The 54,206-nt window shown below is 71.2% G+C and carries 59 protein-coding genes, 1 pseudogene and 1 riboswitch (2 of these 61 cut by a window edge); of the genes and pseudogenes, 37 read left to right on the forward strand and 23 right to left on the reverse strand.

What is annotated here, in order from left to right; genetic code table 11:
• The 4 genes from ACVHNB_RS17860 to ACVHNB_RS17875 form a co-directional block, all read left to right on the forward strand.
• Positions 1-154: the 3' end of a maleylpyruvate isomerase N-terminal domain-containing protein gene (locus tag ACVHNB_RS17860; protein ID WP_428950150.1), read on the forward strand. It extends 503 nt beyond the left edge of the window; the window shows 154 of its 657 coding nt (coding positions 504-657); the start codon falls outside the window, past its left edge; its stop codon occupies positions 152-154.
• 209 nt (positions 155-363) lie between these two features.
• Positions 364-1,383 (forward strand): aldo/keto reductase, encoded by a 1,020-nt coding sequence (locus ACVHNB_RS17865; protein WP_428950149.1) that lies wholly within the window; start codon positions 364-366, stop codon positions 1,381-1,383.
• Between the two features lie 74 nt (positions 1,384-1,457).
• Positions 1,458-2,213 carry an SDR family NAD(P)-dependent oxidoreductase gene (locus ACVHNB_RS17870; protein ID WP_428950148.1) on the forward strand — a complete coding sequence of 252 codons (756 nt, stop codon included), beginning with the start codon at positions 1,458-1,460 and terminating at the stop codon, positions 2,211-2,213.
• A 16-nt stretch (positions 2,214-2,229) separates the two neighbouring features.
• Positions 2,230-2,964 (forward strand): type 1 glutamine amidotransferase family protein, encoded by a 735-nt coding sequence (locus ACVHNB_RS17875; RefSeq protein ID WP_428950147.1) that lies wholly within the window; start codon positions 2,230-2,232, stop codon positions 2,962-2,964.
• A 59-nt stretch (positions 2,965-3,023) separates the two neighbouring features.
• Here the strand turns inward: ACVHNB_RS17875 and ACVHNB_RS17880 are convergent, their stop codons facing one another.
• Genes ACVHNB_RS17880 through ACVHNB_RS17890 form a run of 3 tightly spaced genes read right to left on the reverse strand, consistent with a single transcriptional unit; the run spans position 3,024 to position 5,322 of the window.
• Positions 3,024-3,437 (reverse strand): SRPBCC family protein, encoded by a 414-nt coding sequence (locus ACVHNB_RS17880; RefSeq protein ID WP_456228587.1) that lies wholly within the window; start codon positions 3,435-3,437, stop codon positions 3,024-3,026.
• Complete coding sequence (locus tag ACVHNB_RS17885) at positions 3,434-4,453, reverse strand: aldo/keto reductase (RefSeq protein ID WP_456228588.1); 1,020 nt, start codon at positions 4,451-4,453, stop codon at positions 3,434-3,436. The genes ACVHNB_RS17880 and ACVHNB_RS17885 overlap by 4 nt, the downstream gene beginning before the upstream one ends.
• A gap of 44 nt (positions 4,454-4,497) precedes the next feature.
• A complete protein-coding gene (locus tag ACVHNB_RS17890; protein ID WP_428950144.1) occupies positions 4,498-5,322 on the reverse strand; it encodes an aldo/keto reductase in 825 nt (274 codons plus the stop codon).
• A gap of 173 nt (positions 5,323-5,495) precedes the next feature.
• Here ACVHNB_RS17890 and ACVHNB_RS17895 point away from each other — a divergent pair, with 173 nt between their 5' ends.
• Positions 5,496-5,990: a MarR family winged helix-turn-helix transcriptional regulator gene (locus tag ACVHNB_RS17895; protein WP_428950143.1), complete on the forward strand. Its 495-nt coding sequence runs from the start codon at positions 5,496-5,498 to the stop codon at positions 5,988-5,990.
• Here ACVHNB_RS17895 and ACVHNB_RS17900 read toward each other — a convergent pair.
• Together ACVHNB_RS17900 and ACVHNB_RS17905 are read right to left on the reverse strand one after the other, a co-directional pair.
• Complete coding sequence (locus ACVHNB_RS17900) at positions 5,962-6,633, reverse strand: NAD(P)H-binding protein (RefSeq protein WP_428950142.1); 672 nt, start codon at positions 6,631-6,633, stop codon at positions 5,962-5,964. The two genes, ACVHNB_RS17895 and ACVHNB_RS17900, sit on opposite strands and share 29 nt — an antisense overlap.
• 55 nt (positions 6,634-6,688) lie before the next feature.
• Entirely contained in the window at positions 6,689-6,982 is a 294-nt protein-coding gene (locus ACVHNB_RS17905) for a hypothetical protein (RefSeq protein WP_428950141.1), read from the reverse strand.
• A gap of 222 nt (positions 6,983-7,204) precedes the next feature.
• Between ACVHNB_RS17905 and ACVHNB_RS17910 the strand changes: the two genes are divergently transcribed.
• The 5 genes from ACVHNB_RS17910 to ACVHNB_RS17930 all read left to right on the forward strand — a co-directional run bounded on the left by ACVHNB_RS17910 (position 7,205) and on the right by ACVHNB_RS17930 (position 9,320).
• A complete protein-coding gene (locus ACVHNB_RS17910) occupies positions 7,205-7,708 on the forward strand; it encodes a hypothetical protein (RefSeq protein WP_456228589.1) in 504 nt (167 codons plus the stop codon).
• 148 nt (positions 7,709-7,856) lie between these two features.
• Positions 7,857-8,021, forward strand: coding sequence for a hypothetical protein (locus tag ACVHNB_RS17915; protein ID WP_428950139.1), 165 nt, complete (start codon positions 7,857-7,859; stop codon positions 8,019-8,021).
• Positions 8,022-8,100: 79 nt separating this feature from the next.
• On the forward strand, positions 8,101-8,655 hold the full coding sequence (locus ACVHNB_RS17920; RefSeq protein WP_456228590.1) for a DoxX family protein: 555 nt from the start codon (positions 8,101-8,103) through the stop codon (positions 8,653-8,655).
• 31 nt (positions 8,656-8,686) lie between these two features.
• Positions 8,687-9,004 carry a hypothetical protein gene (locus ACVHNB_RS17925; RefSeq protein WP_428950137.1) on the forward strand — a complete coding sequence of 106 codons (318 nt, stop codon included), beginning with the start codon at positions 8,687-8,689 and terminating at the stop codon, positions 9,002-9,004.
• Between the two features lie 109 nt (positions 9,005-9,113).
• Complete coding sequence (locus tag ACVHNB_RS17930; protein WP_428950136.1) at positions 9,114-9,320, forward strand: LPXTG cell wall anchor domain-containing protein; 207 nt, start codon at positions 9,114-9,116, stop codon at positions 9,318-9,320.
• A 47-nt stretch (positions 9,321-9,367) separates the two neighbouring features.
• On the opposite strand, the pseudogene ACVHNB_RS17935 reads toward ACVHNB_RS17930, so the two are convergent.
• Positions 9,368-9,589, reverse strand: a pseudogene (locus ACVHNB_RS17935) (SRPBCC family protein); the annotation flags it as partial.
• Between the two features lie 157 nt (positions 9,590-9,746).
• On the opposite strand from ACVHNB_RS17935, the gene ACVHNB_RS17940 reads away from it, so the two are divergent.
• On the forward strand, positions 9,747-11,792 hold the full coding sequence (locus tag ACVHNB_RS17940) for a SpoIIE family protein phosphatase (RefSeq protein WP_456228591.1): 2,046 nt from the start codon (positions 9,747-9,749) through the stop codon (positions 11,790-11,792).
• A 77-nt stretch (positions 11,793-11,869) separates the two neighbouring features.
• Here the strand turns inward: ACVHNB_RS17940 and ACVHNB_RS17945 are convergent, their stop codons facing one another.
• From ACVHNB_RS17945 to ACVHNB_RS17975, 7 genes are all read right to left on the reverse strand, one after another.
• Positions 11,870-12,370, reverse strand: coding sequence for a hypothetical protein (locus ACVHNB_RS17945; RefSeq protein ID WP_456228592.1), 501 nt, complete (start codon positions 12,368-12,370; stop codon positions 11,870-11,872).
• 260 nt (positions 12,371-12,630) lie between these two features.
• Positions 12,631-12,708 (reverse strand): 50S ribosomal protein bL37, encoded by a 78-nt coding sequence (locus ACVHNB_RS17950; protein ID WP_370443954.1) that lies wholly within the window; start codon positions 12,706-12,708, stop codon positions 12,631-12,633.
• A 121-nt stretch (positions 12,709-12,829) separates the two neighbouring features.
• Positions 12,830-13,438: a hypothetical protein gene (locus tag ACVHNB_RS17955; RefSeq protein ID WP_456228593.1), complete on the reverse strand. Its 609-nt coding sequence runs from the start codon at positions 13,436-13,438 to the stop codon at positions 12,830-12,832.
• A gap of 208 nt (positions 13,439-13,646) precedes the next feature.
• Positions 13,647-15,077 carry an amidase gene (locus tag ACVHNB_RS17960; RefSeq protein WP_456228594.1) on the reverse strand — a complete coding sequence of 477 codons (1,431 nt, stop codon included), beginning with the start codon at positions 15,075-15,077 and terminating at the stop codon, positions 13,647-13,649.
• Positions 15,074-16,714: an MFS transporter gene (locus ACVHNB_RS17965; protein ID WP_428950131.1), complete on the reverse strand. Its 1,641-nt coding sequence runs from the start codon at positions 16,712-16,714 to the stop codon at positions 15,074-15,076. Before ACVHNB_RS17965 ends, ACVHNB_RS17960 begins: the two co-directional genes overlap by 4 nt.
• A gap of 198 nt (positions 16,715-16,912) precedes the next feature.
• Complete coding sequence (locus ACVHNB_RS17970) at positions 16,913-17,128, reverse strand: twin-arginine translocase TatA/TatE family subunit (protein ID WP_456228595.1); 216 nt, start codon at positions 17,126-17,128, stop codon at positions 16,913-16,915.
• Complete coding sequence (locus ACVHNB_RS17975; protein ID WP_456228596.1) at positions 17,129-18,136, reverse strand: sporulation protein; 1,008 nt, start codon at positions 18,134-18,136, stop codon at positions 17,129-17,131.
• A gap of 311 nt (positions 18,137-18,447) precedes the next feature.
• On the opposite strand from ACVHNB_RS17975, the gene ACVHNB_RS17980 reads away from it, so the two are divergent.
• From ACVHNB_RS17980 to ACVHNB_RS17995, 4 genes are all read left to right on the forward strand, one after another.
• The gene (locus ACVHNB_RS17980; protein ID WP_456228597.1) at positions 18,448-19,788 is read left to right on the forward strand and encodes a hemolysin family protein; all 1,341 of its coding nucleotides are present in this window, start codon (positions 18,448-18,450) and stop codon (positions 19,786-19,788) included.
• A gap of 5 nt (positions 19,789-19,793) precedes the next feature.
• Positions 19,794-20,822 (forward strand): hemolysin family protein, encoded by a 1,029-nt coding sequence (locus ACVHNB_RS17985; RefSeq protein WP_456228903.1) that lies wholly within the window; start codon positions 19,794-19,796, stop codon positions 20,820-20,822.
• Between the two features lie 76 nt (positions 20,823-20,898).
• Complete coding sequence (locus ACVHNB_RS17990) at positions 20,899-21,354, forward strand: tellurite resistance TerB family protein (RefSeq protein ID WP_428950127.1); 456 nt, start codon at positions 20,899-20,901, stop codon at positions 21,352-21,354.
• Between the two features lie 203 nt (positions 21,355-21,557).
• Positions 21,558-22,133 (forward strand): TerD family protein, encoded by a 576-nt coding sequence (locus ACVHNB_RS17995; protein WP_428950126.1) that lies wholly within the window; start codon positions 21,558-21,560, stop codon positions 22,131-22,133.
• Between the two features lie 54 nt (positions 22,134-22,187).
• Here ACVHNB_RS17995 and ACVHNB_RS18000 read toward each other — a convergent pair whose 3' ends face one another.
• The 4 genes from ACVHNB_RS18000 to ACVHNB_RS18015 all read right to left on the reverse strand — a co-directional run bounded on the left by ACVHNB_RS18000 (position 22,188) and on the right by ACVHNB_RS18015 (position 27,410).
• Entirely contained in the window at positions 22,188-22,919 is a 732-nt protein-coding gene (locus ACVHNB_RS18000) for a dienelactone hydrolase family protein (RefSeq protein ID WP_456228598.1), read from the reverse strand.
• A gap of 190 nt (positions 22,920-23,109) precedes the next feature.
• The gene (add, locus tag ACVHNB_RS18005) at positions 23,110-24,114 is read right to left on the reverse strand and encodes an adenosine deaminase (protein WP_456228599.1); all 1,005 of its coding nucleotides are present in this window, start codon (positions 24,112-24,114) and stop codon (positions 23,110-23,112) included.
• Between the two features lie 26 nt (positions 24,115-24,140).
• Positions 24,141-25,913, reverse strand: a complete 1,773-nt coding sequence (locus ACVHNB_RS18010; protein WP_456228600.1) for an adenine deaminase C-terminal domain-containing protein — start codon at positions 25,911-25,913, stop codon at positions 24,141-24,143.
• Between the two features lie 48 nt (positions 25,914-25,961).
• Positions 25,962-27,410, reverse strand: a complete 1,449-nt coding sequence (locus tag ACVHNB_RS18015) for a purine-cytosine permease family protein (protein ID WP_428950122.1) — start codon at positions 27,408-27,410, stop codon at positions 25,962-25,964.
• Between the two features lie 228 nt (positions 27,411-27,638).
• Here ACVHNB_RS18015 and ACVHNB_RS18020 point away from each other — a divergent pair, with 228 nt between their 5' ends.
• Complete coding sequence (locus tag ACVHNB_RS18020) at positions 27,639-28,706, forward strand: LacI family DNA-binding transcriptional regulator (protein ID WP_428950121.1); 1,068 nt, start codon at positions 27,639-27,641, stop codon at positions 28,704-28,706.
• Positions 28,707-28,739: 33 nt separating this feature from the next.
• Here ACVHNB_RS18020 and ACVHNB_RS18025 read toward each other — a convergent pair whose 3' ends face one another.
• Positions 28,740-28,916, reverse strand: a complete 177-nt coding sequence (locus ACVHNB_RS18025; RefSeq protein ID WP_428950120.1) for a hypothetical protein — start codon at positions 28,914-28,916, stop codon at positions 28,740-28,742.
• 368 nt (positions 28,917-29,284) lie between these two features.
• Here ACVHNB_RS18025 and ACVHNB_RS18030 point away from each other — a divergent pair, with 368 nt between their 5' ends.
• A complete protein-coding gene (locus ACVHNB_RS18030) occupies positions 29,285-30,457 on the forward strand; it encodes an alanine--tRNA ligase-related protein (protein WP_456228601.1) in 1,173 nt (390 codons plus the stop codon).
• A gap of 69 nt (positions 30,458-30,526) precedes the next feature.
• On the opposite strand, the gene ACVHNB_RS18035 is transcribed toward ACVHNB_RS18030, so the two are convergent.
• Positions 30,527-30,715 carry a hypothetical protein gene (locus ACVHNB_RS18035; RefSeq protein WP_456228602.1) on the reverse strand — a complete coding sequence of 63 codons (189 nt, stop codon included), beginning with the start codon at positions 30,713-30,715 and terminating at the stop codon, positions 30,527-30,529.
• A gap of 149 nt (positions 30,716-30,864) precedes the next feature.
• On the opposite strand from ACVHNB_RS18035, the gene ACVHNB_RS18040 reads away from it, so the two are divergent.
• The 3 genes from ACVHNB_RS18040 (at position 30,865) to ACVHNB_RS18050 (ending at position 32,108) form a co-directional block, all read left to right on the forward strand.
• The gene (locus ACVHNB_RS18040; RefSeq protein ID WP_428950117.1) at positions 30,865-31,275 is read left to right on the forward strand and encodes an ANTAR domain-containing protein; all 411 of its coding nucleotides are present in this window, start codon (positions 30,865-30,867) and stop codon (positions 31,273-31,275) included.
• A gap of 273 nt (positions 31,276-31,548) precedes the next feature.
• A complete protein-coding gene (locus tag ACVHNB_RS18045) occupies positions 31,549-31,737 on the forward strand; it encodes a hypothetical protein (protein ID WP_456228904.1) in 189 nt (62 codons plus the stop codon).
• Positions 31,719-32,108 (forward strand): STAS domain-containing protein, encoded by a 390-nt coding sequence (locus tag ACVHNB_RS18050; protein ID WP_428950116.1) that lies wholly within the window; start codon positions 31,719-31,721, stop codon positions 32,106-32,108. The genes ACVHNB_RS18045 and ACVHNB_RS18050 overlap by 19 nt, the downstream gene beginning before the upstream one ends.
• Positions 32,109-32,150: 42 nt before the next feature.
• Here the strand turns inward: ACVHNB_RS18050 and ACVHNB_RS18055 are convergent, their stop codons facing one another.
• A complete protein-coding gene (locus tag ACVHNB_RS18055; RefSeq protein WP_428950115.1) occupies positions 32,151-32,852 on the reverse strand; it encodes an aspartate/glutamate racemase family protein in 702 nt (233 codons plus the stop codon).
• 159 nt (positions 32,853-33,011) lie between these two features.
• Positions 33,012-33,112, forward strand: a riboswitch (TPP riboswitch).
• On the opposite strand from ACVHNB_RS18055, the gene ACVHNB_RS18060 reads away from it, so the two are divergent.
• The 14 genes from ACVHNB_RS18060 to ACVHNB_RS18125 all read left to right on the forward strand — a co-directional run bounded on the left by ACVHNB_RS18060 (position 33,104) and on the right by ACVHNB_RS18125 (position 48,391).
• Positions 33,104-34,558, forward strand: a complete 1,455-nt coding sequence (locus ACVHNB_RS18060; RefSeq protein ID WP_456228603.1) for a purine-cytosine permease family protein — start codon at positions 33,104-33,106, stop codon at positions 34,556-34,558. Its footprint overlaps the riboswitch before it by 9 nt.
• 115 nt (positions 34,559-34,673) lie before the next feature.
• Positions 34,674-35,369 (forward strand): alpha/beta hydrolase, encoded by a 696-nt coding sequence (locus ACVHNB_RS18065; RefSeq protein WP_456228604.1) that lies wholly within the window; start codon positions 34,674-34,676, stop codon positions 35,367-35,369.
• Positions 35,370-35,485: 116 nt separating this feature from the next.
• The gene (locus tag ACVHNB_RS18070) at positions 35,486-36,403 is read left to right on the forward strand and encodes a class I SAM-dependent methyltransferase (protein ID WP_456228605.1); all 918 of its coding nucleotides are present in this window, start codon (positions 35,486-35,488) and stop codon (positions 36,401-36,403) included.
• A 94-nt stretch (positions 36,404-36,497) separates the two neighbouring features.
• Positions 36,498-37,205, forward strand: a complete 708-nt coding sequence (locus tag ACVHNB_RS18075; protein WP_428957424.1) for a response regulator transcription factor — start codon at positions 36,498-36,500, stop codon at positions 37,203-37,205.
• A complete protein-coding gene (locus ACVHNB_RS18080) occupies positions 37,192-39,156 on the forward strand; it encodes a sensor histidine kinase (protein WP_456228606.1) in 1,965 nt (654 codons plus the stop codon). Before ACVHNB_RS18075 ends, ACVHNB_RS18080 begins: the two co-directional genes overlap by 14 nt.
• Before the next feature lie 113 nt (positions 39,157-39,269).
• Positions 39,270-39,689, forward strand: a complete 420-nt coding sequence (locus ACVHNB_RS18085) for a hypothetical protein (RefSeq protein WP_456228607.1) — start codon at positions 39,270-39,272, stop codon at positions 39,687-39,689.
• Between the two features lie 72 nt (positions 39,690-39,761).
• A complete protein-coding gene (locus ACVHNB_RS18090) occupies positions 39,762-40,358 on the forward strand; it encodes a class F sortase (RefSeq protein WP_456228608.1) in 597 nt (198 codons plus the stop codon).
• A gap of 80 nt (positions 40,359-40,438) precedes the next feature.
• Complete coding sequence (locus ACVHNB_RS18095; protein WP_456228609.1) at positions 40,439-41,335, forward strand: NAD-dependent protein deacetylase; 897 nt, start codon at positions 40,439-40,441, stop codon at positions 41,333-41,335.
• Between the two features lie 271 nt (positions 41,336-41,606).
• On the forward strand, positions 41,607-42,902 hold the full coding sequence (locus tag ACVHNB_RS18100; RefSeq protein WP_428950107.1) for an ABC transporter substrate-binding protein: 1,296 nt from the start codon (positions 41,607-41,609) through the stop codon (positions 42,900-42,902).
• Positions 42,902-43,891, forward strand: coding sequence for a carbohydrate ABC transporter permease (locus tag ACVHNB_RS18105; RefSeq protein ID WP_428950106.1), 990 nt, complete (start codon positions 42,902-42,904; stop codon positions 43,889-43,891). Before ACVHNB_RS18100 ends, ACVHNB_RS18105 begins: the two co-directional genes overlap by 1 nt.
• A complete protein-coding gene (locus tag ACVHNB_RS18110) occupies positions 43,884-44,732 on the forward strand; it encodes a carbohydrate ABC transporter permease (RefSeq protein ID WP_456228610.1) in 849 nt (282 codons plus the stop codon). Before ACVHNB_RS18105 ends, ACVHNB_RS18110 begins: the two co-directional genes overlap by 8 nt.
• A 6-nt stretch (positions 44,733-44,738) precedes the next feature.
• The gene (locus tag ACVHNB_RS18115; RefSeq protein ID WP_456228611.1) at positions 44,739-45,974 is read left to right on the forward strand and encodes a Gfo/Idh/MocA family protein; all 1,236 of its coding nucleotides are present in this window, start codon (positions 44,739-44,741) and stop codon (positions 45,972-45,974) included.
• Positions 45,975-46,196: 222 nt separating this feature from the next.
• On the forward strand, positions 46,197-46,598 hold the full coding sequence (locus ACVHNB_RS18120) for a PRC-barrel domain-containing protein (RefSeq protein ID WP_428950103.1): 402 nt from the start codon (positions 46,197-46,199) through the stop codon (positions 46,596-46,598).
• Positions 46,599-46,867: 269 nt separating this feature from the next.
• Positions 46,868-48,391, forward strand: coding sequence for a catalase (locus tag ACVHNB_RS18125; protein WP_428950102.1), 1,524 nt, complete (start codon positions 46,868-46,870; stop codon positions 48,389-48,391).
• 146 nt (positions 48,392-48,537) lie between these two features.
• Here ACVHNB_RS18125 and ACVHNB_RS18130 read toward each other — a convergent pair whose 3' ends face one another.
• The gene (locus ACVHNB_RS18130; protein ID WP_428950101.1) at positions 48,538-48,807 is read right to left on the reverse strand and encodes a hypothetical protein; all 270 of its coding nucleotides are present in this window, start codon (positions 48,805-48,807) and stop codon (positions 48,538-48,540) included.
• A 333-nt stretch (positions 48,808-49,140) separates the two neighbouring features.
• Between ACVHNB_RS18130 and ACVHNB_RS18135 the strand changes: the two genes are divergently transcribed.
• Positions 49,141-50,355 (forward strand): MFS transporter, encoded by a 1,215-nt coding sequence (locus ACVHNB_RS18135; RefSeq protein WP_428950100.1) that lies wholly within the window; start codon positions 49,141-49,143, stop codon positions 50,353-50,355.
• Positions 50,356-50,387: 32 nt separating this feature from the next.
• Here the strand turns inward: ACVHNB_RS18135 and ACVHNB_RS18140 are convergent, their stop codons facing one another.
• On the reverse strand, positions 50,388-51,389 hold the full coding sequence (locus ACVHNB_RS18140; protein WP_456228905.1) for a phosphotransferase family protein: 1,002 nt from the start codon (positions 51,387-51,389) through the stop codon (positions 50,388-50,390).
• Between the two features lie 199 nt (positions 51,390-51,588).
• Between ACVHNB_RS18140 and ACVHNB_RS18145 the strand changes: the two genes are divergently transcribed.
• Positions 51,589-52,350: a class I SAM-dependent methyltransferase gene (locus ACVHNB_RS18145; protein ID WP_456228612.1), complete on the forward strand. Its 762-nt coding sequence runs from the start codon at positions 51,589-51,591 to the stop codon at positions 52,348-52,350.
• Positions 52,351-52,535: 185 nt separating this feature from the next.
• Positions 52,536-53,087, forward strand: a complete 552-nt coding sequence (locus ACVHNB_RS18150; protein ID WP_428950098.1) for a hypothetical protein — start codon at positions 52,536-52,538, stop codon at positions 53,085-53,087.
• 113 nt (positions 53,088-53,200) lie between these two features.
• On the opposite strand, the gene ACVHNB_RS18155 is transcribed toward ACVHNB_RS18150, so the two are convergent.
• Positions 53,201-54,206 carry the 3' portion of an LCP family protein gene (locus ACVHNB_RS18155; protein ID WP_456228613.1) on the reverse strand. Its footprint extends 131 nt past the window's final position, so 1,006 of the gene's 1,137 nt are visible here — the last part of the coding sequence; its start codon lies beyond the right edge, outside the window; the stop codon is at positions 53,201-53,203.

Below are 54,206 nucleotides of genomic sequence, written 5' to 3' on the forward strand. Positions count from 1 at the left end.
CGCCGCGCTGGAGAAGATCGCCGGCACCGCCTTTCCCGCCTCGCTCTCGGATGCCGACGCGCTGCTGATCGGTACGGGGCGTCGTACGCCGACCGGCGCGCAGGCGGCCGGTCTGGGTGACCTCGCGGCGAGGCTCCCGCTCGTTCTCGGCTGAGACGCGCCACCAATCCCGGCCCTTCCGGTCCGACGGGTGCCCCCTCCTGTTTGTGGCCGAGCCCTCCTGTGCCCAGGTGACCTTGCGAAGTGGAACGGCGCTCCGTATCGTTAACGGAACAAGGCTCCGTTTCCTTGGCGATGTCGGCGATGTCGGCGAGACGGGCCGACGACCAGTCCGGGCTCCGCTCGCCATGGAGGAACACGCTCATGCAGTACCGCACGTTGGGCCGCACCGGTGTGCAGGTCAGCTCGCTCGCGCTCGGCGCGATGAACTTCGGAAGGATCGGGGGTACCACCCAGGACGAGGCCACCGCGCTCGTCGACGCCGCGCTCGAGGCGGGCGTCAACCTCATCGACACCGCCGACATGTACAGCGACGGCGAGTCGGAGGAGATGGTCGGCAAGGCCATCGCCGGGCGGCGCGACGACATCGTGCTGGCCACCAAGGCGGGCATGCCGATGGGCGACGAGCGCAACCATCGCGGCAGCTCGCGCCGCTGGCTGGTCACGGAACTGGACAACAGCCTGCGCCGCCTCGGCGTCGACCACGTCGACCTCTACCAGATCCACCGCTGGGACCCGGCGACCGCCGACGAGGAAACGCTGTCGGCGCTGACCGATCTGCAACGCGCGGGAAAGATCCGCTACTTCGGCTCCTCGACCTTCCCGGCGTACCGCATCGTGCAGGCCCAGTGGGCGGCGCGCGAGCACCGTCTGAGCCGCTACGCCACCGAACAGCCCGGCTACTCGATCCTGCAGCGCGGCATCGAGACCCATGTCCTGCCCGTGACCGAGGAGTACGGGCTCGGGGTCCTGGCGTGGAGCCCGTTGGCCTCGGGCTGGCTGTCGGGCGCGATCCGCGCGGGCCGTACCGTCACCACCAACCGTTCCGCGTTCATGCCGCAGCGCTTCGACCTCGCCGTCCCGGCCAACCGGGCCAGGCTGGAAGCCGTCGAGCGGCTCGCCGCGGTCGCCGACGAGGCGGGTCTGACGATGATTCAGCTCGCGCTCGGCTTCGTGACCGCGCACCCCGCCGTGACCAGCGCGCTGATCGGGCCCCGCACGATGGACCATCTGCGCACGCAGCTCGCCGCCGCGGACACGGTGCTCCCCGCCGATGTGCTCGACGCGATCGACGAGATCGTCGCGCCCGGCACCGACCTGGCCCCGGAGGAGAAGTTCGACACGCCGCCCGCGCTGCTCGACCCGTCGCTGCGACGCCGCTGACCGGCCGGACCGTGCGCTGACGCGCGGCCGAGGCGCTCTGGTTCGGTGCGCGCACCGCCGCATACGGTGGCGGCATGACAGGTGTAGCCGCCACGGGTACCGCCCTGGTCACCGGGGCCTCCCGCGGCCTCGGGGCCGTGATCGCCCGACGGCTCGCGGCCGACGGGCACCCGGTCGCCGTCGTGTACCGCTCGGGCGCCGAAGCGGCCCGCGCCGTGGCGGCGGACATCCGCGCGGCGGGCGGCACGGCGCAGGACTTCGCCGCCGACGTGACGGACGAGGCCGCGGTCACGGAACTCGTCGGGGGCGTTACCGCCCGGCTCGGCCCCGTCGCCACACTCGTCGTCAACGCCACAGGGCCGCAGCCCGCGCTGGACCCGACGGCGGTGACCTGGGACGACCACCTCGCCCAACTGGCCTTCTTCGTCAAGAGTCCCACCCTGCTGATGCGGGCGGTGCTGCCTGCCATGCGCGAGCGCGGCGGCGGCCGGATCGTCCAGATCGGCTCGGACGTGACCGAGCGCGTGCTGCCGGAGATGTCGGCGTACGCGGCCGCCAAGGCCGCCCAGCACAGCCTGACCGAGAGCTGGGCCCGTGCGCTCGGCCCGGACGGGATCACGGTCAACACGGTCGCTCCGGGGTGGATCCCGGTCGAACGGCACGCCGGAGCCTCGGCCGCGTCGCTGGCCGCCTACGCCGCCGACGTGCCGCTGCGGCGCACGGGCACCCCGGAGGACGTCGCCGCCGCCGTGGCGTACCTTGCCTCACCGGACGGGGCGTTCGTCACGGGCGAGCGGATCAGGATCAACGGCGGGTACACGCTCGGCTAGCGGATCGGGGAGTGGCGTGAGTGCGAGGGTTCATCTGGTGGGCGGGGGATGGCAGTCGGGCGAGGTGTTCCAGGACTTCCTGCGGGACGCCGGTACTCGGCCGAGGGTCGGCTGTGTGCTCGTGGACGAGGGCGAACCAGGCGTCGTACAGGGGGAGTTCGAGCGCTACGCCGCCCGCCTCGTCGCTGCCGCGCCCTGCACGCCGGTGGCGCTGACGGTTCCGGTCGAGGGGCGGTTCGACCTCGCGGCGCTCGACACGATCGACGCGCTGCTGGTGTGCGGCGGCCTGACACCCGCGTACCAGGAGGTGTTCGCGGACTGCGCGGCCGACCTGCCGGGCCTGCTCGCGGAGCGCGCCGTGCCGTACGCGGGGTTCTCCGCGGGCGCGGTGGTGGCGGCCGCCGACGCCGTGGTGGGCGGCTGGCTCGACCGCGGGGTACCGGTGTGCCCGGCGGACAGTGCCGAGGACCTGGACGAGATCACCGTGCGTCCCGGACTCGGACTTGTGCCCTTCGCCGTGGAGGTGCACGCGGCGCAATGGGGCACGCTGGGGCGGCAGATCTCCACCGTCGGGCGCGGCCGCGTCCGACGGGCCGTGGCGCTCGACGAGGACACCCTGATCACGTACGCGCCGGGGGAGCCGGTGCGCGTGGCCGGGCGGGGGCAGGCCCACCTGGTGAGCGCCACGGACGACGGCGTGCGCGTCCGGTCCTACGCCGCCGGACAGACATTTGATGCGGCCTGGGCGTGACGTGCTCGTGGGTGAGGGGCCGGGAGATCCCGGCCCCTCACCCGCACCGTGTCGGCCGCTCAGGCGGCGATCGTCTCCGCCAGGGCCCTCAGGCCGTCGCGGTAGATGGTCTCGAAGAGGGCGGTCGCCTCGGCGTCGGTGACACCGTCCGGGACGAACTCGCCGGACCACTCCACCCGCGCCCCGTCCGCCCCGCGGTCGACGACCCGCAGGGTCGACCGGTACTGCCGTACGGGGAACGGGGCCCGCGCGATCGAGTACCGGTACGAGCGTGCCGCCTCGTCGAAGGCTTCGAGACGCTCGACGATGACCTGGTCCTCGTCGTTCGTCAGCGTCCGCACCCGGCCGCCCTCGGTGAGCCGGCTCTCCGTGATGTACGGCAGCCAGTCGGGCAACGAGCCGAAGCCACCGATGAGCCGCCAGACCTGATCGGCGGAACGCGGCACGTCGAGGGAGACGGCGGCCGAGGTCACGACGCGTCCTTCACGGGCACCGGCGCCTCGTGCGCGACGACCTTCCGGTCGCGCAGGGACTTCCAGAAGGCGTACGGCACGTCCTGGGCGAGAGCCGCGAGGTCCTCGGCGATCCGGGAGGGCCGCGTCGCGCCGGGGATGACCGCGGCGACGGCCGGGTGGGCGAGCACGAACTGGAGCGCGGCGGACTTGATGCCGATGCCGTGCTCCTGCGCCAGCGCCTTGATCAGGCCGACCTTCTCGATGATGTGGGCGGGCGCCTCGGCGTACTCGAAGTGGCTGCCGCCCGCGAGGATGCCGGAGCTGTACGGGCCGCCGACGACGATGTCGACGTCCTGCGCGGCGGCCGCGGGCAGCAGCCGCTGCAGGGCCCGCTCGTGGTCGAGCAGGGTGTACCGGCCGGCGAGGAGGAACGCGTCGGGGCGCGGCTCGTCCAGGTCCAGCGTCATCTCCAGCGGCTCGACCTTGTTGACGCCGAGGCCCCAGGCCTTGATGACGCCCTCCTCGCGCAGCCGGGTCAGGGCCCGGAACGCGCCGGTGCGGGCACTCTCGTAGACGTTCACCCACTCGTCGCCGTAGAAGTCCTGGGCGACGTCGTGCACCCAGACGATGTCGAGCCGGTCCGTCTTCAGCCGCTTCAGGCTGTCCTCGACGGAGCGCAGCGTCGCGTCGGCGCTGTAGTCGTTGACCATCTTGTTGGGGCGGCCGTGCTCGAACAGGGCGCCCTTCTCGCCGAGTTCACGGCTCGCGGGGTCCTCGACCTCGTCGAGGACGACCCGGCCGACCTTGGTGGACAGGACGTACGCGTCGCGGGGCTTGTCGGCGAGGACGTCGCCGAGGCGGATCTCCGCGAGGCCCGCACCGTACAGCGGCGCGGTGTCGAAGTAGCGGATGCCCTGGTCCCAGGCGGCCTGCACGGTCGCGGCGGCCTCGTCGTCGGGGATGGCGCGGAACATGTTGCCGAGGGGTGCGGTGCCGAAGCCGATGCGGCCCGGCAGCAGGGAGCGGATGCTCATGGTGGTGCCTCTGTCTTTACTGCGTGGGGGAGTTGGGGGGTGCGTCAGTTCAGGGTGTCGGGGTCCGGGCCGGTGCGCAGGCCGCGGTCCGACGCGGTGAGGGCGTCGATCTCCTGCGGGCTGAGCTCGAAGTCGAGGACGTCGAGGTTCTCGCGGATCCGGGCCTCGGTGACCGACTTGGGGATGACCACGTTGCCGAGCTGCAGGTGCCAGCGCAGGACCACCTGGGCCGGGCTCTTGCCGTGTCGCGCGGCGATCGTGGTGACGGCGTCGTCCTTGAGGACGGCGCCCTGCGCGAGCGGGCTCCACGCCTCGGTGGCGATGCCGTGGCGGGCGTGGAAGTCGCGCAACTCCCGCTGCTGGAGGCCCGGGTGGAGCTCGATCTGGTTGACGGCCGGGACCACCGAGGCGCTGCCGAGCAGGCGCTCCAGGTGGGCGGGCTGGAAGTTGGAGACGCCGATGGCGCGGGTGCGCCCGTCGGCGAGCAGCTTCTCCAGGGCCCGCCAGGTGTCGAGGTAGAGGTCCCGGGCCGGGGTCGGCCAGTGGATGAGGTACAGGTCGACGTGGTCGAGGCCCAGCTTGTCCAGGGAGGCGTCGAAGGCGGCGAGCGTGGCGTCGTGGCCCTGGTCGGCGTTCCACAGCTTGGTGGTGATGAACAGCTCGTCACGGGCGATGCCGGAGTCGGCGAGCGCCCGGCCGACACCGCGCTCGTTGCCGTAGATCGCGGCGGTGTCGATGCTGCGGTAGCCGGCGTCGAGGGCCGTGGCGACGGCGGCGGTGGTCTCCTCGTCGGGGACCTGGAAGACGCCGAAGCCGAGCTGCGGCATGGTGATGCCGTTGTTGAGGGTGACGGTGGGCACGGAGGTCATGAGGGTTCCCTTGTCTCTTGCTGGGTGTCTCTGCCGGAGCCGGGCGCCGAGCCGGGGCTGTGCGGTGGAGCCTTACGAGCGACCACAATAATTGCATGCGCGGGTTAATTGCAAACGCGGTATAGTGGCGTAAGCCTCATTGTGTGAGGGTCGGAAGGAAGGACGCGTCACCCATGACTGCCACCGCTCCCTCGCTCCTCGCTCTCGCCGACGGCTGGTGGGCGCTGTCCCTCCTCCACGGCAGGATCGAGTCCCGCCTCGAGCGCGCCCTGCAGGCCGGGCACGACCTGAGCGTGCGCGAGTACTCACTGCTTGACGTGCTCAGCCGCCAGCACGATGGCGAGGGCGGCCACCTCCAGATGCGGCAGGTCGCCGACGCGGTCGTCCTCAGCCAGAGCGCCACGACCCGCCTCGTCAATCGCCTGGAGGACCGGGGTCTGCTGTCCCGCTACCTGTGCCCGACGGACCGCCGCGGGATCTACACGAACGTCTCCGCAACGGGACTCGCCCTCCTGGCCGCGGCCCGGCCGACGCATGACGCGGCCCTGCGCGAAGCTCTCGACGCCGCGGCGGCCGAGCCCGACCTGGCCCCGCTCGTGCGGGCGGTCGAGCAGCTCCCGGCCCCGGCCGTCGGACAGGTCAACCAGCCGCTCCGGCCAGCTCGTTGATCCGCGGGCTGTACAGGATGTGCGCGCCCGCACCACGGTGACCGGCGACCTCGACCATGGCCTTCCCGAGGTTCTCCGTGGTCGTCACGTGCTTCGGTGCCAGCCGGCGGAGCACGGGGTACAGCCATGACCCGGCGGCGTACATCCATCGGTACAGGGGCGTCCTCGAGCGCTCACCATGGGTGGGCTGGATGTAGCCGGGGCGGAACATGTAGCCGTGGAAGTCCATCGCCAGCAGCTCGTTCTCGGTGCGCCCCTTGACCCGGGCCCAGGCGGAGCGCCCCCGCTCCGTGCTGTCGGTGCCCTCGCCCGAGACGTAGGTGAACGTCAGCTCCGGGTTCGCGGGCAGGGCACGGGCGGCCGCGAGCGTGTAGTCGTGGGTGATCCGCCGGTACTCGTCCGCGCCGCGCCCCGCCGACGTGACACCCAGACAGAAGAAGCAGGCGTCGACCTCGGCGAACTCGTCGGCCAGGTCGGAGAAGTCGGTGAAGTCCTCGTGCACCAGCTCGCGCAGCCGCGGATGGGCGACACCGAGCGGGGCGCGCACCACGGCGCGCACGGAGGTCACCCGGGGGTCGTCGAGGCAGACACGCAGCACGCCCTGGCCGATCATGCCGGAGGCGCCGAAGAGGAGAACGTTCACAGGAGATCCGTCCGTGGTCGGGGGGTGCTCGGGACCCCATCCTGCACGGCCCGTGTCACTCCATGTGATCCACGTGGTGCAGCCCCACGGTCAGCTGGTCGAGGACGGTGTCGGGGTCCAGGTCGAACGCCTTCGCGGCTATGCCGACGCCCAGCTCGGCGGCGCGTGTCATCGCCCACAGCAGCGCCCAGTACGCCGTCATGTCGTCCTTCAGCTCGGCCTGCAGACGCGCGACGGCGCTCGCCAGTGTCGCGTCGGAGGCCGGGTCGTAGCCGTCCTGCAAAGAACCGCGCAGAAGCGTCACGGCCTCCAGCACGGCCGGCGGATGGGAGTGGCTCTCAACGGTCATGAGCTGTGCTCTTCCGTGTAGCGGGCGGAACGTACGGGTTCACGCGGGTCGCCGGAGACCTCCAGGGGCCTGTCGCCGACGCCACCCGCGCCGCGAACCCTCCTGCCCCCACCCCGTGCCCCCGCCCGGCGGCGACACGCGTCGGCTCACCCGTGCGGGCGTACGGTGCCGGCGAACGGCCTGGTTGCGGGCGTGGCGTGGACACGCCGTAGGGTCCGCCCCATGGAACAACTCGACGTCACACCTGACCGATTGGCCGGAACCTGGCACATCGTCTGCTCCTCGTTCCCGATGTGGCAGGGCGACAGGCGCACCGACGCGACCTTCACCTACGGGCCGATGCCGAGCGGCAGTTCGGGCGCGCCGCGGATGAGCGACGACGTCGGCTACCGCACCAGGAGCGGACGCCACCGTCACATCCTGGGCGTCGACACGCGCCTCACCGCGCGACCCGGATCCGTCTACCGGTGGCGCGGCCGCGGCGTGCTGGCGGTGCTGTCGAGCGAATGGGAAGTACGGGAGATGGGCGCGGACGACGCGTGGGCGGTGATCGTCTTCAGTCGCTCCCTGGTCACGCCGGCCGGAGCGGATGTCGTCGTACGCGCCGACCGCCTCGACGACCGCGCGGTCATCGCGGATGCGCTGGAAGCCGGTGTGCGCCACGAGGCGCCGACGGTGCCGGGATTCGAGCCGCGAGACCGACCGGACCCGCACCCGGAGCGATAGCCGCGAGACGGCGGAAAAGCCGTGAAGAGGGCGTTGCGGGTTCTTCACATGATCCGAACGCTGGGTGTGCCGCTCCCGGGCAGGCGAGAAGAGACGCCGCGAGGAGGCGCTGCCGATGCTAGTTGTCGCTCTTCTGCTCTTGCCGACCATGGGAATCCTGGTGATCGCCATGGACCGTATCGAGGATCTGCTGAACGAGGAGGCGCGACCGGCGACCCATCGCCGCGTACGGCACCTGCGCCTCGTGCCCGGAGGAGGACGCGCCGAACGGCACCGGGCGCGGTCCTCCGAGGACCACACCAAGGCGGCCTGACGCCGTTCGCCGGCCGGCCGCCGCTCCTGTCCGGCGATCACGCCGACTGAGCGGGTGATCCCGGGGAAGGCGTGCGAGCATGACCGTACTGAGGAAAGCCGCACGCCCGATGCTCGCTTCGGTCTTCGTCACCGGCGGGCTCTCCACGTTCCGCGATCCCGCACGCGTCGCGCCCGTCGCCGGGCCGGTGGCCGTGCCCCTCGCGGCCCGCATACCGCGGCTGCCCGAGGATCCGGAGCAACTGGTCAGGATCAACGCGGCCGTACAGATCGGAGCGGGCGTGATGCTGGCGACCGGGAAGCTGCCCCGCCTCGCCTCCCTGGCGCTCGCCGGGTCCCTCGTGCCGACGACGATCGCCGGTCATGCGTGGTGGAAGGAGAAGGACCCCGAGCAGCGCGCCCGGCAGCGGACCCAGTTCATGAAGAACCTGTCCCTGCTCGGTGGCCTGCTCATCGCCGCGGCCGATACCCACGGGAAGCCGTCGGTCGCGTATCGCACCCGCGGGGCGGCGGCGACCGGACGCGCGAACGCCCGGCGTGCGCAGCGGGACGCCGCACACGCGCTGCGGGAAGCGTCCGACACCGTGCGCACTCTCCCGTCGAACGCCCGTCAGGCCCTGGCCCACCCCTTCTGAGCCGGGCCGCTGAGAAAGGACACCTTCTCGCGTGACCACATTTGTCATCACCATCCCGGGGACGTTCCTGCGCGACGTGGACGATCGCGCCAGGGCCGACATCGTCGGACGCCTGCGTCCGGCGGACCCGAACCAGACGGAACTCGGCCGCGAGGAGGACCTCGACCTGCTCACCGTCAACGACGACAACACCTTCAGCATGCGCCTGGAGGTGACCGCCGACGCGGGCAAGGAGGCCCAGCTCAAAGCCGAGCACACCGCCGCGCAGGCGCTGCGCGCGGCAGGGTTCACCGAGGACGAGGCCCCGCTGGGCCCGCCGGCCGTGACCGGTATCGACAACCCCGCGTGACACCGGTCCGGGGCCGCGTCCGCGCGGCCCCGCCGACGCGGCGGTCGCCGATCGGGTGATGTGCGGGGGCGGGGCGTTCCCCGGCGCCGGTACGAGGTACACGCAGGCTATGAGTCCTTCTAACGTCCTGGCTGCCGGCGGCGGCTCGTCGTGGTGGTTCGTCATCGTCGGCGCCGTCATCGTGCTCGCGCTGCTCGCCCTGCTGTGGAGCAGCCGACGCCGCCTGGAGCGCAGGCCCGATCCGCCGCAGTCTCCACAGCCCCGCGCCGACTCCTGGGAGAACCCGGACGACCCCAAAGACCCTGAAGCACGCTGACCCACCGCGGCGCCCGCCCCGACCGGGGGCGGGCGCCGCGGCGTCTCTCAGCCCTGCGACCGCTCCCGGGCCACCGACTCGGCGAGTTGCTGGAACTCGCCGAGGTCCTGGTGGGCGAGCGTGGAGTCGAGAGGGGTGAGGGCGCCGAGATGTTCCACGAAGCCCTTCGGGTCGTACGCGATCCGCAGGGTCACCCGGCTCGTGGTGTCACCCAGACGCTCGAAGGTCGCCACTCCGGCATGGTCCACACCCTCGACGCCGGACCACGCGGACCCGGCGATTTCCCCGAAAGCCCCCGTGTCCGACGCATCGCCGGAACAGGTATGTCCACTTCCGGTGCCGAACCGGTCGCATTGTCGACAGAAACGGCCGCGCGCCCCGGGCGGCCAGCGCTTATGGTGGCCGAGCGGCAAACCGGAGACAGCCATGACGTCAGCCAGGAAGTCACACATCGGTCTGGAACAGCGCCTGTCCTTGACCGGAACGGGCAGCTTCGACTGGGATCTGGAGAGCGGGGAGGTGAGCCTCGACGACAGTGCTCTCGCGCTCCTCGACCTGCTTCCGGGCGAGTTCGACGGCCTGGTGACCTCGATGCAGGACCGGCTGCCCTCCGAGGAGGCCGTGCGGATCAGCTTCGCCGTCACGGAGGCGATCAGCTCCGGCGCCGACCAGTACGGCGTCTACTTCCGGGTCCACCGGCGCGACGGCACGGTGCAGCTGGAACACGCCCGTGGACGCATCCTGCGCGACGACGAGGCCCGGGCCGTGCGCGCCGTGGGAGTGATCCGGAGCGCCACGGACGACGCGGCGGAGCTCGCGGCCGTCGATCCCAGGGAGGAGCGCCGCCAAGGCATCGCCCTCATGGTGCAGGGCACCACGGAAGCCCTCTCCCGGGCCGTCACCGTCGACGACGTGGTGGCCGTGCTCTCCGGCGCGAGCGGCCTCGACCGGTTCGCCGCCGACGGCCTCGTCCTGGGGCTCGTCGAGGGCGACCACCTGAAGCTGATCGCCCTCGTCGGCCAGACGATGCAGGCCCTCGACGAACTCAAGCTGCACAAGGTCGACGAGTCGCTGCCGCTGGCCGAGGCCGTCATGACCCGCGAGCCCCGTTTCGTGGACTCGCTGTCCGCCCTCGCCCGGCGCTTCACCCGTCTGGGTCCCTACATCGAGGAGATGAAGCTGGACTCGGCGGCGTTCCTGCCGCTGGTCGCGCAGGACCGCGCCATCGGCGGACTCGCGCTGTTCTACCGGGGCCGCAAGGAGTTCACCGACGCGGACCGCAACCTCTGCATCGGGCTGTCCGGCATCGTCGCCCAGTCGCTGCAGCGCGCCATGCTGTTCGACGAGGAGCGCGACCTGGCCAAGAGTCTGCAGGCCACGATGTTGCCGCGGGGGGTCCCCACCGTCGCGGACTCCGAGGTCGCCGTGCGCTACCACGCCGCTTGGGGCGGACGGGACGTCGGCGGGGACTTCTACGACGTCATCTCCCTGCCCCGCGGGCGCATCGGCGTGGTCGTCGGCGACGTGCAGGGCCACGACACCCATGCCGCGGCCATCATGGGGCAGCTGCGCATCGCGCTGCGGGCCTTCGCCGGCGAGGGCCACGCGCCCGCGACGGTGCTCTCCCGGGCCTCCCGCTTCCTCGCCGAGCTCGACACCGAGCGGTTCGCCACCTGCACCTACGCCCAGTTCGACCCCGCGACCGGCATCGTGCGCGCCGTGCGGGCCGGTCATCTGCCGCCCCTCGTCCGGCACGTCGACGGTCAGGTGGGCGTGCCGCGGGTCCGAGGCGGACTCCCGCTGGGGCTCGCCACCGACTTCGGCATGGAGGACTATCCCGAGGTGCGGCTCGACCTCGTGCCGGGCGAGACCCTGGTGCTGTGCACGGACGGCCTCGTGGAGGACGCCGGTCTCGACCTCGACACCGGTATCCAGAACCTCGCCCAGGTGCTGCGCGCCGGTCCCGAGTCGGCGGAGGACCTCGCGGATCACCTGTCGCGCGCGCTGTGGGAGCGGTGGGGCAGCAAGGACGACGTCGCGCTCCTGGTCCTGCGTCGGCTGCCCGACCCCGGCACGCTCCAGGAACCGCGCATCCACCGGTACGTCCATCAGGCCGACCCCGAAGGACTCGCCGACGCGCGCGCGGCGCTGCGCGAGCATCTCGCGGCGTGGGGCCTGGGCGCCGTCGCCGACGACGTCGAGGTGGCGGCCGGCGAACTCCTCGTGAACGCCCTGGTCCACACCGAAGGGGGCGCGATTCTCACCCTTGAGGTGCTCACCGGCCCGCCCCGGCGCGTGCGCCTGTGGGTGAAGGACCGCTCCAGCACCCGCCCGCGCCGGAGATCCCCGGGGGAGACCGCCACCTCCGGACGTGGCCTGCTCATGGTGGAGGCCATCACGTCACGCTGGGGAGTCGAACCACGCGGCGAGGGCAAAGCAGTCTGGTGCGACTTCACCGTGCCGGACGCCTGAACAAGGCCGATCGGCACGCGGAACTCGCCCATGAATGCGGAGAGTTCCGCGCGCCATGTCGCGGCAGGAGAATCCGCTCAGTCGACCGGTGCCAGGTCGGTGATCTTCCGGGTGGCGAGATCGGACTGGACCTTGATCTTGCTGATCTCCGGGTTCTTTCCGTCGTTCCAGGTGAGCGTCACCAGGGCAGTGGAATGACCGGTCCCGGAACCCGTGTACGTCACTGTCCACTTCACGGGCACGTTCTGAGCGAAGAGAATTCCGTCCGCGTGTTCCCGGGCCTCGTAGGCCGCGACCTTCTTGCGTGCGGCGTCGGACAGATAGAAGCCGCGCAACGCCTTGGTGACGGCGGCGGAACCGGCGTCCTCGTTGTCCCACACGGCGTCGATGTAGGCACCGTAGAAGTCGGCGACCCGGTTCGTGGTGCTCCGCGGGTCCCCTTGCGGCGTCTGGGCCGCAGCGGCGCTCCGCGGTGTGGCGGCGGTCGGTCCGGCCAGCGCCGGGGTGACCGCCGCCAGGGTCAGGACGGCGGCGACGCCACCGGCGGCGATGAAGCGGGTGCGAATGGTGCTGCGCATCTGATGTGCCTTCCCCGTGCAACATGCGTGGTCCGCCCGGTAAGGGAGAGGGCCGGGCGCTCGGTCATTATTGAAGATGACCAATTCGCCGCCGCAGTTCCAGTAAATCCGAAGAAAATCCCCCTTTGTTGCCGCCGGTGGTGGATTGGGAATGGTTGTACGTCGAAAAGAAAAATACCGGTAAAGCGGGGGCCGGTAAAAAAGAAAGGGGCGGGGCGGCACTGGCAGTGCCGCCCCGCCCCTTTCAGGCCGTGCTCCCGCTACGACTGGGGACGGCTGCCGTGGTTGGCGCCGTTCTTGCGGCGGGCCTTCTTCTTACGGCGTCGCTTCGAGGACATCGCATACCTCCCAGGGTCGGTGTTTCCGGTCGTTCTCCCTGGAGCTGTCCAGGCGAGCACGCAGCCGCCTACCCAGCCACACACGCCCCATGGTGTGGCCTGTGTCACCGTGACCCTAGGCTCAGTAGAGCTTCCGCACCGCCGTCGCGGTCGTCTTCTTGAAGCCGGCGACCGGGGCCCCGTCGTAGCTGCCCATCTGGCCCCACTGGACCACCGTCACCGTGGTGCCGTCCCGTCCGACGGAGAAGAGGTTGATGTCCGACGCGCCCCACGTCGCCTCGGTGTGGACGCCGTAGACGTACGCCCCCTCCTCGACGTTCACCCGGCCGTAGTACTTCTGGGTCGCCGTGATGTCGGGCTGCTCCTCCATCACCGTCCGGGCGCAGGAGTCCAGCTTCTTGCGCACCAGTGCCGCGAAGTCCTTGGCCCGCTGCGTGCTGCGCTCGACCACCGTCACCTGGAGGGCGCCCGTGTCGTAGTCCGTGCGGAAGACACGGTGCACGGAGATGGAGGGCAGCGCCTCGCCCACGCACAGCGGCAGCGGGTCCGGCTGCCCCGACGTCACCTTGCCCGCGAACCACTCCGAGGACGGGTGGGGCGGCAGCTCGGCCGGGGCCAGGAAGCGCGGTGTGCCGTCGGATGCCGCGGCCGGCTGCACCGCGACGGCCGTTCCCGCCACGGCCAGCGCCGCGGCGACCGCCGCTCCACGCACCTTCGTTCCTCGGCTCATCACCATGGTTCTCCCCCAAGTCGCTGTACGGGGCCGCTTGTTCGGCCCGGCGTGGACGGCGCCCGGTGAGGCACCGTCCACATCACATACGACCCGCCGCGACGCCACACCGTTGTCCTGATGCGCGTCACAGCCCCGTCCCGGGTGTCACGGAACCTCGACGTCCGGGTCGGTCACCGGGGCGGGCGGGAGCGCCGCCCGCGTGCCGTCACGGCGCCAGCAGGCGTGCGTACCGGTCCCGCCAGGGGCAGGCCTCCTCCAGTTGGGCGCTGAGCGCGATCAGCGTGGCCTCGTCGGCGGGCCGGCCCACGAGCGAGACACCCACGGGGATCCGGTCGTCGTCGGTCCAGTACAGCGGCAGGCTGACCGCCGGCTGGCCCGTCATGTTGTACGGGCTGGTGAACGCGCTGAAAGCGCTCTGCCGATGCAGGTTCACCAGGGGGTCGCCGGACTCGTCGAAGTGCTCGATGGTCTGCGGGAGGCAGGCGAGGGTGGGGGTGAGCACGACGTCGTACTGCTGGGTGGCCCCGACCGCCCGGCGCGCCGCGTGCTGCATGCCCGTGACCGCCGCCGCGAACCGGGCGCCCGACACCCCGCGCCCGTACTCCCGCCAGGCCCGCGTCACCGGACGCAACAGCTCCTCCCGCTCGGCGTCCAGCGGATGCCCGAGCGACTGCACGCTCCACGTCGTGATGAAGTGGTCGGTGATCTCGGGTCCGAAGGGGTTGGGGATGTCCTCGACGACGTGCCCGAGATCCTCCAGCAGCCGCGCGGCGTGGTCCCACGCCGCCCGGCACGCCGGATCCACGGTGACGCCCTCGGCGACCGGTGTCGCGTACCGGCCGATGCGCAGCCGCCCGGGGGAGCGGTCGGCGTGGCCGAGGAACGTCTCGCCGTCCGGCAGCGGGGACGCCCAGTGCGGATCACCCGGCTCGGGCCCGGCCAGGACGTCGAGCAGGGCCGCCGCGTCCCGCACCGAGCGGGCGAGCGGACCCTGTACGGCCAGCCCCGTGACGTCGGTGCCGGACGGGCCCGAACTGACGCGGCCCCGCGAGGGCTTGATCCCGAACAGGCCGCAGACGCTCGCCGGGATCCGGATGGAGCCGCCGCCGTCACTGGCGTGCGCGACGGGGACCAGACCGAGCGCCACCGCCACCGCGGCCCCGCCGCTGGAACCCCCGGCGGAGAGCGTCGGGTCCCAGGGGTTGCGGGCCGGGCCCACGACGTCGTTGTCCGTGTAGCAACAGCAGCCGAATTCCGGGGTGTTGGTCTTGCCGAGGCTGATCGTGCCGGCCGCGCGCATCCGGGTCACGCTGTGCGCGTCGACGGCGGGCACGTGATCGGCGAAGGCCCTCGATCCGTACGTGGTCCGGACCCCGGCCGTGTCGACGAGGTCCTTGACCGCGGTCGGCACGCCGAACAGCGCCGACGGTTCCCCGGCGGATCCCTTCTCCTGGAGGGCGGCCGCCTCGGACAGGGCCGCCTCGGCCGTGCGCGTCACGAAGGCGCCGAAGCGCTCGTCGTACTGCTCGACGCGGGCGAGGTGGTGGCGCACGAGATCCACCGGGCTCACTTCGCCCTTGCGGACGGCGGCGGCCTGTTCGAGGGCGCCGAGTTCGTGCAGTCGCGTGCCGGTCATGCGGTGCGTCCTTCCTGCGTGCCGTCCTGCATCTCGGCCACCTGCCGGGCCACCGCCTCCTCGTGCGCCTGGAGGTCCCGCCGCGCGTCGCGCGGCCGCCAGCGGCCGGTCATGACGAAGACGAACGGCAGGAACAGCACCTGCCCGCCCAGACACACCCACCACCAGGTCTGCCACTTGCGGGGGTTGTCGGCGCTCGCCTGCTGCACCTCGGCGCCGTGCTCCCGCAGGATCTTCAGCTGCGGCGCCGCCTCCTGCACGGTCTTGAGCTGCTCGGCGCCGACCTCCTTCTCCGCACGGGCGAGCAGGGCCGGGGGCACCTTGTCCGGTGCGTAGGCGCCGAGCTCCGCGAAGAGCTTCGGGTGTGCCTCGGTCACCGCCAGCGCCGGTGCGGCCTGGACGGAGGCCCGCTCGACCGCGGGCCCGTGCTCGATCAGCGGCGTCACCGTGTTCACCACGAGGGGGACGAAGGCGGCGGACAGGGCCACCGTGATGCGGACGACCCAGCCCCAGATGGCGAGCCCGGTCGCGGTGGCCGCCGGGTTGTGCCGCTCCACGGTCTCCGTGAAGCTCGCCATCCAGGGGGAGTAGGCGATGCCGCTGGTGACGCCGATGCCCGCGACGATCAGGGCGAACGTGTAGTAGCCGGTGTGGGGTTCGGTGGCGCGCAGGGTGAACACCAGGGTGAAGGCGATGGATCCGAGCCCGCCCAGCAGCATGAACGGCTTGCGCACCCGCAGTCGGTCGGAGAGCAGGCCCGCGACGACGAGCGAGATCGCGTTCGCGCCCCAGTACCAGTTCAGCAGGGCGTTCGCGCGCTGTGCCGAGTAGCCGAAGGTCGTCGCGAAGTAGAGCACGAAGTTGCCGACGGCGGCGTAGTAGAGGAGCAGGTAGAGGCTGATCGCGACGGCCGAGCCGATGACGTCGAGGCGCATCATCTGCCGCCACTGGCCGCGCAGCGCCGTGTCCGTGTCGATCCCCTTCGCGCGGGCCTCGATCAGCGCACGGTCGCGCAGGCTCACCATGATCTGGTCGCGCAGCGCCGGGGCGAGCTCCCGCAGCCCGAACAGGGCGATCACGAACAGGACGAGACCGCTGATGCCGGCGAAGCGGATCTCGTCCTGCCAGGTGGTGCCGCCGCCGTACGTGCGGGAGGTGACGGCGGTGACCACGAGGCTGCCGATGATCGGTCCCATGGTCCAGTAGCCCATGGCGGAGGCGCGGCCCAGCTGGGGCGAGAAGTCACGGATGAGCGCCGGGGTCGCCACCAGGATCATGCCCTCGACGAACGCGACGGCGGAGTAGATGAGCAGATAGCTCACCTTGCCCGGCGCGTTGGGCAGCGCGAACGTGGTGAGCAGGCCGACCGCCAGAAGCCCGTAGACCACGATGTTGGCCCTGCCCCAGCGGTCGGCGAGGCCCGCCACCAGTGACGAGAACGCGCCCACCGCGTTGGCGGCCACCGAGATGTACACGAAGTACAGGAACGTCATGTGGTACTGGCTGATGATGGCTGTCGACACCGCGTACTGGATGTACAGCTGGTAGTAGAGAACGATCGTGACCAGGACCACGATCCCCAGGTACCAGTACCGCGCCCCGCGTTCGGGATAGCGGTCGAGTCGTCGTCCGCCCATGGCCCGCAGCGCCGATGGTGCCGTCCTTGTCGTACGCGGCTCTGTCGTCGCCGGTGGCGAAATCGACACCTTGCCTCCCAGTGTGCTGGTCGACGGCACGCCACAGTGCGTGCTCGCCGGCGCGAGGCTAGTACCGACCAGTCGGTACGCAGAAGGGGTCGGACAGAACTTTGTCGCGGGCGGACGGCACCGCCCCGGTTACGGCTTCGGGTCCTCCGGTGAGGGCGGCGATACCGTTTGTCCTGGGATGACGCGCGGTGGGCCGTCCTCCTTCGGCTCTTTGAGGGCCTTTGCCTCGGCCTTGAGGATGCGCGCGGACTTGCCCATGGAGCGGACCAGTTCGGGCAGCTTCTTCGCGCCGAGGACGAGGGCGATCACGATCAGGACGATGCCTATCTCACTGATGCCGAACATTCAGTCCTCACCGCCCTCGTCGTCCTCGTCGCCCTCGAAGAAGTCCCCGACCTCGTCGACGACCTCGGCGGCGACCATGCCCCCGACGACGCCGACGGCGAGCCCGGCCGCCCCCATCGCGACGGCCGTGCCCACGCCCGGACCGGACCGGTGGCCGTGGCCGTTGTCGTGGTGCGCGTGATCCTCGTGGTGCCCGCCTTGGCTCTGCCCGTACATGCTGTGGCCGCCGTACGCGGACCGGTGCTCGACCAACTGCCGTACCCAGCCGTCGACGAGCGTGTTCCAGTCCTGGTGGTGGACGCCGTCGTGGCCCACGGTGAACCGGGTGACCGTGTCGTGGCCGGAGGAGAAGAGCCCGCCGCGCTTGTCCGCCTCCAGGACCACCTCCATGCCGCCGGGGGTGGCGAGGAAGGTCACCTCGATCTCGTCGACCGCGTGCGCGTACTGGGGCGCGGGGGTCAGCTCGATCTCCTGGTAGAACGGGAGTTGCTGACCGGTGCCCGCGATGCGGCCGTACTCGAGGTCCGCGGACCTGAAGCCGAAGCCGAGCTGACCGAAGGCTTCGAGAACGGCCTCCTGCACGGGGAGCGGGCCGACGGCGAGCTGGTCGAGGTCACCCTTGTCCTTGGCTCCGGCGACCGAGAGCTCCGTGCGCACTCCGAGCACGATGCCGAGCTGCTGCCCGTACAGCTCGGTGATCGGGGTCTCCCAGGGCAGGCTCACGCTGAACGGGACGCTGTGCTCGGCGCCCTCGGTCAGCCGGAACCCGCCGCCGACCAGGACCCGGTCGAAGGCGACGACGCCCTGGCTCTCGCCCTCCTCGTGCTCGGCCTCGACCCGGGCGACCAGTTCCAGCGTGATGTGCTCGATGTCGAAATCGGCGCTGCCGCCTTTGAGATGGACCTGGCCGGAAAGGGTGCCGCCGGGGGCGACGGCGCCGGGGGCGAGGACGGTGTCGACGGTGGGGCCACCCACGCCGAGCGAGCCGAGCAGTCGTTTGAACACCATCGAGGCGTTCACTCCCTTATGTGCGTACGAGCGTTACGAGGGTGATGCGGGCGCGGGGAACCCCGGTGACGCCCGCTACGTTCTACAAGCGCGTAGAAGCATAGGCGGCTGCGGGTCGCGCGCGCGTGGCGCGCCGGGCCCGGCCGCAGGAAAGTCCGAAAAGGGCCGTCGACCGACGGCGGCCCGGGGTCGCCCGATCCCCCGAACGAGAAGGAGTCACAGCCCGCGATGGGTGAGCCTCCCAGTAGCCGGCCGCGCGCCGTGCCCCGCCCGCCGACCGAGACCGACGCTGCGCGGGCGGGGGTGGAGCGGTGACCGAGATCCTGTTGCTCGCGCTCGCGCTGCTCCTCACGCTCGCCTGCGCCCTCTTCGTGGCGGCCGAGTTCTCCCTGACCACCGTCGAACGTGCCGACCTGGAGCGCGCGGCGCAGGCGGGGGAGCGGGGCGCCGGCGGTGCCCTGAAGGCGGTACGCCGTCTGACGTTCCAGCTGTCCGGAGCCCAACTGGGCATCACCGTCACCTCGTTGGTGGTCGGCATGCTCGCCGAACCCTCGCTCGCCGTGCTGCTGCGCGGTCCGCTGGAGGCGGCCGGACTGGGCGGCGCCGCGTCGTCGGTCGCCTCCGTGCTCGGTGTCGCCCTGTCCACGGTGGTTCTCATGGTGGTCGGTGAACTGGTGCCGAAGAACTGGGCGATCGCGCGGCCGGTCGGCGTCGCCAAGGTGGTCGCCGGGCCGCAGCGCGGCTTCACCGCGGCGTTCGCCCCGTTCATCCGGCATCTGAACAACACGGCGAACCGTTTCGTGCGCCGCTTCGGACTGGAGCCCGCCGAGGAGCTGGCCTCCGCCCGGACCCCGGAGGAACTCGTCGCGCTCGCCCGGCACTCCGCGGCCGCCGGCGCCCTGGAGGCCGACTCGGCCGAACTCTTCGTCCGCACGCTGCACTTGAGCGAACTGAGTGCCGAGAACGTGATGACGCCGCGCGTCGACGTCCAGGCTCTGGAAGTGCATGCCACGGCCGCCGACGCGGCGAACCTCGCGCACGCCACCGGCCTGTCCCGCTTCCCCGTCTACCGCGACAGCCTCGACGACGTCATCGGCACCGTCCACATCCGTGACGCCCTCGCCCTGGAGCCGGAGAAGCGGCAGCTCACCGCGGTCACCGAGCTGGCCACGCCACCCCTCCTCGTGCCGGACAGCCTGCCCGCCGACCGGCTCCTGGAGCGGCTGCGGGATACCCGGACCATGGCCGTGGTCATCGACGAGTACGGCGGTACGGCCGGGGTCGCCACCGTCGAGGACATCGTGGAGGAGGTCGTCGGCGAGGTGCGCGACGAGCACGACCCCGCCGGCGCGCCCGACCTGCAGCCCGTCGGCCCGGCGCCGGACGGCCGTGCCGCCTGGGAGGCCGACGGCGGTGTCCGCATCGACCAGCTCACCGCGATCGGCCTGGCCGCGCCGGAGGGCCCGTACGAGACCGTGGCCGGACTCGTCGCCACCCGCCTCGCCCGCATTCCCGCCCCGGGCGACACGGTCGGCCTCGACGGCTGGGAGCTGGCCGTGCTCGACGTGGAGCACCACCGGGCCGACCGGGTCCGTATCACCGAGCCCGCACGGGCCGCTGCCGAGGCACAGCCGACGGAGGACGCCCGATGACCACGATGACCGTCCTGCAACTCGCCATAGGCGCGCTCACCCTGCTCACCAACGCGTTCTTCGTCGGCGCCGAGTTCTCGCTGATCTCCGTGCGCCGCAGCCAGATCGAACCGCGTGCCCAGGCCGGCGACAAGCGGGCCCGCTCCACCCTGTGGGCCCTCGAACACATCTCCGCGATGCTGGCCACGGCCCAACTGGGCATCACCGTCTCGTCGCTGGTCCTCGGCGCCGTCGCCGAACCCGCCATCGCCCACCTCCTCGAACCCGGCTTCGAAGCCGTCCATGTGCCGCACGCCCTCGTGCACCCGATCTCGTTCGTCATCGCCCTGACCGTGGCGACGTACGCGCACATGCTGTTCGGCGAGATGGTGCCGAAGAACATCGCGCTGGCCGCGCCCGCGCGCACGGCGCTGCTGCTCGGCCCGCCCCTGGTCGCCGTCACGCGCGTCCTCAAGCCGGTCGTGTTCGGGGTGAACTCCTTCGCCAACAGCCTGCTGAAGCTGTTGAAGGTGGAGCCGAAGGACGAGGTCGAGGCCGTGTTCACCGACGATCAGCTGGCGCGGATGGTGCTCGACTCCAGCGAGGCCGGGCTGCTGTCCAGCGCCGACGGTGAACGGCTGAGGGACGCGCTGGAGCTGGGCACGCGGCCGGTCGGCGAGATCGTCGTGCCGGCCCAGCGGATGCGTACGGTGACGCGGGAGATCACCCCGGGCGAACTGGAGCGCGTCGCGGCGCACGCCGGGTACTCGCGCTTCCCCGTCACCGGGAAGGACGGGGCGGCGCTGCTCGGCTACCTCCACATCAAGGACACCCTCGGACGCGCCGACCGCGACCTGCCCTTCCCACGGGCGGCCCTGCATCCGCTGACCCGGGTCCGCATCGACACCCCGCTCGACGACACGCTCACCGCGCTGCGGGCCCAGGGCAGTCATCTCGCCGCGGTCGTCGGCGACAAGGGCACGGTCATCGGCTTCGTGACGATGGAGGACGTGCTGTCGGAACTGGTGGGGCCCGCGGCGCCCGCGCCGGCGTGACCGGCGCGTCCTGCCTCCCGCACTCTGCTAATTTCTACACGGCTGTAGAACTAAGACCGTAACCGGAGGAGTACCCGTGGCCCTGTGGGACCGCATCAAGGAATCCGCGTCGACGATGCAGACGCAGCTGGTGGCGAAGAAGAACGACCTCAAGTCCGGCGCGTTCCGCGACGCCTCGATGGCCATGTGTGCGCTCGTCGCGGCCGCCGACGGCACCATCGACCCGTCCGAGCGGCGCCGCGTCGCGCAGCTGATCATGAGCAACGAGGTGCTGCAGAACTTCCCCGCCGACGACCTGCAGCGCCGTTTCGAGGCCAACCTCGACAAGCTGGTCGCGGACTTCGACTTCGGCAAGGTCAGCGTCCTGCAGGAGGTCGCGAAGGCGAAGAAGAAGGAGGCCGAGGCGCGCGCCGTCGTGCAGATCGGCATCGTCATCGGCGGCGCCGACGGCGACTTCGACAAGACGGAGCAGGGCGTGGTGCGTGAGGCGTGCCAGATGCTGGGGCTGCCGCCGCACGAGTTCGATCTCTGACCGGGAGGCCGGTGCGGGTGTCGGGGTGGGGTGGCGGGCAGGGATGCCGGCCACCCCGCCCCGGCGTTCGTCGTGGCAATTATTTTAAGTATTGCGCAAGTAATGGAATGATGGAGGGAGCGTCGACGTTGGCCAGGTGACGGCCGGTGCGCGGCGACGCGCAGGCCCGATCAGTTCGCACTCGAATACATGGAGGAAGTTCCGTGGGTGTTTCCCTGGCCAAGGGTGGCAACGTCTCGCTCAGCAAGCAGGCCCCCGGCCTGACGGCGGTCCTGGTCGGCCTGGGCTGGGACGTGCGCACCACGACCGGCGCGGACTACGACCTCGACGCCTCCGCGCTGCTGTGCGGCGAGGACGGCAGGGTCCTGTCCGACCGCGATTTCGTCTTCTACAACAACCTCACAAGCCCGGACGGCTCGGTCGAGCACACCGGCGACAACCTCACGGGTGAGGGCGAGGGCGACGACGAGTCGGTCAAGGTGAATCTCTCGGCTGTGCCGGCGCAGGTGGCGAAGGTCGTCTTCCCCGTCTCCATCCACGACGCGGAGAGCCGGGGCCAGAGCTTCGGCCAGGTCAGCAACGCCTTCATCCGCGTGGTGAACCAGGCCGACAACCAGGAGATCGCCCGCTACGACCTGTCCGAGGACGCCTCGACCGAGACGGCCATGGTCTTCGGCGAGCTGTACCGGCACGGCGCCGAATGGAAGTTCCGTGCCGTCGGTCAGGGCTACGCGTCGGGACTGCGCGGCATCGCCCAGGACTACGGCGTCAACGTCTGACGCGACTCCCGCGGTCCGTGTCCCGCCGACGGCGGGACACGGACCGGGCCGGCCTCAGCCCAGGTGCCGCCGGAAGAACCGCACGGCACTGTCGGTCTCGCACTCCGGCAGATCCCCGTGCTTGCCGGGATGGGCGTGCAGGGTCTTCTCGGCCGAGGCGAAGGCGTCGAACAGCCGCAGGCACTGGTGCCGTGGCACCCGCTCGTCGTCCCACTGCACGAGGAACTCGACGGGCACGGTGATGCGCGCGGCCGCCCCGGCCGACCCGAGCGCCCCGCCCAGACCGAGCACGGCCGCCCGGATCCGGGGCTCGGCGGCGACAAAGGGAACGCCCAGCCCGCAGCCCAGGGACACACCCCAGTAGCCCACCGGTCCCGGTCCCACGGTGCCCAGATCCTGGACCGCGTCGAGCACGGCCTGCCATTCCGGGACGGTCTGCCGGGCCACGAGCGCCTGGAAGTCGGCGATCAGCGGGGCCAGTTCGGCACCGGCCGCCACCCGCGCCCGGTTCTCCTCGGCGATCCGGTCGTATGTGGGGTCCGTGGGCCGGTCGCCGTGACCGGGGACGTCGACCGCCACCGCGGCGAAACCGCACACGGTCACGAAGCGGTGCGCCTGGACGAGCACCTCGGGAGCCCTCTTGTGCCGACCGCCGCCGTGACCGAGCACGATCAGAGGTCGCGGGCCGTCGGCTCCCTGCGGGGTCCACAGGACGCCGGGGATCTCGCCGAGGGTGAAGAGCTGTTCGGTGACGCCGTCGGGCGACGTCTCAGAAGTGAAGCGCATGACGCTCACGCCTTTCGGGATGCCTTTGCGGGCGCTCCCTAGGCCATGCGGGAGAGCGAGGAGGCCCGACCTGTCGCAGTGTCGATCGGTCTCACCTCCTCGGGGCGTCATGGCGCACAGCGGCTGCAAGCTACCACGGCAGGCCCGGACCGGGCCTGCCGTGGTCTCACTTCCGGATCTCGGGGCGCGATCAGCCCTGGTACGCCGCCAGTTCGGCCAGGAACTGCTCGCGAACCGCGGGCGCCGCCCACGAGATCTCGATGGCGTTGCGCTGGAGGCGCACGAGGTCCTCGTCGGACAGGGCGGCGGGCCCGCGCAGCGCGGCGAGGTTCTCGGCCACGTAGCCCGGGAAGTACGCCGGGTCGTCGGAGTTGACCGTCACCTTCACGCCCGCGTCCATCAGGGCGCGGATCTCGGCGGCCTTCGTCCCGTCCGTGACATGGGCGTTGGAGATCGGGCACACCGTCAGCCCCAGGCCCCGCTCGCGGATCCGCGCCACGAGCGCGGGGTCCTCCAGGGCATTGACACCGTGGTCGATGCGGTCGACGCCGATCTCCTCGATGACCTGGCGGATGTGCTCCGTGGAGTTCCTCTGGTCGACGTCGCAGTGCATCGTCAGCCGGAAGCCCTCGGCGCGCGCCCGGGCGAACACCGCACGGAACTTCACCGGCGGGTTGCCCGCCTCGTCCGAGTCGAGCCCGACGCCGACGATCCACTCCTTGTAGGGCAGCGCCTGGACGAGCGTCGCCATCGCGAACTCGGCCTGGAAGTCCCGCAGGAAGCACATCACCAGACGGCCCTTGAAGCCGGTCGCCCGCTCCGCGTCGTCCAGCGCCCGGGTCAGACCCCGGATGACGGTGTCGAAGGCCACGCCGCGCGCGGTGTGGGCCTGCGGGTCGAAGAAGATCTCCGCGTACCGCACGTTCTGGGAGTGCGCCTTGGCCGCGTAGGCCGCCGCGAGGTCGTAGAAGTCCTGCTCGGTACGGAGCACGGTCATGCCCTCGTAGTACACCGAGAGGAAGCCGGGCAGGTCGTCGAAGTCGTACGCGGCGCGCAGCGCGGCCTCGTCGGCGTACGGCAGCTCGATGCCGTTGCGCCGGGCGAGAGCGAACTTCAGGCCGGGCTCCAGCGTGCCCTCGATGTGCAGGTGCAGCTCGCACTTGGGCAGGCCGGCGATGAACGCGTCGACAGTCATGGTGGTGAACTCCTCGGAGAGCGGCGTCAGTTGGCGGCGGGGCGCAGGATGTCGACGACGTCCTGGGTGTGGTAGTTGACGACGCCCAGGTCGGTGACGGCGTACTCGGGGATCGCGGTGATCTCCAGGAAGATCAAGTAGCCGAACGCGGAGGGCAGTTCGCAGCCGAGGGCGCGGGCGGCGGCCTCCAGACGGTCCTCGGCGTCGGCCATCTCCTCGGGCGGCAGGTCGGCGACGATGCCGGCGACCGGGAGCGGCAGGAACTCCTTGATCTCGCCGTTCTCCACGACGATCTGACCGCCGCCGTGCTCGGCCAGGTGGTTCACGGCGAGGGCCATGTCGGCCCGGTCGGCGCCGACACAGATGATGTTGTTGTCGTCGGGGGCGGCCGACGAGGCGATGGCACCGGAGCGCAGACCGAACCCGTTGATCATCGCGGTGGCGGTGCCGCCGCCGTTCTTCCCGTAGCGCTCGGAGACCGTGACGTACAGGGCGTCCTGGTCCAGGTCCGCGCGGACCGTGCCCTCGACGACCGGGAGCGTCAGCTCGACGCCCTTGCGCACGAACGGCACCGTGCGGTCCATCTCGACGACGAGCACCCGGGCCGAGGAGCCCTCGGCGACGACACCGATGCCCTCGGCGCTGACCGGCGCGACCTGGAAGGCGGGGGAGAGGGCGGGGGTCCGCTCGGGCGGCCGCGGGGCGTTCACCGTACGCCCGTCCTCGGCGACCAGCTCACCGCGCGAGAACACCCGCTCCACCTGGAACGACTCGGGGGAGTCGACGATCAGCACGTCCGCGTAGCGGCCCGGCGTGATCGAGCCGACGAGGTGGTCGATGCGGTACATCTCGGCGCAGTTGAGCGTCGCCATCTGGATCGCCTCGACGGGCCGCACCCCGGCCTTGATCGCCATGCGCACCAGCTTGTCGAGGTGGCCCTCGCGCAGAATGTCGGCGACGTGCATGTCGTCGGTGCACAGCCCGACGCGGCGCGACTGGGCCCCGAACTCGGTGATGGTGCGCACGTTCTCGTTCATGAAGTGCGCCACCGACGACTCACGGATCAGCAGCGACATGCCGGCCCGCAGCTTCTCCAGGGCCTCTTCGGCGGTGTAGCTCTCGTGGTCGAGGCGGACGCCCGCGGCCGACAGCGCGTTGATGGTGGTCTGCGCGGCCATCGGGGCGCAGCCGAAGATCGGCAGCCGGTTGCGGTGGGCGAGTTCGAGGGCCCTGAGGACCTTCTCGTCGCGGTTGAGGACGAACTCGGCGACGGTCTCCCACACGCCGAAGCAGTCCGCCTGCCCCTGCGCCTGCGCGTGGTCGTCCGGTCCGAAGGTGAAGCCGACGGTCGTCTCGGGCAGCGTGTACGGCGTCTTGAACGGCGCGCCCCAGAAGATCTTCATCGGGCTCGCGTCGGCCTCGCGCAGCGCCTCGCGCACGCCGTCGAGGCCGGCGACGACGAGGAACTGGTCGAGCCCGGAGACCACCGAGGTCGTACCGAACCGGACGGCCGCGTCGGCGAACATCGTGACCGACAGCTTGGAGCACTCCAGGTGCAGGTGGCCGTCGATGAGTCCCGGGGTGAGGTACTTGCCGGTGGCGTCGACGATCTCGGTGCCGGGCCCCTCGTACGCGCTGACGTCCCCGGTGGCGGCGACGCGGTCGCCGGTGATGGCGACGTCGGCCGGGTAGATCTCGCCGGTGCAGACGTTGACGAGCTGTCCGCCCTTGATGATCCGGTCGGCCTTGACGACACCTTCGGAGGCGTCGATGAGGTCGCGGAGGCTGGGGTGGTTCATGGGGTTCGCTCCAGAGCGCGTACGAGAGGGCGGAGAAGGAGGGGAGTCTCAGGCGGAGGGGGTGAGCGCGGCCTCGGCGCGGACGGTGCGGCGGGCGAGCAGCCAGTACGCGACACCCGCGACGAGGGCGCCCGCGAACACCGACAGGTCCAGGCCGCCGGCGGCGTCGGACAGCGGCCCGACGAACACCGTGGAGTCGACCCAGAGGACCGCGGCGACGAAGCCGAGCAGGACCGCGATCAGGCCGGCGGGGCGGACGCCGCCCTTGTGCCAGTAGATGCCGTCGCGGCCGGTCTCCTCGGGGAACAGCGAGGGGACGTCGTAGCGGCCGCGGCGCAGCGCCCAGTCGGTGAGGTAGACGGCGGCCCACGGACCGAGCCACAGCACGATCAGGCTGAGGAAGTTCGACAGCAAGGTGTAGAAGTCCGCGGAGAACACGGCCCACAGGGTGATCGCCGTGCACAGGGTCAGGTCGATGAACACGACCATCCAGCGCTTGATCGGGATGCCGACGGCCAGCAGGTTCAGGCCGGAGGAGTACATGTCGGTGGTGTTCACCGCGAGCAGCGAGACGATCGCGAGCAGCAGGTACGGGGTGATGAACCAGCCGGGCAGGACCTCGGGCAGTCCGGAGATCGGGTCGGTCGCGTTCGTCGTCGCGGTGGCGACGGCCGCGCCCAGGATCTGCAGCAGGATGTTGGGCACCATGCCGCCGAGCGCGGCGCAGGTGAACACCTTGCGGGGCGCCGAGTCGGCGGGCAGGTAGCGCGAGTAGTCGCTGCCCATGTCCGCCCACGACAGGCCGCCGGACGCGGTCACCATGGCGAGCACCAGGGAGATCGTCACCAGCGACGGGGCGGCGCCGTGCGCGGCGAAGTCGGCCTTGGGCACGACGAGGAACGCCATGACCGCGAACATCGCCGCGAAGATCCAGGCGAAGTACTTCTGGACCTTCATGATCAGGTGGTAGCCGGACAGCGGCAGCAGCATCTGCAGACCGGCCGCCACCGCGATGACCAGCAGCTTGAGCGGGGTGCCGGCCGTGACACCGGCCTGCTCCAGGAGCGCGAGGCCGGCGAGGACGATCAGCACCATGCCGCCCGCCTCGAAGCCGACCAGCATGACCCAGCTCAGCAGGGCCGGCAGCCGTCCGCCGCGCGGCCCGAAGGCGGCGCGCGACACGGAGTGCGTGGACGTTCCGGTGCGCGGTCCCTGGAGGCTGGTCAGGCCGGTGACGGTGAAGCCCAGGACGTTGCCGACGACGATCAGTGCGACCGCGTACCAGAACGACAGGCCGAAGGAGACGACGAGCGCTCCGTAGACGACGGTGAAGACGGTGGTGTTGGTCCCGGCCCACAGGCCGAACAGGCGGCTGGGCCCGCCCTGGCGCTCGGCGGCGGGGACGGCGTCGATGCCGCGCTGCTCGACCGTGAAGACGGACGTCGGCGTGGCGGGCTCGGAGGATCCGGGCGGGGCGGCGGTGGTGGCCTCGGCCATGGTCGGCAGGCGTCCTTTGCGGACTCGCGTCCCGGCCTGGAGGGACGGGACGGTGATGTACGGGGATGTCCGGTGCGAACCGGAGGGGCGCACGGCGGTGTGCGGGGGAGCGGCAGGCGGCACGGGAGTGGTCCGGTGCGAACGCCGAGCCTGTTGCCCAAACGTTTTGGCAACGGTCCGGACGGTACTGCCTAAACGTTTTGGCAGTCAACCGGTAAGCTCGCCGCCATGTCAGACGTCACAGAGCCGAAGCGGAACGGAGCGGCCCGGGGCCCCCGCGCCCAGGGGGCGGCCAAGGGAGGCGGCCTGCGCGAGGTGGCCCGGCGGGCCGGAGTCTCGGTCACCACCGCCTCGCACGCGCTCAACGGGGTCGGCCGGGTCGGCGCCGAGACGCGCGAGCGGGTGCTGGCCGTCGCGGCCGAGATCGGCTACCGCGCCAACCCCAATGCCCGGGGGCTGCGCGGCGCCCGTACGGGGCTGCTCGGTCTGACGCACCGCACCGCCGTCGAGGGCGGCATCACCGACATCGAGTATTTCGTGAAGATCGTGAACGCCGCGACCTGGACGGCGATGGCGCACGACTACTCCCTCGTGCTCGTCCCGCCCTCCCTCGACGGCCGCCCCTTCGACTCGCTCCCGCTCGACGGCACCATCGTCATCGACCCGCTCACCGACGACCCGCTGCTGACGCGGCTGTCGGACATGGGTGTGCCCGTGGTCACCACCGGCCGCGACCTGTCCCGCAAGGACGCCTTCCCCTGGGTCGACAACGAACTGTCCACCTGCGCCGTCGCCGCCTTCGAGCATCTGGCGGCCACGGGGGCCCGCCGGATCGGTCTGCTGACCGGATCGACCGGGCAGTCCTACGACGAGGACGCCGCCCGTACCTACCGTGACTGGTGTGCGCGCACGGGAAATCCGGTGCTCATGGACCGCGCCGAGCCCGGCACCGACTCCACCGCGGCCGCGCACCGGCTGCTCAGCCGCCCGGACCGTCCCGACGCGCTGTACGTGGTGATGGAGAAGTTCGGCTTCGCCACGCTCGCCGTCTGCCGTGAACTGGGTCTCGCCGTGCCGCAGGACGTCCAGATCGTCGTCGGCGCGGACGGTGAGTTCGCCCGCAGCGCCCGTCCCGCGCTCACCGCGCTCGACCTGGCGCCCGAGGAGATCGGCAAGCAGGCCGCGGAGCTGCTCATCGGCGTGATCCAGAACCCGCGGACGGAGGAGACCGCGGCGCGGCACCGGCTCGTTCCCGCCACGCTGCTGCGGCGCGCCTCGACCCGTGAGCCCGTCTGAGGCGTTCCCGGCGGCGGACGACTGCGGTTTGGGTCAATAGATCACGGTGGACCACCGGTTGCAGCAGATCTGCTCCTCGGCCTGCGCCGATACGGCGTTCTCCTCGGGCTGCTGCGGCGGCTTCCGGAGCGTGCCGTCCGGCGCGGTGCGGGAGTGCGGCTGCACCGGGACGCGGTGCGCCAAGCTGTTGATCGCATCAATCTCGGCCATGTCCGGTCAACGAGCCAGGCGCCGCCTGGTTGCGCGACGTGACCGACTCCGGTGGCGTGCAGGCCGCCGCGCTCTCCTTCGTGCGCCGGCCGGGCCTCGCCGCCGGGGCGAGTCGAAAAGCAGGTGTGGTTCCCGCGCGGGCCGCGTTAGCGTGGAGCCATGAACGTCATCGGCCGAAGTGCCACCGCAACCGCGCGAGCGACCAGCTCGCCGGTTGCCGCCTGACGTTCTTCAGTTCTTCCTCGGCGACCGGAGACGGCCCGCCGAGGATTCCGTGGCAGTCCCTTCCCTGCCCGCTCCGGTCTCCGATGATCGTGCGGACCCCGTGTCCGGTGCCTCCCCGCTCAGTCGCGAAGGAGCCACACCCCATGAACACCGAAGAGATCATCCGTACGTTCGTCGAGTACTTCGAGGAGCGCGGCCACCGCCGCATCACCGGCTCCACACTCCTGCCGCCGCCCGGCGATCCCGTCCTGTTCACCACGTCGGGCATGCATCCCCTCACCCCGTACCTCGAAGGGAAGCCGCACGAATTGGGGCGGCGGCTGGTCAACGTGCAGCGCTGTCTGCGGACCACGGACGTGGACGAGGTCGGCGACCCCACGCATCTGACGGTCTTCGAGATGCTCGGCACCTGGTCGCTCGGCGACTACGAAGGCCCCCAGAGCCTCGTATGGGGATACGAACTGCTCACCGAGGGGCTCGGTGTCGACCCGGGCCTGATCCACGCCACGGTCTTCGGCGGCGACGAGCAAGTGGGCCCCGACACGGACTCCCTGCGCGTGTGGCAGGAGTTCGGGGTCCCGGTGGAGCTCACCGTCGAGGACAACTGGTGGTCCAACGGCCCGACCGGCCCGTGCGGACCCGACTCGGAGATCTTCGTCTGGACCGGCGACACCCCACCGCGGTCGACGCCCACCCGTGACGACCGCTGGGTCGAGGTGTGGAACCACGTGATGATGCGTCACCGCCGCCTTCCCGACGGCTCCCTCGTGCCGCTGCCGCAGCGCAACATCGACACCGGCCTCGGCCTGGAGCGGCTGGCCTCACTGCTCCAGGGCAAGAACTCCGTGTTCGAATGCGATGTCTTCACGCCGTGGCGCGACCTGGTGCCGTCCCTGTGGGACCTGGACGAACCGTCGTTGCGTATCGTCTGCGACCACTTGCGCTCCGCCATCGTGGTGATTGGGGACGGAGTGCGGCCGGGCAACACGGGACGCGACTACGTGCTGCGGCGGCTGGTGCGGCGTGCCCTCACCGTCTTGTGGCGCGACGACCCCTCACCTCATCTGGGCGACCTTCCGGGGGAGTTGGTGCGCCACACCCTGGACCACTTCCGGCAGACCACGGACCCGGACGAGGTGCGCGGGGTTCTCCTCGACGAGGAACAGCGGTTCCGCCGGCTTCTCCAGCGCGGCCGACAGGTGCTGGCCCGCCCGCGCTTCCAGGGCCCGCTCGACGAAGAGGACCTGCACTATCTGCACGACACGCACGGCTTGCCCCGCGACCTGGTGCTGAGCCTGCGGAGCTTGGGGTCGTAGGGGACCGGGGTGGCGTGCATCAGATGCCGCGCTGCCGACGGATCGACCCGGCACCCGTGAGAGGAGCACTCAGCGCGGCGTCCCGTACACGGCCCACGCGATGATGAACAGCACGACCGCGCCCGTCAGCACCAGGGTGCCGGTTCCCATGTGCAGGGAGCGTTCTTGCTCGGCGCGCTTCTCCTCGATGAGGACCTTCGCGTCGGCCTCCGTGCGCGTACGCACCCATTGGCCGTTCTGGCCCAGATTCGGAACCATGCTGCACCTCCCGCATCAACTCCTGTGCTGCTCACCACTTTTCGGGACGTCAAACCGCACAGGTGCGAATATGTCGAGGGCATGCCGATGCGTTACGCAAGGCATTGCGCGGCGTGAAAAGTGGGAGAGAGTGTGAAACAAGCCGCCCCATGGAGACAGCACTGCCCGGCCGAGCGGTACCCCGTCCCGACAATAGCGCGGAGGTCGTGATGAGCCCTGAAGGCGAAGGCGCCGATCCGGCGGAGGGCGCGGAGGTGTCGGTGGCCGCGCTGAAAGAGGAGAACGAACAGCTCCGGCGCGCCATCCACGCGCACGCGACGGTGGACCAGGCGATCGGCATCATCGTGGCGGTCGGCCGGCACACGCCGGAGGAGGGATGGAACATCCTCCGCGAGGTGTCCATGAACACGAACGTCAAGCTGCGTGAGGTGGCCGAGGCGTTGATCGAGTGGGGGTGCAGCGGGGACCTCTCCGCGGGCATCCGGGCGGAACTCGAGCGGCGTCTGGATCGCCACCGGGGCGACAGCGCATGCGGCGATCGGCGGCCACCCGCTTCGTGACCGGGCGAGGGCCCCGCTCTCCGCCCGCTCCACGAGCGGGCGGAGAGCGGGGTGGCGAGCTCACTGCCGAACCCTCCCGGGAGGGGCTCGGGGCGTCAGCCCTGTTCTCTGCCCTGGTCTGGGCGGGGTTCCCGCATTTGACCGAGTCATTCAGGTTCTGGGGAACACGATGGGAACAGCGGCGCCACGATTCCCCGCCACGGCAGGGAACCGACCGGGGAGCTGGACCACCACACCACGCCCGAGGTCCGCGCCGCGCTGCCCGGCATCGACCTGTGCCCGGTCCGGCAACTCGTCCTCGATCTCGAAGGTCTCGCGCCGTGCGACTCCAGCGGTGTCGGCGTGCTGATCGCCTGCCCGGCACACAAGGGGGCGTGGCTTCCCGGATCGGGGGTAGGCGCAGCCGATAGGGGCCGTGCGGCCCTATGGCTGAGGGGTCGAAGATGGAACGAGCGCGGGTGAGCTTCCCGGCCCGTTGGGAAGACGGCGGTGTCCTGGTCGTCGATGTCGTCGGCGAGTTCGACGAGGGCGCGGCGGCCGAGCTGTGCGGTCTGCTGACGCGCATGGCCCGTACCGGACAGCAGGTCTTCGTGGTGGACTTCACGGGAGCCGAGCGCTGTGACATCGGCGCGGCCCGGGCGTTCGTCCGGGCGAGCCTGGAGGCGGAGGCCATGTCGGGGGACGGGTTCCTCGCTGTCGTCGCGAGCGCCGTGGTGCGTTCCGCGCTGTACACCGCGGCTGCCGACTGCCTCTCGGGCGGCGTCCACGGCTCCGTCACGGACGCCGTCGAGGCGTACTGGGCCCCGGAGGGACTGGGGGAGCGGGCGTCCTGAACGCAGGCCCGCTCGGCCGCCGCGGAGCCGGCAGCCGCTGGTTCAGGACGCGGCGTCGCCCAACGCGGCCGTCACGGCTGCCTCGGCATGCAGGCGTGCCGTCGGAAAGACGGGGACGGGACTGTCCTCGGCACCGATCAGCAGCTCGATCTCGGTGCAGCCGAGGATGATTCCCTGCGCGCCCGCATCGACGAGTCCCGCGATGACCTTCTGATACGCGGCGCGCGACGCGTCGCGGACCACGCCGAGGCACAACTCCTCGTAGATCACCCGGTGCACGAGCGCCCGGCCCGCTTCATCGGGCACGAGGACGTCGAGGCCCCCCTGTTCGAGGCGGCCGCGGTAGAAGTCCTGCTCCATCGTGAACGCGGTGCCCAGCAGGCCGACCCGCCCGAGTCCGGCCGCACGTACGGCGTCGGCGGTCGCGTCGGCCAGATGGATCAGGGGGACAGCCGTGGCCGCCTGGACCTGGTCGGCGACCTTGTGCATCGTGTTGGTGCAGATCAGCAGCATGTCGGCGCCGGCCGCCTCCAGGCTCCGGGCCGCCGCGGCGAGAATCCGTCCGGCCTCCGCCCAGCGGCCCTCGACCTGCAACCGCTCGATCTCCGCGAAGTCCACCGAGTGGAGCACGCACCGCGCCGAGTGCAGTCCGCCGAGCCGGTCCCGGGTGAGCTCGTTGAGCAGCCGGTAGTACTCCGCCGTCGACTCCCAGCTCATCCCGCCGATCAACCCGATGGTCTTCATCGCACCACTCCTGAACCGTGATCACCGGGCGGGCCTGCCCGGCACTCACGAGCATAAGCGCAGGGTCTGACGGCGAATCGCGCCATAAGCGGGGCTTATCGGAGGTCATGGGGGTGGGGCGAGCGCAGGGCGAAGGACCGGCTAGTGTTCGCTCCGGTACTGCCCGACACGGGGTGCCCCGCGACAGCGACGGGGCTGAGATCACACCCGTAGAACCTGAACCAGTTAGCACTGGCGGAGGGATGTCAGCGATGTCGATGCCGCACGCTTCCATGGAGCCGCACGCCGCCGAGGCGCCGGGCGCGGCCGTCTTCGACGGGCGCATGCCCGTCGCACCGGGGGACTGGCGCCCCGAGGCGCGGGGCATAGCCCCCGTCCCCGAGAGCCACCGGTACGGGCGCGCCGGACGGCTGTTCACCGTCTGGTTCGCGCCGAACCTGACCATGAGCGGCGTCTTCACCGGCACCGTCGGGATCGCCCTGGGGCTGGACTTCGCCACCGCCCTCGCCGCGGTGGTCGTCGGCACCGTGCTCGGCGCCGTGCCCACCGCCTACCTCGGCACCTGGGGCAGCCGCACCGGTGCGGGTCAACTGCCGCTCGCGCGGCTGGCCTTCGGGCGGGGCGTGGTCGTACCCGGCGCCCTGCAATGGCTGTCGTCCATTGCCTGGGACGCGCTCATCGGCCTGTTCGGCGGCGACGCCCTCGCACGGCTCTGCGGCTGGCCGTTCTGGCTGGGGGCGCTGGTGATGATGGCCGCCCAAGGAGCGCTCGGCGCGCTGGGCTACGAGGCGATCCACCGCCTCCAGAAGGGCATGACGGCTGTTCTGGCGATCGCCTTCTGCGCCCTGGCGGTCCGCCTTGCCGACGCCGGGGTCACCCCGGCCGGCCACGGGGCCGCGCACGGTGCCGACCGCTTCGGCGCGTTCGTCCTGACCGCCACGATCGCGTTGAGCCTGGCCATCTCCTGGGCTCCGTACGCCAGCGACTTCAGCCGCTACCTGCCGCGCGCCACCTCCCCGGCGCGCATGTTCTGGTGCACGCTGTCCGGCGTCGTCGTGTCGTTCACCGCCGTTCAGGCCCTCGGGCTCTGGGGCGCCTCGGTCTTCACCGACCAGACCGCCCAGGGCGTCGACACCTTGCTCGGCGGTGGAGTGATCGGCTCGGTCGGACTGCTGGCCGTGGCGCTCGCCGCGCTGTGCAGCAACGCGATGAACGACTACAGCGGTTCGCTCGCCCTGCAGGTCATCGGGGCGCGCCTGCCGCGCCCGCTCGCCGCCGGTCTCGCCGCGCTCCTCGGCTTCCCGCTGGTGCTGTGGATGCACGCCGCGGACACTGCCGCCCGCTTCCAGAACGTGCTCCTGTTCGTGGGCTACTGGATTCCCGGGTTCGTGGCGGTCGTCCTCGTCGACTGGCGGGCCCGGGCCCGTGAGCGAGGCGGCGCCGACATCGACCTGGCCGAGGAACAGGCCCGTCAACAACCTTTTCTGCCCGCGCTGTTGGCGTTCCTCGCCGCCTTCGCCGCCACCGTTCCCTTCATGGACACGGCCCTCTACGTCGGGCCCGTCGCCGAGGCGCTCCACGGCGCGGACCTCGGCTACTACGTGGCCTTCGGCACCGCGCTCGTCCTCTACGCGCCTTTCAGGCTGCGTCGGGGCAAGACGCTTCGGACGGGCCGCACCGACGTGATCAGGTCCGACCGGAACTGACAGGCATCGGCGCCCGGCTGCCGGCCGGACGCCGGTACGCGTCATGCGGGGCCAGGGATTCTGCTGTCGGCCAAGACGGGCGCGGCCGTCCCGCCGAGGCCGACAGGATCGGCCCATGCAGCCACTCTTCGTGCTCGTCCACAGCCCGTCCGTGGGTCCCGCGACCTGGCGCCCGGTGGCCGACCGCCTGAGAGCGGCGGGACATCAGGCGCGGGTGCCGTCCCTGCTGCACGTGGCCGCCGACGCTCCGCCTTTCTGGCCCGGCATCGTCCGCGCCGTCCGTGACGACCTCCGGCACGTCCCGGCCGACCAGCCCGTCGTCCTGGTGGCACACAGCAACGCGGGCCTGTTCCTCCCCGTGATCCGCTCGGGCCTCGACCAACCGGTGACCGGCTCGGTCTTCGTCGACGCCGCGCTGCCGGCCCGGACGGGACCGACCCCCGTCGCGCCATCGGAACTGCTCGACCTTCTCCGCCCGATGGCGGTCGACGGCGTACTGCCGCGATGGACCGACTGGTGGGACGAGGCCGACACCGCCCCGATGTTCGCCGATCCCGCGATGCGGCGGACGGTCGTCGAGGAGCAGCCCACCCTGCCGCTGTCCTACTACGAGCAGCACATCCCCGTGCCCGACGGCTGGGACGACCACCCCTGCTCCTACCTGCTGTTCGGCCCGCCGTACGAAGACCTCTGCGCCGAGGCGCGCGCACGCGGCTGGCGCGTGGCACACCTTCCCGGCGCACACCTCCACCAGCTCGTCGACCCCGCCGGCACGGCCCGGCACCTCGTCGGCCTCGCCACCGCCCCCTGACGCTCCCGCCCAGTACAGCCGAGCTTTTTTGCGCAGCACGCCGTCGAGATCGCGGGCTTCTTGCGTCATGGGCAAATCGGAATGCGCCGAGGGCAAGAGCGCGTACCGTCGGACCCATGACGCACGACGTATCCGCAGCTCACAGCACCCACGCACACACCCACGCGCACGGCGGCCACGGGGAAGCGCACCAGCACGGACCCGGCCCGGACGGCCTCGCGGAGATCCTCGACCTCGACGCCGAACTGTTCGCGAGCTACCTCGCCTCCGTGACCGCCCGGGTCGCGGAGCTGGCCGGGGACGACGTCCGGCACATCGTGGACCTCGGTGCCGGCAGCGGAACCGGCACCTTCGCGCTGCTGAAGCAGTTCCCCGACGCGCGGGTGACCGCCGTCGACAGCTCCGCCGACATGCTGGAACAGCTCGCCAGGGCCGCGGCGGAGCGGGACGTGACCGCACGGGTGGAGACCGTCCAGGCCGACGCCGGGGCGAGCCTGCCGGGCATCGACGGCGCGGACCTCGTCTGGGCCTCGGCCTCCCTCCACCACCTTGACGACCCGGCCGCGGCGCTCGCCGTCATCCATGGAGCACTGCGCCCCGGCGGGCACGTGGCCGTCGCCGAACTGGACGGGATGCCGCGCTTCCTGCCGGACGACGTCGTGCCGGACCGGACCGGTCTGGAGGACCGGTGCCGTACGGCGCTCACCGCACTCCACACCGAGCAGGTGCCCCACCTGGGAGCCGACTGGGGCACCCTGTTGGCAGCGGCGGGTCTCGGCGTCGAGTACGAGCACACCGAGCATCTGCGCCTGGACGCCTCGACCCCGCTGCCCGCGAGCGCCGGACTCTACGCGCACCGCGTCCTGCACCGCATCCGCGGAGCCGTGGAGGGCCGCGTCGACGCCGCCGACCTCGCGGCGCTCGACACGCTCCTGGACGGCGGCGCGCAGGACGTGCGCCACCGCGACGACCTCGTGGTGCGCTCGACACGACAGCTGTGGATCGCCCGCCGCCCCGCGGACGCCGGACTCTGACGGCGCGCACCGCCCGCGTCGGGCCGCGGAGGAACCGCGCCGAAGCGGCACGTCACGCGGCTCGCCTACGCTCTGCCAGGTGTGCGCACATGTGATGGTCGCCGAAGACGACGAGAAACAGGCCGAACTGGTCCGCCGCTACCTGGAGCGGGAGGGCCACGCCGTCACCGTCGTGGGGGACGGGCGGCAGGCCATCGAGGAGGTCCGGCACAAGGAGCCCGACCTCCTCGTCCTCGATGTGATGATGCCGCGGACCGACGGCCTGGACGTCGTACGCGTGCTGCGCGCGGAGGCGCGTGAGGTGCCGGTGCTGATGCTGACGGCCCGCAGCACCGAGGACGATCTGCTGCTCGGCCTCGACCTGGGCGCCGACGACTACATGACGAAGCCGTACAGCCCGCGCGAGTTGATGGCGCGGGTGCGCACACTGCTGCGCCGCACCCACCGGGGCGGCCCCGGCCCGAGCGGCACCGCCCGGTTCACGGTCGGCTCGCTGGTCGTTGATCCCGACCGGCACGAGGTCTCGGTCGACGGCGCGCCCGTGGAGTGCACACCCGGCGAGTTCCGGCTGCTCGCCGCGATGGCCGCCGAGCCCGGCCGGGTCTTCAGCCGTCAGCGACTCCTCGCGGAACTGCACGGATTCGACAAGTACATAAGCGACCGCACGGTCGACGTGCACGTCATGAACCTCCGCAAGAAGATCGAGCCCGCGCCGCGCCGCCCGGTCCGGCTGCTCACCGTGTTCGGCGTCGGCTACAAGCTGACGGACCCGGCGAAGGGCGCACGCGATGCGTCGGCGTAGGCCGGGGGAAGGGCCGCGGCGGGACCGGCCGCCGCTGCGCAAGAGCCTGAGCGGCAGACTGCTGGGCGTCTCCGTCCTGGTCGCCACCTGTTCCGTGGCGGCGACGGCCTGGCTCGCCGTCCAGACCACGTCCGGCGCCATCAAGCAGGAACAGGGCCAGAACCTCGCCGACGACACGAGGATCTACGACACCCTGCTCGGGTACGCGGCCACGCACCCCGGCTGGGACGGCGTCGACGCGACCGTGCGCGACCTGGCCCGTTCCACGGGGCGCCACATCACGGTGACCACCCAGGCACGCCGTCCGCTCGCCGACTCGGCGGGGCACACGGCCCCGGGCGCGCTGCCCACGCAGGCCTCGGCGACCGTCGACCCGCTGTCCGTGGACACGGCGCTCGCCGCCGACCGGACCCGGACGGCGACCGCGTCGACGGACCGGATCGACGCACGCGCGGTCGGCCCGTTCCGGCTGCCGGCCGCCGAGCGGTCGCAGCTGCGCGCCTTGGCCCGGCGCGCCACGTCGTGCCTGCGGTCGGTCGGGCTCGCCTCGGACATCGTGGTGGGCCCGAGCGGCCGCCCGCGGATACAGACCGTCGGCACCGGCGCCGGTACCGGGACGAGCACCGCCACCCTCCCCCCGGTGTACGACAAGTGCACGACGGACGCGCTCGACCGGCCGACGACGACGGAGCGCAAGGCGCTCGCCGCGCTGACCCGCCTCACCAACTCCTGCCTCACGCGCCAGGACCACTCCCGCGTCGCCCTCTCCCTCGATCTCACCTGGGAGCAGGGGCCGCGCCCCGTACCGGCGCAGGAAGCGTCCCGGGCACCGACGCCGGCCCCGGTCGCGACCGTGGCCGAGGACGACCGCACGGTGGCCTCGTGCGTCAGCACGGCGCGCCGCGAACAGCTCACCTCCTACGTCGCCGCGCCCGTCCTGCTGTTCATCGGCGACCCGGACGGCGGCACCGTCCCCGGTTTCGACCTGTCCCCCCGTAACACCGCCAAGATCGCGGGCGTCGCCGCCCTGGTCCTCGCCCTGACCGTCGGCGCCTCCGTCCTCGCCGGCACCCGACTGGTGCGACCGCTGTACGCGCTGACGGGCGCCGCCCAGCGACTGCGGGACGGCGGCGCCGCGCAGCCGGTACCGGTGACGACGGACAACGAGATCGGCAGGCTCGCGGCCGCGTTCAACGACATGTCGGCCCACCGCGCACGTCTGGAGGAGCAGCGCAAGGCCATGGTGAGCGATGTCGCGCACGAACTGCGCACGCCGCTGAGCACCATCCGCGGCTGGCTGGAAGCGGCGCAGGACGGACTGGCCGACCCCGATCCGGCGTTCGTCGCGTCGCTCCTCGAAGAGGCCGTGCAGCTCCAGCACATCATCGACGACCTCCAGGACCTGGCGGCCGCGGACGCGGACGCGCTGCGCCTGCACCCGCGGCCGCTGCGCGTCGAGGAACTGCTCGGCCAGGTCGCCGCGGCCCACCACGTGCGCGCGGAGACCGCGGGGGTGACGCTGGCCGTGGAGCAACAGGCTCCTCCCGTGCCGGAGTTGACGGCGGACCCGGTGCGGCTTCGGCAGGCGGTCGCCAACCTCGTGTCGAACGCGATCCGCCACACGGAGCCGGGCGGCACGGTCACCCTGCGGGCCCACGCGACGGAGTCCGGTGACGAGATCGTGGTGGAGGTCGCCGACACCGGCAGCGGCATCCCCGAGGCCGACCTACCGTACGTCTTCGACCGTTTCTGGCGCGCGGAGAAGTCCCGCAACCGGCGCACGGGCGGCAGCGGCCTGGGCCTGTCGATCGTCCGCAAACTCGCCCAGGCCCACGGCGGTTCGGCCACGGCCGCGAGCACGGAGGGCGAGGGATCGGTGTTCGCGCTGCGGCTGCCGCGCACGGGTCCGCCCCCGCGGACCGGCCCTGATGCCACGACCACAGCGGTCTGACAGCTTCTTCACAACTCCGCGCAAGCCTGTGTTCGTCGATCACCGGCTCACCCCCGGCGATCGACGTCTCGTGGCCGACCGGCCCCGAGCGAACAGGTATTGGAGTCATCGCCATGTCCCACCGACTGTCCCTGCGCACCGCAGCCGTCGCCGCCGCCGTGGCGGCCGGGGTGCTCGTGCCCGCCGGCACCGCGCTCGCCACCGACACCACACCCAAGCCGGTGGCGAGCGACCGCGCCGCCGACGAGAAGGCCGACAAGACGCCCGCCCCGACCAGGGACTCGGACGCGGCGCGCAAGCGGGCCGCCGCCAAGGAGGCCGAGGCGACGCCCGCTCCGGCGCAGGACTCGGAGGCGGCGCGCAAGCGGGCCGCCTCCGCCACGACGGCGCCGCGCGGCGGTGTGGCCGCCGGTGAACAGCCGGCGGCGCACGACGACGGCGCCACCACGGCCCTCGTCGGCTCGCTCTCCGCGGCGGCACTCCTCGCGGGCGCGGGCACGGTGGTGCTGCGCCGCCGCTCGGCGCAGCACTGAGCAACCGCCCTCCGCTCAAGGCGCCGTCCGTTTCCCGGGCGGCGCCCCGGCTTTCCGCCCCAGGAGTCCCTCGTGCACCAGCCGACGCGCCGCGCGGCCGCCCTGCCCCTGCTCGCCCTCCTCGTCTCGCTCACCGCCTGCTCCGCGGGCACCGGCGCCCGCATCAGCGGTGACGCGACCACCGCGCCGCCCACCCGGCGGGTGCCCGGACCCGAGCGCACCGCTTCCGTCGTTCCCGACCGGGTGACCATCGCGTCCGTCGGCGTCGACAGCGCTCTTCTCCCGCTCGGACTGAACCAGGACGGCACCGTCGAGGTCCCGCCCGCCGAGCAGGGGATGACCGCCGGCTGGTACACGGGTGCCGCGGTTCCGGGCGAGCCCGGCGCCGCCGTGATCATCGGGCACAACGACACCAGGTTCGGCGAAGCCGTCTTCCACGACCTCCACAAGATCAGCAAGGGTGCCGACATCGCCGTGCGCGACTCCCGCGGCAGGACCCTCCACTTCACGGTCACGGCGACCGAGACCGTCAGCAAGAAGGCCTTTCCGACGGACAAGGTCTACGGGGCCACGAACGCGCGCGTCCTGCGCCTGATCACCTGCGACGGCGCCTTCGACCCGCAGGGCCACCCCGTGGACAACCTGATCGTGTACGCAGCCGAACGCTGATCCGCCGGCCACCCCGACGTCCCGTCCCCGTCGTCCCGACCGCAGGCGCCGGGCCCGCTGTGCCTCGTAAGCTGGCAACCATGCGGACGCGACCCACGCTGACCTGGGAACCCACGGGCGACCTGCCGCCGGCCTCGACCGACCTGGGCCTCGTCGTCGAGGCCGTGCGCGCGGGCGGGGTCGCCGTGCTGAGCGGCGCGGGGCTCTCCACCGAGTCGGGCATCCCCGACTACCGCGGCGAGCACGGCTCCCTGCGCCGACGGCACGTCCCGATGACCTTCCAGGAGTTCGTCGGCGGCGAGGACGCGCGACAGCGCTACTGGGCGCGCAGCCAGCTGGGGTGGCGGGCGATGACCCGCGCCCGGCCGAACGCCGGGCACCGGGCCGTCGCCACGCTGGCCGGAGCCGGGCTCGTCACGGGCGTGATCACGCAGAACGTGGACGGGCTGCAGCAGTCCGCCGGGGTGCGGGACGTCATCGAGCTCCACGGCAGCCTGAGCCGCGTGATCTGCCTCGACTGCGGTCGCGGCAGCACCCGCTCGGAGCTCGACCGCCGGCTGCGGGAGGCCAACCCGGGGTTCGAGGCCGCCGCAGGGCGACACCGTGCGGCGCGGGTCAATCCGGACGGAGACGTGGAGCTGCCCGAGGAGGCGGTCCGCGCGTTCCAGGTGGTGCCGTGCGCGGACTGCGGTACGGGCGTGCTCAAGCCCGACGTCGTCTTCTTCGGCGAGAACGTGCCGCCCGAGCGGGTGGCGGCGTGCCACCGCCTCGTCGACGAGGCCACCACCCTCCTGGTGCTCGGCTCGTCCCTGACCGTGATGTCCGGGCTCCGCTTCGTGCGCCGGGCGACGCAGTCCGGCACCCCGGTCCTGATCGTCAACCAGGGCCCCACCCGCGGCGACCGCTGGGCCGCGCGCCGGATCGAACTGCCCCTCGGCGAGGCGCTGTCCGCCGTCGCGGCGCAGGTGTGCGCCTGACGTCCGAGCGCGTGACGCGACGACGCTCTTCTCCTGACAAAGACTGATCTGCACCGCTGTGGCCCTCCGCCCCGGTGCCGCGTCCGGCTGTCCCGCGACAGGGCTCTCATGCGCAAAGTTGATTCAAACAGCCATTGACCCGTCAACTTCGAGCAAATAGCGTCGGGGTACTCCGGTTGTGGGGCCACGCCCCCGAACGACCGCCGACGGCTGCACGCCTTCTCCCGGGTGGGGAAGGGCGCTGCCCTCACCCCCTCCAGGAAGGCCCCGCGTGCGCAGACGTTCCCTCCTCTCGGCGGCTGCCGCGACCACGCTCGCGACGGCCCCCCTCGCCTCCGGCTGCAGTTCCTCCGCGTCCTCGTCGGCCTCCTCCGGCGGCTCCCGGCGCGGCCACCTCACCTACGGCGTCTGGGACGTCTACCAGGTGCCCGCGATGCAGCGGGCGGCGCGGGAGTTCGAGCGCACCCGGCCCGGGGTCACAGTCGACGTCCAGCTCACCCCCAACGGGACGTACTGGACGAAGCTGCGCACCGCCTGCACCGGCGGCGCGGCCCCGGACGTCTTCTGGATGAACGGCCCGAACTTCGGCCTCTACGCGGACGCGGGACAGCTCCTGCCCCTGGAGACCGACGGGCCCGACGCCGTAGTGCGGCCCGACGACTTCCCGCCGGACCTGATGTCGCTCTACCGCTGGAAGGGCACCCAGTACGGCGCCCCGAAGGACTTCGACACCGTCGCCCTCTGGTTCAACAAGGAGATCTTCGACCGGGCCAAGGTCGACTACCCGGACGACAGCTGGACCTGGCAGGACCTGATCTCCACCGCCCAGCGGCTCACCGACCGCAGGCGCGGGATCTACGGTGTCGGCGCCCCGGTCCGCCCGCAGGAGAACTACTACAACTCGATACCCCAGGCGGGCGGTTGGGTCATCTCCGCGGACAAGGCGCGCTCCGGCTACTCCGACGAGCACACCAGGGAGGGACTGCAGCTGTGGGTCGACCTGATCCACCGCTACCGCGCCTCGCCCACGCTCCAGCAGATGACCGACACCGACCCCACCCAGATGTTCCAGTCCGGGACGCTGGCCATGACCTACGAAGCGTCCTACAACGCGGCGACGTTCTACCGCGACCCCGAACTGCGGGCCAAGGTCGACGTCGCGCCGATGCCCAAGGGCCGCCGCCGCGCCACCGTCCTGCACGGCCTGGCGAACGTCGTCTACGCCCGGACGCCGCACCCCGAACTGGCCCGGGAATTCGTCCGGTTCCTCGGCGGGGAGCAGGCCTCCCGACTCCAGGGCAAGTACGGCACCGCCATCCCCGCGCGCAACGGCACCGCCGAGCCCTGGGCCGCCGGAATGCCGCGCTTCGACCTCCAGGTGCACCTGGACGCGCTCGACTACGCGGTGCCCTTCCCCAGCTCCGCCAACAGCGCGGCCTGGCAGCACAAGGAACAGATGTGGCTCGCCAAGGCATGGAGCGGTGACGACAGCCTCAAGGGCGCCACCGGCTCCCTGACCGACGCGATGAACCAGCTGCTCGCGCAGGAGAGAAAGGGCCGGTCCTGATGAGCCTCGATGTGCGTACGGACACCGCCGTACCGGCACCGCGCACCGCGCCGAAAGCCGTGGACCAGCGGGAGCTGCGCCGACGTGAGCGCCGCTTCGAGAACCGGGACAAGTGGTGGGGCTACGCCCTGATCGCCCCGGCCGGACTGGGCCTCGCGGTGTTCTACCTGTGGCCCGTCGTGCAGACGCTGTACTACAGCTTCACCGAATGGGGCGCCTTCGGCGGCACCACCTGGATCGGCCTGTCCAACTACCGCACGCTCGTGGGCGACCCGGAGTTCTGGCAGTCGCTGGCCAACACCGGCATCTACACCGGCCTCGTACTGCTCGGGATCCCGCTGTCGATGGCCCTCGCCGTGCTCCTCAACATCAAGGGACTGCGCGGCACCGGCGTCTACCGCACGCTCTACTTCCTGCCCGTGGTCACGATGCCCGCCGCCGTCGCGGTGGTCTGGCGCTGGCTCTACAACGGCGACGCCGGCATCCTCAACCACGCGCTGTCCACGATCGGGATCGACGGCACCTACTGGGTGTCCGACCCGCACACCATCCGCTTCGCCGTCGCGATCGTCGGCGTGTGGATGACCGTCGGCTACAACATGATCCTGCTGCTCGCCGGACTCCAGAGCATCCCCGGCGACTACTACGAGGCGGCGGCGCTCGACGGCGCGGGACGCGTCCGGCAGTTCTTCTCCGTGACCCTGCCGCTGCTGAGCCCCACCCTGTTCTTCACCACCGTGCTCTCGGTGATCCAGTCCCTCCAGGTCTTCGACCTGGTGTACCTGATCATCGGTGCCAATACGACGAACTCGCTCCAGAACCCCGCCTACGGCGAGGGCCAGACCGTCGTGATGCTCTTCTTCCAGAAGGCGTTCTTCGACAACCAGCGCGGCTACGGCGCCGCGATCGTCTGTGTGCTGTTCGTCCTGATCATGGCGATGACCGCCGTCCAGTTCCGGTTGCAGAAGAGGTGGGTCCACTATGCGTGAGTCGACGCGGAGCACCCGCCGCAGCCGCGAGGGCCGGCTGTGGCCCGCTCACCTCCTCCTCTCGCTGGGCGCGGTCGTCACCGTCTTCCCGCTGGTGTGGGAGCTGTTGACCTCCTTCAAGAGCTTCGGCGAGTCCGTCCAGGTGCCGCCGACGATCCTGCCCGCCCACTGGGACTGGTCGAACTACGCGAAGGTCTTCGACGGGGTGCCGTTCGGGCAGCAGTTCCTCAACACCGTCGTGATGGCGCTGCTGCGCACCGCGGCCCAGCTGCTGCTGTGCTCGATGGCTGCCTACGCCTTCGCCCGCATCCGCTTCCCCGGGCGCGGAGTCATCTTCCTCGGATTCCTCGCCGTGCTGATGGTGCCGGGCCAGCTCTTCCTGCTGCCCCAGTACCAGATCATGCAGGACCTGGGCTGGCTCGACTCCATGCAGGCGCTGGTGGTGCCCGGCATGTTCTCCGCCTTCGGCACGTTCCTGCTGCGCCAGTTCTTCATGGGCCTGCCCGAGGAACTGGAGGAGGCGGCGCGCCTCGACGGGGCCAACCCGTTCACCGTCTTCTGGCGGATCGCCCTGCCGCTGGCCCGCCCGGGCCTCCTCGCGCTGGGCATCCTCACGTTCCTCTGGTCGTGGAACGACCTGATGTGGCCGCTGATCGTCAACACCGACCCGGCCAAGATGCCGCTGTCGGCCGGTCTGGCCGCCCTCCAGGGCGCCCACCTGACCGAGTACCCGGTGCTGATGGCCGGGTCCCTCCTCGCGACCCTCCCGGTGATCGTGGTGTTCGTCGCCATGCAACGCCAGTTCATCCAGGGCATCGCTTTCTCCGGCATGAAGGGCTGAGCACGCGTGACCGACACCTCCCACGTCTCCACCGCACCGGCGGGCAGCAGCGCACCCACACGTGACCTGCGCCTCGGCGTCATCGGGCTCGGCCTGCGCGCCACCCTCGCGCAGGAGGCCCACCGCCCCGGCGAGGGGTCCGTGGTGGTGGCCGCCGCCGACACGTCACCCGGCATGTTCGGCAGGGCCCGCACCTGGTTCGGCGACGACGTCCACGTCTATCCCGGCCACCGGGAGATGCTGGCCGCGGAGGACCTGGACGCCGTCTTCGTCATCACCCCCGACCACACCCACGAAGCGCTCGCCGTCGACCTGCTGGCGGCCGGGGTCGCCGTCTTCGTGGAGAAGCCGCTGGCCATCACCACCGAAGGATGCGACCGCGTCCTGGAGGCCGCGCGAACCGGCGGAGCCCGCCTGTACGTCGGCCACAACATGCGGCACATGCCGGTGGTCCGGGTGATGCGCGACCTCATCAGGCGCGGCGAGATCGGCGAGGTCAAGGCCGTGTGGTGCCGGCACTTCGTCGGCCACGGCGGCGACTTCTACTTCAAGGACTGGCACGCGGACCGCCGCAACACCACCGGCCTTCTCCTGCAGAAGGGCGCCCACGACCTGGACGTCATCCACTGGCTGGCCGGCGCGTACACCGAGCGGGTCAGCGCGCTCGGCGGACTCACCGTCTACGGCGACATCGCCGACCGCTCGGGGCAGGCCCCCGGCGCGGTGATGCCCGACTGGTACGACCCCGAGAACAACTGGCCGCCCCTGTCCCACACCGGTCTCAACCCCGTCGTCGACGTGGAGGACCTCTCGATGATGGTCATGCGCCTCGAGGGCGGCGTGCACGCCAGCTACCAGCAGTGCCACTACACGCCCGACTACTGGCGCAACTACACGGTCATCGGCACCGAGGGGCGGCTGGAGAACTTCGGTGACCACGGGGAGACCGCCGAGGTCCGGGTGTGGAAGCGGCGCAGCGGATACCGGGCCGACGCCGACCTCGTCGTCCCGATGCCGGAGCCCGGCGACGGCGGGCACGGCGGCTCCGACCCGCTGCTGGTGGCGGAGTTCCTGCGCTTCGTGAGCACGGGCGGGGCGACGGACACCAGCCCGGTCGCGGCCCGTGAGGCCGTCGCCGCGGGCGTCGCCGCCACGGAGTCGCTGCGCGCCGACGGCCGTCCCGTCACGGTGCGACGGGTCGCCCCGGATCTGGCGGAGTGGTTCGCGAACGGCCAGCGGTGAACGCCCCCTGAAATTGGCGAAAAGCCCGCCCAGGTGCAAAGCAACTGGTCAACGGACCGGCGGAGCAATCCGGTTCTCGATCGTTCTCCGAATGACAGCAAAGTCCGGTCCGGTCCGTTTAGAGGCCGGTCGCTCGGTTAGTCGGGGGGTGTCGCCGGACAGGACGCACGGTGCAGCCCTGCACCGCCTGACCGAAAGCGACTGATGTACGGAGGTACCACCATGACCGAGAACATCTGGAGTTACCCGGCCAGTGCTGGTCACACTCCGAATGCCGATCTGACCGGGTACAAGGTCGAGGCGACGGACGGGCAGATCGGGAAGGTGGACAAGCACTCCAACGACGTAGGTTCGCAGTACATCGTCGTGGACACCGGCGTGTGGATATTCGGCAAGGAGGTGCTGCTGCCCGCCGGCACGATCACGGCCATCGACTCCGAAGCGAAGACGATCCAGGTGTCGCGCACCAAGAACGAGATCAAGAGCGCTCCGGAGTTCGACAAGGAAAAGCACCTGGGCGACGCCGGCTATCACGACGAGCTGGGCTCGTACTACGGCCGCGCTCCTGGCGCCCCCGGCACTCCGGGCGCAGGGCCGACGACTCCTGGCCGCCCCACGGTCTGACGACCGGCCCGGTTCCGGGCAGGTCAGGGGCGGGCCGCGCCGTGCGGCCCGCCCACGCGGCTGTGCGGCCCGCTCCGGCCGGAACGCGGAGCGGGCCCTCCTGCCGACAAATGGCCGTGTCGGAGAAGAAGCCGCAGGATGGATCTAACGTCGGTACGCCCCCGTGCCCGCCGAACCGGAGACGGGCCCTTTGAAGCGGCGCTCCGAAGCTGCGAACCCGGACCTTCGCGGCGCAGAGAACATCACCCATTGAAAGGCGTGCGTAGCCCATGAGTGACGTCACAGGCAAAGCGACCACCACGGATGCCGGAGTCCCGGTGGAAAGCGATGAACACTCGCTCACCGTTGGCGCCGGCGGGCCCATCCTCCTGCAGGACTCCTATCTGATCGAGCAGATGGCGCAGTTCAACCGGGAGCGGATTCCCGAGCGACAGCCGCACGCGAAGGGAAGCGGCGCTTTCGGTCACTTCGAGGTCACCGGAGACGTCACTCCCTATACAAAGGCCGCCCTTTTCCAGCCGGGCACCCGCACCGAACTCGTGACACGGTTCTCCACCGTCGCGGGAGAGCGGGGGAGCCCGGACACCTGGCGTGACCCGCGCGGATTCGCGGTGAAGTTCTACACCACCGAGGGCAACTACGACATGGTGGGGAACAACACCCCGGTCTTCTTCATCAAGGACCCGATGAAGTTCCAGCATTTCATCCGGTCCCAGAAGCGCCGTGCGGACAGCAACCTCCGCGACCACGACATGCAGTGGGACTTCTGGACCCTGTCGCCCGAGTCCGCCCACCAGGTCACCTGGCTGATGGGCGACCGGGGTATCCCGCGCACCTGGCGCCACATGAACGGCTACACCTCGCACACCTACATGTGGATCAATGCGCGGGGCGAGCGGTTCTGGGTCAAGTACCACTTCAAGACCGACCAGGGCATCGAGTACTTCACCCAGGACGAGGGTGACCAGATGTGCGCGGCCGACACGGACTACCACACCCGGGATCTCTTCGAGCACATCCGCGACGGGGACCACCCGAGCTGGACGCTGTACGTGCAGGTCATGCCGTACGAGGATGCCGCCGGGTACCGCTTCAACCCGTTCGACCTGACCAAGGTGTGGCCGCACGCCGACTACCCGCTGGTCGAGGTCGGCAAGATGACGCTGGACCGCAACCCCACGGACAACCACGCCGAGATCGAGCAGGCGGCGTTCCAGCCGAACAACCTGGTCCCGGGCATCGGGCCCAGCCCCGACCGGATGCTCCTGGGACGGCTGTTCTCGTACGCCGACGCCCACCGGCACCGGATCGGGGGCAACTACCAGCAGCTGCCGGTCAACGCCCCCGTCGCGCCCGTGCACACGTACTCCAAAGACGGCGCCATGGCCTACCGCAAGACCGAGGACCCGGTGTACGCGCCGAACTCCAAGGGCGGTCCGGCAGCCGACACGGAGCGCTACGGCACCCCGCCGAGCTGGTCCGCGGACGGTGAGATCACCCGAGCCGCGTACGTCGACCACGCCGAGGACGACGACTGGGGCCAGGCGGGCACCATGGTGCGTGAGGTGCTCGACGACGCCGCACGCGACCGCCTCGTGGACAACGTCGTCGGCCACCTGCTCAACGGGGTGAGCGAACCGGTGCTGGTCAGGGCCTTCGCCTACTGGTCGAACATCGACAAGTCCCTCGGTGAACGCATCGAGCAGGGGGTCCGTGCCAAGGCGGACGAGAAGGACCCCAAGGCCGCGGAGCAGGCCAATCCGGCGCGCGGCAGCATGCAGGACAAGGCCTGATCCACCCGCGCGAACCGTCTGCCGCTGCCCGTCGGGGCAGCGGCAGACGGCTGCCCCGACGCGAGCGGATGCGCCGCCTGACCGAGGACGCGCAGGGCGAGCACGATCTGCTCCTCCTCCTGCTCCTGCACGGCGGCGTCCCCTGCTCACCCATGGGGAGTGAGCCGGACGAGAATCGGCCCCATCCCGTCGATCCAGTCCTCTCCCGCCTCGACGGCCGCCTGTCCCTCCCCGAGAATGCGGAGCTGGAGGGGCTCGAGCCACCTGCGGCACCAGCGGGCCCGCACGTCGTCGTCGATGTCCGCCGTGCAGACCTCGTTGACGCCCGCGCCCAGAGCACGGGCCGCTGTGCGGAAGTCGCTGCCGACCCATTCCCCCGCACCATCGGTGACCAGCGCCCACGACATTTTGAACATGTACCGACACTATCGATGGACCGGTTCCGGTTGACGCCGGAGGTGCCGGACGGGCGGTGGTGCCACCGGCGGCCCGGATCCTCTTCGGGCCGGCGGGGAGGCGGAGGGTGCGTTCCGGGGCCCGGGTGACCGAGGTCACCAAAAGCGCGGCGCGATCTTGGAATGTGAGTGCCTCTTGCGCTGCTGCACCCTTGTGGGTTTGCCTCTTCAAGAGGTGATGCCGGGCAATGAGGCCCGGTGCGACGGACCGCCGGGTCGGAGACCTTCCCGGTCCCGCCCGCCGTACCCCGCGCCCCGCTCATGGACCGCTGTCTTCGAAAGGTCTCCTGCACCATGCCGCTGGCCCTACTGGCCCTGGCTGTTGTCGCGTTCGGCATCGGCACGACCGAGTTCGCCACGATGGGGCTGCTGCCCCAGATCGCCGACGGCGTCGACGTGTCCGTGCCGCACGCCGGCAACCTCGTCTCGGCGTACGCGCTCGGTGTCGTCGTCGGCGCCCCGGTGCTGACCGGCATCGGAGCGCGCGTACCGCACAAGCGGCTGCTGCTGCTTCTCTCCGGACTGTTCGTCGTCGGCAACGTCGCGTCCGCGCTCGCGCCCAACTTCGGCCTGCTCTTCGCCGCACGTTTCCTGGCCGGCCTGCCGCACGGAGCGCTCTTCGGCGTGGGAGCCGTCGTGGCCTCCAAGCTGGTCGCCCCCGACCGTGCCGCCCGCGCCGTGTCGAAGATGTTCCTCGGGCTCACGGTGGCGAACATCGTAGGCGTGCCGGCCGGCACGGCCCTCGGGCAGCACCTCGGCTGGCGGTCCGCCTACTGGGCGGTCGCGGTCATCGGCGTCGCCGCCCTGGTCGCCTTGGCTCTCTTCGTGCCCCACCAGCCGCGCGGCACACAGTCCGGCATCCGGCACGAGCTGCGCGCGATGGGCAACAAGCAGGTCGTGATCGGCCTGGCCACGGCCGTGGTCGGATTCGGCGGCTTCTTCGCCGTCTACAGCTACCTGGTGCCCATGCTGACCCACGTCACGGGCATCTCCGACTCCTCGACCACACTGGTCCTCGCGCTCTACGGCGTCGGCATGACGCTCGGCACGCTGATCGCGGGCCCGCTCACCGACCGCGCCCTGCGACCGACGCTGTACGCGGGGCTCGCCCTCCTCGCCGCCGCGCTCGTGACGTTCTACTTCGCCGTCCACAGCACGGTGCCCGCGCTGGTGACGATCACCTTCATCGGCGCGATGGGCTCCCTCATCACCACGCCCGTGCAGATGCTGCTCATGGCCAAGGCGGAGAACGCCCCGACGATGGCGGCGGCCTCCAACCACTCCGCCTTCAACCTCGCCAACGCGGGCGGTGCCTGGCTCGGCGGCCTGGCCATCTCGGCGGGCTGGGGCTGGACCTCGCCCAACCTGGTCGGGGCGGCCCTTGCCCTGGCCGGCCTCGGCCTCGCCTTCACGGGAGGCCTCATGGACCGGGGCACCCGACGCTCCCAGGTGGTCACCTCGTCCTCGGAGCACTCCCCGCAGGCCGACCAGATCACGACGGGGCAGTGAGCCCCACGGCAGTGTGACGACGGGCTCCTGGGTCAGCTCGTCGTGGCCGAGGAGATCGCGGCGAGGGACGCCGCCAGTTCCTTTCCGGCGTGGTTCCAGGTCCAGGTCCGGTGCGCGGCGGTGTACCGGCGGGGCACGGTCTCGACGAGCATGATCAGGTACAGGTAGCTGCGGTAGAGCTGATAGCGCAGGCGGACGGTGTCAGTGAAGTCCGCCCGGCCGCCCGCCGCCGTGTATCCGGCCAGGAAGTCCTCGTCGTGCTCGATGTCGTCGAACAGGGCGAGGGACACGAAGTCGGCCACCGGGTCGCCGAAGAACATCCGCTCGCCGTCGATGACACCGCCGATGGTCCGGCCGCCCGGCGCGCCGTCGAGCAGCAGATTGCCCTGCCAGAGGTCGAAGTGGACGAGCGCGGGCACGGTGACCTCGTCCAGGACGTCCGCGGCCGAGGCGAGAATCCGGCGGACCGTGGCCACCGGGTGCGGCAGCGCGGCGTGAAAGTGCGCGGCGTCGTCGAGAACGGCGTCGGTCATCTCGATGAACGCCTCGCGCCAGCTGCCCGGGCGCGATCCGAACGGCCGGGCGGGATAACCGAACCCGGGTCCGGTCAAGGCATGCAGCCGGGCCACGTGCCCGCCCAACTCGCCGCGTAGCCGGGCTTGTTCACGTGGTTCCGGTCCGGGGTCGGCCTCGTGCCAGGGCGCCCCGGGGCACTCGGTCATCACGAGCCCGGTGACGTCCGGCGGGTCTCCGGCCGACTCCACGTGCACCACGCGCGGCACCGGCACCTCCGCGGCCCGGGCCGCGGCACCGTAGAACACGCTCTCCCCGCGCAACAGGTCATGTTCGTAGGCGAGTGCGGATCCGTCCGCGCCGGACGGCGGCACCTTCACGACCCAGCGCCGCCCGTCGCGCAGGACGACCCTGACCACGGTGTTGTATGTGCCTCCGGTCAGCGGCAGGCACTCCTGGACGTCCTGGGGTGCGACGGAGGCGGCGGCCAGGGCGCGGACCACCGGCGGGCGCAGGGGCAGACTCACATGTGCTCCTTGGCGAGTGCGAGTGCCCGGGGTACGACAGCGGGCGGGGCAGGACTCCTTGGCGGGGAAGTCGCGGATCGGTGCCGTGGCGCAGGTCGACGCCGTCGTCACGCCCGGCACAGTAACCGAACGCCGTCCCGGGCAGCGCTGAACGTGCCTTGCACCGGCGTCACGCCTCGGGCAGCGTGATGTCATGAGTGCTGCGGATCCGGCGCCGAGGCAACCGCGCCTGGGTGATGCCTTCGGCTCGATTCTGGCCCGCTGCTGGGCGGCGGGCGCCGTCCCCTACTCCTCGGTCGAGGTCGTCGAACGGGACGACGGGCTGATCAGTGCCAACGACCCCGCCCGCTACTTCGCCGCTCCCGAGGCCTGGTCGGATCTGGAGCGCTGGGCCTGGGAGCAGGCCACGGGTCGCATCCTCGACGTCGGCTGCGGCGGCGGCCGGCACGCGGCGCCCTGGGCCAGGAAGGGCCTGGACGTGCTGGGCCTCGACTCCTCGCCCGGCGTGGTGGGCATCATGCGGGAGCGCGGACTGACGGCGCAGCTCGGCAGCCTGCCACAACTCCCGGACGGGCTGGGCACCTTCGAGACCATCGCGCTGTTCGGCAACAACCTCGGCCTCCTCGGCGGCCCCGACCGGGCGCCCGCCGTACTCCGCGCGCTCGCCGAGGTGGCGCGCCCGGGCACCCGGATCCTGGGCACGGCACACGATCCGTCCGGCGGCGAGAGCGTCTCCCACCATGCCGCGTACTTCGCCTGGAATCGCGAACGCGGCCGCAGCCCCGGCCAGTTGAGGATCCGCGTGCGGGACGGCGTGATCGCCACGCCGTGGTTCGACTACTGGCTCGCTACACCGGACGAGCTCGCGACGGCGGTGGCCGACACCCCGTGGACACTCGAGACGATCGAACGCGCCAGCGCCGGCTCAGGATTAGTGGTGTGCCTGCGCCGCTGAGCGGAGGGGGTTCCTTCGCCTGCTCCGGGCTCCGGACCCTTCCCATGGCCATGGGATCGCCAACGTGACTGCGCGGCAGAGCCCTTGACCTCACCCTCCGGGGAACCGCTGCACCACCGTGTCTTCCGGGCTCTGGATCCGGCAAAGCGGCGGCGACGCGCCCACGGTCGCGGTAGAAGAAGCGCATGGACCTGAACTCGCCGGCCGCTGTGGCGCTCATAGCCGCAGCCGTCTCCGTGGCCGGAACACTCCTCACCGTCCGGGCCACAGTGCGGACCAACCACAATGCTGCAGTTCAGGCGCAGTTCCAAGAGATCATCAAGAAGCGTGTCGAGTACTACCCGAAGCTCTGGAAGATCCACATCCACTACGAGACCAACTGGACCCTCTCGGCCCGGCCCAAGACCCGGGAATGGGCAGAGCAATATGTGCAGGCGCTCAACGAGTTCAACCTCGACGGCGGCGTCTTCTTCTCGCAGCCCGTGTACATGAAATTCTTCGAACTGCGCCGCTACCTGTACCAGGCCATAGAGGCCACCCCGCCCGGAGCCGAAGTGCCCTCCGAGCTCACCCGAAGAATCCAGGAAGCGGTGTACGGCGGCCCCGGCTATGAACCCGGCTTGTCCACCTACGCGAAGGACGACCTCGGCAGCTACCAGACCGCGTCCCTGGCCCATGGCGCGCAGCGCGAGACTCGCCGCCGTTTCCTCACACTGCGCCCTGTGCGCCGCAGTTGATCGCAGAGGCGAACTTGTGCCGAGCGGCGGGGGCATTGTCACCGAGGTCCGTTCCGCACCAGCCAGGCCGTGCACGTCCCCTGGACAACCGCGCGCTCGTGGGCACAGTCGGGCTATGAACCCGCCGACACCGGAGAGTCGGTCCGGTCCGCCACCGAACCCTGGGTCGCGGTCTTCGGGATGGGGCGGTCCTCGCGCAGGGCCGTCCAGACCCGGTGCGACGCCTTGTGAAGCGGCAGGACCCGGCCCGAGTCCTGGGCGTCGTAGGTGACCGGCAGCGTGACCATGTGGGTGCGGTCGGGGCTGATGCCCTTCAACTCCTTGGCCAGACCGAGGAGTTTGTCCGTGGAGGCCAGGCCGGAGTCCGCGCTGATCGTCTTGGTCGCCGTGTCGGCCAGACCGTAGGCCTTGGCCGGGCTGCCGAGCGGATCGACGGTTTCGGCGCGGTGGATCAGGGCCTTGATGAACGCCTGCTGGAGCTGGATGCGACCCAGGTCGCTCCCGTCGCCCACGCCGTGCCGGGTGCGGACGAGCTCCAGTGCCTGCTTGCCCTTGAGCGTGTGCTTGCCGGCGGTCAGGGACAGGCCGCTGTTCTGGTCGTTGATGGCCCGGTGGGTGGTGATGTCCACACCGCCGAGTTCGTCGATGAGCTTCTGGAAGCCCTTGAAGTCGACCTCGAGATAGTGGTCCATGCGGACGCCCGACATCTTCTCGACCGTCTTGACGGTGCAGGCCGGTCCGCCCACTTGGTAGGACGAGTTGAACATGGCCTGCCGCGCGCCGGGCGCGGAGCCGCCGTGCGTCTGTGCGCACGCGGGCCGCTGGACCATCGTGTCGCGCGGGATGCTGACGACCGAGGCCTTCTTGTGGGTCTTGTCGACGTGCAGGACCATCGCCGTGTCGGCGCGGGCGCCGAGAACGCCCTGGCCGTACTGGCCGTGGGTGCCGGCCCGGGAGTCGGACCCGAGCAGGAGGATGTTCATCGATCCGTTCCGCTGCTCGCTCGGGCGGTCGTGCCCGAGGACGGCGTTCACGTTCGTGCCCTGGATGTTGCCGTTGAGGTGCTGCCAGGCGTAGGCCACGCCTCCGCTGCCGGCCAGGACCAGTCCCAGGGCGCCC

The sequence above is a fragment of the Streptomyces sp. YJ-C3 genome (assembly GCF_053891275.1).

Excerpts from the sequence above, each read along its gene's own strand:
- ACVHNB_RS17865 (WP_428950149.1), top strand. The coding sequence starts at position 364 with ATGCAGTACCGCACGTTGGGCCGCACCGGTGTGCAGGTCAGCTCGCTC.
- ACVHNB_RS17870 (WP_428950148.1), top strand. The coding sequence starts at position 1,458 with ATGACAGGTGTAGCCGCCACGGGTACCGCCCTGGTCACCGGGGCCTCC.
- ACVHNB_RS17885 (WP_456228588.1), bottom strand. The coding sequence starts at position 4,453 with ATGAGCATCCGCTCCCTGCTGCCGGGCCGCATCGGCTTCGGCACCGCA.
- ACVHNB_RS17890 (WP_428950144.1), bottom strand. The coding sequence starts at position 5,322 with ATGACCTCCGTGCCCACCGTCACCCTCAACAACGGCATCACCATGCCG.
- ACVHNB_RS17895 (WP_428950143.1), top strand. The coding sequence starts at position 5,496 with ATGACTGCCACCGCTCCCTCGCTCCTCGCTCTCGCCGACGGCTGGTGG.
- ACVHNB_RS17905 (WP_428950141.1), bottom strand. The coding sequence starts at position 6,982 with ATGACCGTTGAGAGCCACTCCCATCCGCCGGCCGTGCTGGAGGCCGTG.
- ACVHNB_RS17910 (WP_456228589.1), top strand. The coding sequence starts at position 7,205 with ATGGAACAACTCGACGTCACACCTGACCGATTGGCCGGAACCTGGCAC.
- ACVHNB_RS17915 (WP_428950139.1), top strand. The coding sequence starts at position 7,857 with ATGGGAATCCTGGTGATCGCCATGGACCGTATCGAGGATCTGCTGAAC.
- ACVHNB_RS17920 (WP_456228590.1), top strand. The coding sequence starts at position 8,101 with ATGACCGTACTGAGGAAAGCCGCACGCCCGATGCTCGCTTCGGTCTTC.
- ACVHNB_RS17930 (WP_428950136.1), top strand. The coding sequence starts at position 9,114 with ATGAGTCCTTCTAACGTCCTGGCTGCCGGCGGCGGCTCGTCGTGGTGG.
- ACVHNB_RS17940 (WP_456228591.1), top strand. The coding sequence starts at position 9,747 with ATGACGTCAGCCAGGAAGTCACACATCGGTCTGGAACAGCGCCTGTCC.
- ACVHNB_RS17945 (WP_456228592.1), bottom strand. The coding sequence starts at position 12,370 with ATGCGCAGCACCATTCGCACCCGCTTCATCGCCGCCGGTGGCGTCGCC.
- ACVHNB_RS17950 (WP_370443954.1), bottom strand. The coding sequence starts at position 12,708 with ATGTCCTCGAAGCGACGCCGTAAGAAGAAGGCCCGCCGCAAGAACGGC.
- ACVHNB_RS17955 (WP_456228593.1), bottom strand. The coding sequence starts at position 13,438 with ATGAGCCGAGGAACGAAGGTGCGTGGAGCGGCGGTCGCCGCGGCGCTG.
- ACVHNB_RS17960 (WP_456228594.1), bottom strand. The coding sequence starts at position 15,077 with ATGACCGGCACGCGACTGCACGAACTCGGCGCCCTCGAACAGGCCGCC.
- ACVHNB_RS17965 (WP_428950131.1), bottom strand. The coding sequence starts at position 16,714 with ATGGGCGGACGACGACTCGACCGCTATCCCGAACGCGGGGCGCGGTAC.
- ACVHNB_RS17970 (WP_456228595.1), bottom strand. The coding sequence starts at position 17,128 with ATGTTCGGCATCAGTGAGATAGGCATCGTCCTGATCGTGATCGCCCTC.
- ACVHNB_RS17975 (WP_456228596.1), bottom strand. The coding sequence starts at position 18,136 with ATGGTGTTCAAACGACTGCTCGGCTCGCTCGGCGTGGGTGGCCCCACC.
- ACVHNB_RS17985 (WP_456228903.1), top strand. The coding sequence starts at position 19,794 with ATGACCGTCCTGCAACTCGCCATAGGCGCGCTCACCCTGCTCACCAAC.
- ACVHNB_RS18000 (WP_456228598.1), bottom strand. The coding sequence starts at position 22,919 with ATGCGCTTCACTTCTGAGACGTCGCCCGACGGCGTCACCGAACAGCTC.
- add (WP_456228599.1), bottom strand. The coding sequence starts at position 24,114 with ATGACTGTCGACGCGTTCATCGCCGGCCTGCCCAAGTGCGAGCTGCAC.
- ACVHNB_RS18010 (WP_456228600.1), bottom strand. The coding sequence starts at position 25,913 with ATGAACCACCCCAGCCTCCGCGACCTCATCGACGCCTCCGAAGGTGTC.
- ACVHNB_RS18015 (WP_428950122.1), bottom strand. The coding sequence starts at position 27,410 with ATGGCCGAGGCCACCACCGCCGCCCCGCCCGGATCCTCCGAGCCCGCC.
- ACVHNB_RS18020 (WP_428950121.1), top strand. The coding sequence starts at position 27,639 with ATGTCAGACGTCACAGAGCCGAAGCGGAACGGAGCGGCCCGGGGCCCC.
- ACVHNB_RS18025 (WP_428950120.1), bottom strand. The coding sequence starts at position 28,916 with ATGGCCGAGATTGATGCGATCAACAGCTTGGCGCACCGCGTCCCGGTG.
- ACVHNB_RS18030 (WP_456228601.1), top strand. The coding sequence starts at position 29,285 with ATGAACACCGAAGAGATCATCCGTACGTTCGTCGAGTACTTCGAGGAG.
- ACVHNB_RS18035 (WP_456228602.1), bottom strand. The coding sequence starts at position 30,715 with ATGGTTCCGAATCTGGGCCAGAACGGCCAATGGGTGCGTACGCGCACG.
- ACVHNB_RS18040 (WP_428950117.1), top strand. The coding sequence starts at position 30,865 with ATGGAGACAGCACTGCCCGGCCGAGCGGTACCCCGTCCCGACAATAGC.
- ACVHNB_RS18050 (WP_428950116.1), top strand. The coding sequence starts at position 31,719 with ATGGAACGAGCGCGGGTGAGCTTCCCGGCCCGTTGGGAAGACGGCGGT.
- ACVHNB_RS18055 (WP_428950115.1), bottom strand. The coding sequence starts at position 32,852 with ATGAAGACCATCGGGTTGATCGGCGGGATGAGCTGGGAGTCGACGGCG.
- ACVHNB_RS18060 (WP_456228603.1), top strand. The coding sequence starts at position 33,104 with ATGTCGATGCCGCACGCTTCCATGGAGCCGCACGCCGCCGAGGCGCCG.
- ACVHNB_RS18065 (WP_456228604.1), top strand. The coding sequence starts at position 34,674 with ATGCAGCCACTCTTCGTGCTCGTCCACAGCCCGTCCGTGGGTCCCGCG.
- ACVHNB_RS18070 (WP_456228605.1), top strand. The coding sequence starts at position 35,486 with ATGACGCACGACGTATCCGCAGCTCACAGCACCCACGCACACACCCAC.
- ACVHNB_RS18075 (WP_428957424.1), top strand. The coding sequence starts at position 36,498 with ATGGTCGCCGAAGACGACGAGAAACAGGCCGAACTGGTCCGCCGCTAC.
- ACVHNB_RS18080 (WP_456228606.1), top strand. The coding sequence starts at position 37,192 with ATGCGTCGGCGTAGGCCGGGGGAAGGGCCGCGGCGGGACCGGCCGCCG.
- ACVHNB_RS18085 (WP_456228607.1), top strand. The coding sequence starts at position 39,270 with ATGTCCCACCGACTGTCCCTGCGCACCGCAGCCGTCGCCGCCGCCGTG.
- ACVHNB_RS18095 (WP_456228609.1), top strand. The coding sequence starts at position 40,439 with ATGCGGACGCGACCCACGCTGACCTGGGAACCCACGGGCGACCTGCCG.
- ACVHNB_RS18105 (WP_428950106.1), top strand. The coding sequence starts at position 42,902 with ATGAGCCTCGATGTGCGTACGGACACCGCCGTACCGGCACCGCGCACC.
- ACVHNB_RS18110 (WP_456228610.1), top strand. The coding sequence starts at position 43,884 with ATGCGTGAGTCGACGCGGAGCACCCGCCGCAGCCGCGAGGGCCGGCTG.
- ACVHNB_RS18120 (WP_428950103.1), top strand. The coding sequence starts at position 46,197 with ATGACCGAGAACATCTGGAGTTACCCGGCCAGTGCTGGTCACACTCCG.
- ACVHNB_RS18125 (WP_428950102.1), top strand. The coding sequence starts at position 46,868 with ATGAGTGACGTCACAGGCAAAGCGACCACCACGGATGCCGGAGTCCCG.
- ACVHNB_RS18130 (WP_428950101.1), bottom strand. The coding sequence starts at position 48,807 with ATGTTCAAAATGTCGTGGGCGCTGGTCACCGATGGTGCGGGGGAATGG.
- ACVHNB_RS18135 (WP_428950100.1), top strand. The coding sequence starts at position 49,141 with ATGCCGCTGGCCCTACTGGCCCTGGCTGTTGTCGCGTTCGGCATCGGC.
- ACVHNB_RS18145 (WP_456228612.1), top strand. The coding sequence starts at position 51,589 with ATGAGTGCTGCGGATCCGGCGCCGAGGCAACCGCGCCTGGGTGATGCC.
- ACVHNB_RS18150 (WP_428950098.1), top strand. The coding sequence starts at position 52,536 with ATGGACCTGAACTCGCCGGCCGCTGTGGCGCTCATAGCCGCAGCCGTC.